The 57,671-nt window shown below is 50.2% G+C and carries 54 protein-coding genes and 1 tRNA gene (1 of these 55 running past the window's edge); 12 read left to right on the plus strand and 43 right to left on the minus strand.

Annotation, left to right across the window (positions count from 1 at the left end):
• The first annotated feature begins 326 nt into the window (after positions 1 to 326).
• On the plus strand, positions 327 to 1,118 hold the full coding sequence (locus LKD70_RS07960) for a transposase (protein ID WP_227707501.1): 792 nt from the start codon (positions 327 to 329) through the stop codon (positions 1,116 to 1,118).
• 243 nt (positions 1,119 to 1,361) lie between these two features.
• Here the strand turns inward: LKD70_RS07960 and crcB are convergent, their stop codons facing one another.
• From crcB to LKD70_RS08010, 10 genes are all read right to left on the minus strand, one after another.
• Positions 1,362 to 1,736, minus strand: a complete 375-nt coding sequence (gene crcB, locus LKD70_RS07965) for a fluoride efflux transporter CrcB (RefSeq protein ID WP_407690930.1) — start codon at positions 1,734 to 1,736, stop codon at positions 1,362 to 1,364.
• Positions 1,737 to 1,743: 7 nt separating this feature from the next.
• Positions 1,744 to 2,583: a diaminopimelate epimerase gene (gene dapF, locus LKD70_RS07970; RefSeq protein WP_227707502.1), complete on the minus strand. Its 840-nt coding sequence runs from the start codon at positions 2,581 to 2,583 to the stop codon at positions 1,744 to 1,746.
• A 231-nt stretch (positions 2,584 to 2,814) separates the two neighbouring features.
• Positions 2,815 to 3,555, minus strand: coding sequence for a class II aldolase/adducin family protein (locus LKD70_RS07975; protein ID WP_407690931.1), 741 nt, complete (start codon positions 3,553 to 3,555; stop codon positions 2,815 to 2,817).
• Between the two features lie 4 nt (positions 3,556 to 3,559).
• The gene (locus LKD70_RS07980) at positions 3,560 to 4,108 is read right to left on the minus strand and encodes an ANTAR domain-containing response regulator (protein ID WP_227707503.1); all 549 of its coding nucleotides are present in this window, start codon (positions 4,106 to 4,108) and stop codon (positions 3,560 to 3,562) included.
• Between the two features lie 99 nt (positions 4,109 to 4,207).
• Positions 4,208 to 5,539 (minus strand): type I glutamate--ammonia ligase, encoded by a 1,332-nt coding sequence (glnA, locus tag LKD70_RS07985; protein ID WP_227707504.1) that lies wholly within the window; start codon positions 5,537 to 5,539, stop codon positions 4,208 to 4,210.
• 162 nt (positions 5,540 to 5,701) lie between these two features.
• Positions 5,702 to 7,795 (minus strand): alpha-amylase family protein, encoded by a 2,094-nt coding sequence (locus tag LKD70_RS07990; protein WP_456115011.1) that lies wholly within the window; start codon positions 7,793 to 7,795, stop codon positions 5,702 to 5,704.
• A gap of 49 nt (positions 7,796 to 7,844) precedes the next feature.
• Complete coding sequence (locus tag LKD70_RS07995; protein WP_227707505.1) at positions 7,845 to 10,028, minus strand: alpha-galactosidase; 2,184 nt, start codon at positions 10,026 to 10,028, stop codon at positions 7,845 to 7,847.
• 156 nt (positions 10,029 to 10,184) lie between these two features.
• Positions 10,185 to 11,027: a carbohydrate ABC transporter permease gene (locus LKD70_RS08000; protein ID WP_227707506.1), complete on the minus strand. Its 843-nt coding sequence runs from the start codon at positions 11,025 to 11,027 to the stop codon at positions 10,185 to 10,187.
• Positions 11,027 to 11,899, minus strand: a complete 873-nt coding sequence (locus LKD70_RS08005) for a carbohydrate ABC transporter permease (protein ID WP_227707507.1) — start codon at positions 11,897 to 11,899, stop codon at positions 11,027 to 11,029. The genes LKD70_RS08000 and LKD70_RS08005 overlap by 1 nt, the downstream gene beginning before the upstream one ends.
• 18 nt (positions 11,900 to 11,917) lie before the next feature.
• Positions 11,918 to 13,201, minus strand: a complete 1,284-nt coding sequence (locus LKD70_RS08010; protein WP_227707508.1) for an ABC transporter substrate-binding protein — start codon at positions 13,199 to 13,201, stop codon at positions 11,918 to 11,920.
• 214 nt (positions 13,202 to 13,415) lie between these two features.
• Here LKD70_RS08010 and LKD70_RS08015 point away from each other — a divergent pair, with 214 nt between their 5' ends.
• Entirely contained in the window at positions 13,416 to 14,267 is an 852-nt protein-coding gene (locus LKD70_RS08015) for an AraC family transcriptional regulator (protein ID WP_227707509.1), read from the plus strand.
• Positions 14,268 to 14,785: 518 nt separating this feature from the next.
• Here the strand turns inward: LKD70_RS08015 and LKD70_RS08020 are convergent.
• From LKD70_RS08020 to LKD70_RS08050, 7 genes are all read right to left on the minus strand, one after another.
• Entirely contained in the window at positions 14,786 to 15,742 is a 957-nt protein-coding gene (locus tag LKD70_RS08020) for a PfkB family carbohydrate kinase (RefSeq protein WP_227707510.1), read from the minus strand.
• Positions 15,743 to 15,798: 56 nt separating this feature from the next.
• Positions 15,799 to 16,746 carry a TIGR03943 family putative permease subunit gene (locus LKD70_RS08025; RefSeq protein WP_227707511.1) on the minus strand — a complete coding sequence of 316 codons (948 nt, stop codon included), beginning with the start codon at positions 16,744 to 16,746 and terminating at the stop codon, positions 15,799 to 15,801.
• A gap of 27 nt (positions 16,747 to 16,773) precedes the next feature.
• Complete coding sequence (locus LKD70_RS08030) at positions 16,774 to 17,811, minus strand: CobW family GTP-binding protein (protein WP_227707512.1); 1,038 nt, start codon at positions 17,809 to 17,811, stop codon at positions 16,774 to 16,776.
• Positions 17,812 to 17,876: 65 nt separating this feature from the next.
• Positions 17,877 to 18,632: an exodeoxyribonuclease III gene (locus LKD70_RS08035; protein WP_227707513.1), complete on the minus strand. Its 756-nt coding sequence runs from the start codon at positions 18,630 to 18,632 to the stop codon at positions 17,877 to 17,879.
• Between the two features lie 97 nt (positions 18,633 to 18,729).
• Positions 18,730 to 19,467: a tRNA pseudouridine(38-40) synthase TruA gene (gene truA / locus LKD70_RS08040; protein WP_227707514.1), complete on the minus strand. Its 738-nt coding sequence runs from the start codon at positions 19,465 to 19,467 to the stop codon at positions 18,730 to 18,732.
• 4 nt (positions 19,468 to 19,471) lie between these two features.
• Positions 19,472 to 19,921: a transcriptional regulator NrdR gene (gene nrdR, locus LKD70_RS08045; RefSeq protein WP_227707515.1), complete on the minus strand. Its 450-nt coding sequence runs from the start codon at positions 19,919 to 19,921 to the stop codon at positions 19,472 to 19,474.
• Positions 19,922 to 19,989: 68 nt separating this feature from the next.
• The gene (locus tag LKD70_RS08050) at positions 19,990 to 20,271 is read right to left on the minus strand and encodes a YlmC/YmxH family sporulation protein (protein ID WP_265104778.1); all 282 of its coding nucleotides are present in this window, start codon (positions 20,269 to 20,271) and stop codon (positions 19,990 to 19,992) included.
• A 118-nt stretch (positions 20,272 to 20,389) separates the two neighbouring features.
• Between LKD70_RS08050 and LKD70_RS08055 the strand changes: the two genes are divergently transcribed.
• The 3 genes from LKD70_RS08055 to LKD70_RS08065 all read left to right on the plus strand — a co-directional run bounded on the left by LKD70_RS08055 (position 20,390) and on the right by LKD70_RS08065 (position 23,149).
• The gene (locus LKD70_RS08055; protein ID WP_227707516.1) at positions 20,390 to 20,770 is read left to right on the plus strand and encodes a DUF3783 domain-containing protein; all 381 of its coding nucleotides are present in this window, start codon (positions 20,390 to 20,392) and stop codon (positions 20,768 to 20,770) included.
• Between the two features lie 103 nt (positions 20,771 to 20,873).
• A complete protein-coding gene (locus LKD70_RS08060; RefSeq protein ID WP_227707517.1) occupies positions 20,874 to 22,457 on the plus strand; it encodes a DUF975 family protein in 1,584 nt (527 codons plus the stop codon).
• A 131-nt stretch (positions 22,458 to 22,588) separates the two neighbouring features.
• Positions 22,589 to 23,149 (plus strand): HD domain-containing protein, encoded by a 561-nt coding sequence (locus tag LKD70_RS08065; protein ID WP_265104779.1) that lies wholly within the window; start codon positions 22,589 to 22,591, stop codon positions 23,147 to 23,149.
• 72 nt (positions 23,150 to 23,221) lie between these two features.
• Here the strand turns inward: LKD70_RS08065 and trhA are convergent, their stop codons facing one another.
• From trhA to LKD70_RS08080, 3 genes are all read right to left on the minus strand, one after another.
• The gene (trhA, locus tag LKD70_RS08070; RefSeq protein WP_227707518.1) at positions 23,222 to 23,881 is read right to left on the minus strand and encodes a PAQR family membrane homeostasis protein TrhA; all 660 of its coding nucleotides are present in this window, start codon (positions 23,879 to 23,881) and stop codon (positions 23,222 to 23,224) included.
• Between the two features lie 191 nt (positions 23,882 to 24,072).
• Positions 24,073 to 25,005 carry a carbamate kinase gene (gene arcC / locus LKD70_RS08075; protein WP_227707519.1) on the minus strand — a complete coding sequence of 311 codons (933 nt, stop codon included), beginning with the start codon at positions 25,003 to 25,005 and terminating at the stop codon, positions 24,073 to 24,075.
• Between the two features lie 90 nt (positions 25,006 to 25,095).
• Positions 25,096 to 25,767, minus strand: coding sequence for a GntR family transcriptional regulator (locus LKD70_RS08080; RefSeq protein WP_227707520.1), 672 nt, complete (start codon positions 25,765 to 25,767; stop codon positions 25,096 to 25,098).
• A 302-nt stretch (positions 25,768 to 26,069) separates the two neighbouring features.
• Between LKD70_RS08080 and LKD70_RS08085 the strand changes: the two genes are divergently transcribed.
• Positions 26,070 to 26,915: a MurR/RpiR family transcriptional regulator gene (locus LKD70_RS08085; RefSeq protein ID WP_227707521.1), complete on the plus strand. Its 846-nt coding sequence runs from the start codon at positions 26,070 to 26,072 to the stop codon at positions 26,913 to 26,915.
• Between the two features lie 31 nt (positions 26,916 to 26,946).
• Here the strand turns inward: LKD70_RS08085 and LKD70_RS08090 are convergent, their stop codons facing one another.
• From LKD70_RS08090 to LKD70_RS08110, 5 genes are all read right to left on the minus strand, one after another.
• Positions 26,947 to 28,245, minus strand: coding sequence for a lactate racemase domain-containing protein (locus LKD70_RS08090; RefSeq protein WP_227707522.1), 1,299 nt, complete (start codon positions 28,243 to 28,245; stop codon positions 26,947 to 26,949).
• 105 nt (positions 28,246 to 28,350) lie between these two features.
• Positions 28,351 to 28,893, minus strand: coding sequence for a TRAP transporter small permease (locus LKD70_RS08095; RefSeq protein ID WP_227707523.1), 543 nt, complete (start codon positions 28,891 to 28,893; stop codon positions 28,351 to 28,353).
• 16 nt (positions 28,894 to 28,909) lie between these two features.
• Positions 28,910 to 29,998: a DctP family TRAP transporter solute-binding subunit gene (locus LKD70_RS08100; RefSeq protein ID WP_227707524.1), complete on the minus strand. Its 1,089-nt coding sequence runs from the start codon at positions 29,996 to 29,998 to the stop codon at positions 28,910 to 28,912.
• A gap of 33 nt (positions 29,999 to 30,031) precedes the next feature.
• Positions 30,032 to 31,318 (minus strand): TRAP transporter large permease, encoded by a 1,287-nt coding sequence (locus LKD70_RS08105; protein ID WP_227707525.1) that lies wholly within the window; start codon positions 31,316 to 31,318, stop codon positions 30,032 to 30,034.
• A gap of 22 nt (positions 31,319 to 31,340) precedes the next feature.
• Positions 31,341 to 32,462, minus strand: coding sequence for a tyramine oxidase subunit B (locus LKD70_RS08110; RefSeq protein WP_227707526.1), 1,122 nt, complete (start codon positions 32,460 to 32,462; stop codon positions 31,341 to 31,343).
• 319 nt (positions 32,463 to 32,781) lie between these two features.
• On the opposite strand from LKD70_RS08110, the gene LKD70_RS08115 reads away from it, so the two are divergent.
• Genes LKD70_RS08115 through LKD70_RS08125 form a run of 3 tightly spaced genes read left to right on the plus strand, consistent with a single transcriptional unit; the run spans position 32,782 to position 36,772 of the window.
• Positions 32,782 to 34,200, plus strand: a complete 1,419-nt coding sequence (locus LKD70_RS08115; RefSeq protein ID WP_227707527.1) for a glycerate kinase type-2 family protein — start codon at positions 32,782 to 32,784, stop codon at positions 34,198 to 34,200.
• Positions 34,197 to 35,471: a phosphopyruvate hydratase gene (gene eno / locus LKD70_RS08120; RefSeq protein WP_227707528.1), complete on the plus strand. Its 1,275-nt coding sequence runs from the start codon at positions 34,197 to 34,199 to the stop codon at positions 35,469 to 35,471. Before LKD70_RS08115 ends, eno begins: the two co-directional genes overlap by 4 nt.
• Before the next feature lie 38 nt (positions 35,472 to 35,509).
• Positions 35,510 to 36,772 (plus strand): Glu/Leu/Phe/Val family dehydrogenase, encoded by a 1,263-nt coding sequence (locus LKD70_RS08125; protein ID WP_227707529.1) that lies wholly within the window; start codon positions 35,510 to 35,512, stop codon positions 36,770 to 36,772.
• 109 nt (positions 36,773 to 36,881) lie between these two features.
• Here the strand turns inward: LKD70_RS08125 and LKD70_RS08130 are convergent, their stop codons facing one another.
• Positions 36,882 to 38,792, minus strand: coding sequence for a PEP/pyruvate-binding domain-containing protein (locus LKD70_RS08130; RefSeq protein ID WP_227707530.1), 1,911 nt, complete (start codon positions 38,790 to 38,792; stop codon positions 36,882 to 36,884).
• Positions 38,793 to 38,904: 112 nt separating this feature from the next.
• On the opposite strand from LKD70_RS08130, the gene fabG reads away from it, so the two are divergent.
• Positions 38,905 to 39,651, plus strand: coding sequence for a 3-oxoacyl-ACP reductase FabG (gene fabG / locus LKD70_RS08135; protein ID WP_265104780.1), 747 nt, complete (start codon positions 38,905 to 38,907; stop codon positions 39,649 to 39,651).
• A 46-nt stretch (positions 39,652 to 39,697) separates the two neighbouring features.
• Here the strand turns inward: fabG and hflX are convergent, their stop codons facing one another.
• The 6 genes from hflX to LKD70_RS08165 all read right to left on the minus strand — a co-directional run bounded on the left by hflX (position 39,698) and on the right by LKD70_RS08165 (position 45,980).
• Positions 39,698 to 40,933: a GTPase HflX gene (gene hflX, locus LKD70_RS08140; protein ID WP_227707531.1), complete on the minus strand. Its 1,236-nt coding sequence runs from the start codon at positions 40,931 to 40,933 to the stop codon at positions 39,698 to 39,700.
• Between the two features lie 44 nt (positions 40,934 to 40,977).
• Positions 40,978 to 41,562: a tetratricopeptide repeat protein gene (locus tag LKD70_RS08145; RefSeq protein WP_227707532.1), complete on the minus strand. Its 585-nt coding sequence runs from the start codon at positions 41,560 to 41,562 to the stop codon at positions 40,978 to 40,980.
• A 56-nt stretch (positions 41,563 to 41,618) separates the two neighbouring features.
• Positions 41,619 to 43,475, minus strand: a complete 1,857-nt coding sequence (locus LKD70_RS08150; RefSeq protein ID WP_227707533.1) for a heavy metal translocating P-type ATPase — start codon at positions 43,473 to 43,475, stop codon at positions 41,619 to 41,621.
• A 176-nt stretch (positions 43,476 to 43,651) separates the two neighbouring features.
• Complete coding sequence (locus tag LKD70_RS08155) at positions 43,652 to 44,362, minus strand: GTP pyrophosphokinase (RefSeq protein ID WP_227707534.1); 711 nt, start codon at positions 44,360 to 44,362, stop codon at positions 43,652 to 43,654.
• Positions 44,363 to 44,484: 122 nt separating this feature from the next.
• Positions 44,485 to 45,528, minus strand: a complete 1,044-nt coding sequence (locus LKD70_RS08160; protein WP_227707535.1) for a PTS transporter subunit IIC — start codon at positions 45,526 to 45,528, stop codon at positions 44,485 to 44,487.
• The gene (locus LKD70_RS08165; RefSeq protein ID WP_227707536.1) at positions 45,525 to 45,980 is read right to left on the minus strand and encodes a hypothetical protein; all 456 of its coding nucleotides are present in this window, start codon (positions 45,978 to 45,980) and stop codon (positions 45,525 to 45,527) included. Before LKD70_RS08165 ends, LKD70_RS08160 begins: the two co-directional genes overlap by 4 nt.
• A gap of 222 nt (positions 45,981 to 46,202) precedes the next feature.
• Here LKD70_RS08165 and LKD70_RS08170 point away from each other — a divergent pair, with 222 nt between their 5' ends.
• A complete protein-coding gene (locus LKD70_RS08170) occupies positions 46,203 to 46,469 on the plus strand; it encodes a hypothetical protein (RefSeq protein WP_227707537.1) in 267 nt (88 codons plus the stop codon).
• Between the two features lie 34 nt (positions 46,470 to 46,503).
• Here the strand turns inward: LKD70_RS08170 and LKD70_RS08175 are convergent, their stop codons facing one another.
• The 10 genes from LKD70_RS08175 to LKD70_RS08220 all read right to left on the minus strand — a co-directional run bounded on the left by LKD70_RS08175 (position 46,504) and on the right by LKD70_RS08220 (position 56,574).
• Positions 46,504 to 47,919, minus strand: a complete 1,416-nt coding sequence (locus LKD70_RS08175) for an ABC transporter permease (protein WP_227707538.1) — start codon at positions 47,917 to 47,919, stop codon at positions 46,504 to 46,506.
• Entirely contained in the window at positions 47,906 to 49,561 is a 1,656-nt protein-coding gene (locus LKD70_RS08180; RefSeq protein ID WP_227707539.1) for a COG1361 S-layer family protein, read from the minus strand. Before LKD70_RS08180 ends, LKD70_RS08175 begins: the two co-directional genes overlap by 14 nt.
• Positions 49,558 to 50,262 (minus strand): ABC transporter ATP-binding protein, encoded by a 705-nt coding sequence (locus LKD70_RS08185; protein WP_227707540.1) that lies wholly within the window; start codon positions 50,260 to 50,262, stop codon positions 49,558 to 49,560. Before LKD70_RS08185 ends, LKD70_RS08180 begins: the two co-directional genes overlap by 4 nt.
• A gap of 201 nt (positions 50,263 to 50,463) precedes the next feature.
• A tRNA-Gly gene (locus LKD70_RS08190) sits at positions 50,464 to 50,534 on the minus strand.
• A gap of 52 nt (positions 50,535 to 50,586) precedes the next feature.
• A complete protein-coding gene (locus LKD70_RS08195) occupies positions 50,587 to 51,255 on the minus strand; it encodes a uracil-DNA glycosylase (protein WP_227707541.1) in 669 nt (222 codons plus the stop codon).
• Between the two features lie 95 nt (positions 51,256 to 51,350).
• On the minus strand, positions 51,351 to 52,112 hold the full coding sequence (gene hisF / locus LKD70_RS08200) for an imidazole glycerol phosphate synthase subunit HisF (protein ID WP_227707542.1): 762 nt from the start codon (positions 52,110 to 52,112) through the stop codon (positions 51,351 to 51,353).
• Between the two features lie 29 nt (positions 52,113 to 52,141).
• On the minus strand, positions 52,142 to 52,747 hold the full coding sequence (hisH, locus tag LKD70_RS08205; RefSeq protein WP_227707594.1) for an imidazole glycerol phosphate synthase subunit HisH: 606 nt from the start codon (positions 52,745 to 52,747) through the stop codon (positions 52,142 to 52,144).
• Positions 52,748 to 52,753: 6 nt separating this feature from the next.
• Positions 52,754 to 54,163 carry an alanine/glycine:cation symporter family protein gene (locus LKD70_RS08210; protein WP_227707543.1) on the minus strand — a complete coding sequence of 470 codons (1,410 nt, stop codon included), beginning with the start codon at positions 54,161 to 54,163 and terminating at the stop codon, positions 52,754 to 52,756.
• A gap of 193 nt (positions 54,164 to 54,356) precedes the next feature.
• Positions 54,357 to 55,880: a sensor histidine kinase gene (locus LKD70_RS08215; RefSeq protein WP_227707544.1), complete on the minus strand. Its 1,524-nt coding sequence runs from the start codon at positions 55,878 to 55,880 to the stop codon at positions 54,357 to 54,359.
• 16 nt (positions 55,881 to 55,896) lie between these two features.
• A complete protein-coding gene (locus LKD70_RS08220) occupies positions 55,897 to 56,574 on the minus strand; it encodes a response regulator transcription factor (protein WP_227707545.1) in 678 nt (225 codons plus the stop codon).
• A 402-nt stretch (positions 56,575 to 56,976) separates the two neighbouring features.
• Here LKD70_RS08220 and LKD70_RS08225 point away from each other — a divergent pair, with 402 nt between their 5' ends.
• Positions 56,977 to 57,540, plus strand: a complete 564-nt coding sequence (locus LKD70_RS08225; protein ID WP_227707546.1) for a manganese efflux pump MntP — start codon at positions 56,977 to 56,979, stop codon at positions 57,538 to 57,540.
• Positions 57,541 to 57,601: 61 nt separating this feature from the next.
• On the opposite strand, the gene LKD70_RS08230 is transcribed toward LKD70_RS08225, so the two are convergent.
• On the minus strand, positions 57,602 to 57,671 hold the end of the coding sequence (locus LKD70_RS08230) for an HPr family phosphocarrier protein (RefSeq protein WP_227707547.1). The gene runs 170 nt beyond the window's last position; only the last 70 of its 240 coding nucleotides appear in the window; the start codon falls outside the window, past its right edge — the gene reads right to left on this strand; the stop codon is at positions 57,602 to 57,604.

The raw sequence follows: 57,671 nt of genomic DNA on the forward strand, positions 1-57,671 counted from the left end.
ATACTAATTTTTGAGTTTGGCTTGCGACACCATTCTCATTTTAGCATAGGAGGCTTTTTATTTATATCTTACACGCTCCTGCTTACTCCATTCTCCCCAGCATAGCTGGGGGATTAGACCTTTCATTCAACAAGCGTTGGACAAAAAACTGATCAAATCGGGAACCATTATCGTTGATTCTACTCATACACTTGCGTCTGTTCGGGCAAAATCCCCAACGCAGATTCTGCGGGATATGAGCAAACAACTCCGGAAAGAGATTTATAAAACAGCTTTTGAATTATCAGAGCAATTTCCTGAGAAACCATCTTTGGAAGCAGGACTGGATGAAAAAATTACTAGAAGACGAACATCTCAAGGAAATCCGCTCCAAAGATGATAAAGACGCACGGTTTGGACATAAGACGGCAACCAGTACGTTTTATGGGTATAAAAATCATCTTGCGATGACAGAAGAACGTTTCATTGCGGGGATCAGCGTAACAGACGGAGGAGCACCAGATGGACAGGAATTACCAAAACTGATAGAAAAAACAAAGGGAAACGGAATAAAAGTTGCAGAAGTGATAGGCGATATGGCATATGTCAGTGATGATAATCTGAAAACCTGCGGACAAGAAATAGCGCTGATAGCCCGGACGAACACAGCGGTAGCGGCTGCCGTAAATGGTGAACTTAAGGAAGGTTTCTGCTTCAATAAAGATGCAGGTATGTTGCAATGTCCTGCAGGAGAACTTTCTACACGTATAGAAAAAAGGTCGGCTTCAAATGGAAACACTTATTTAAGGTATATCTTTAGTAAAGTTAAATGCCGGAAATGTCCGCAAAAAGAGAATTGCTATGTGGGAAAATCAAAGGCAAAAATACGAAGTTACAGTATTACGCAGGCAAGCGAGAAAAACCTTGAAAGACTTAAATTTGAAGAAAGTGAATATTTCAAGGAGCGAATGAAGATCCGGCATAGAATAGAAGAAAAGAATGGAGAATTAAAAGAAGCCCACGGATTGCGCAGAGCAGATTCGAGAGGTCTATTTGCTATGCATCTGCAAATGTATTTTACGGCATTTACAGCAAATATAAAACGAATAGTAAGATTAGAGGAGCTGGCTATGGAGTAAACCATAGCTTTTTTCGGATTTTTCTAAACAAAGAATTGAAAATAATCTAAAAGAAAAACTTCCACTTAAGAAAAAATGGAAGTTTTTCAGTGCCCTTTTAAATACGGGCTTTGCGGCGTTTTTCTATTTCTTTTGTCCGAGCCATAATCGGCTAATGCAGCATTTAAAGAAATTTCTTCCCTGTTTTTACCTCTATCGCATACGTCTTTTGAGTCCTCAGTGATTTCAGATAGAAGTATACAATCAGTTCACCACTGCTTCTCCCGCAAACACCGCAGCTGTCCCAACCACCGCGCTCAGCACCACATACAGTATCGCCGTCCCTGTATTTCCGGCCCGCAGCAGATCCCCGGTTTCCAGCGCAAAAGTGGAGAAGGTCGTAAAGCCTCCGCATATGCCTGTCTTTAAGAAGAGAATAAGCCTCGGACTGATCTGAACGTTTTTCACTGCTGCCGCTGCGATGATCCCGATCACAAACGCACCTGCAACATTTATCAGAAATGTTTTTACCGGGAAGCCTCCGCTCTGTCCTACCGGCATCAGTCCGATCAGATAACGGCATACAGCGCCCAGAAACCCTCCGGCGCCTACAGCCGCACATTCAAATATAATCTGCACTTTTTTCTCACTCCTCCGGCCATTCACCTTCAAATACAACCTTTGCCGGTCCGGTCATAAATACGGTGTCCTTTTCCCGGTCCCACTGAATCAGAAGGTCTCCGCCCAACAGCTTCACCGTCACCTCATCGTCCGTCCGTCCGTTCAGCACACAGGCAACCGCCACAGCGCACGCCCCTGTGCCGCATGCGAGCGTCTCTCCGGAGCCGCGTTCCCACACGCGCATCTCAACAGTCTTTCTGTCCAGCACCCGCACAAACTCTGTGTTGACCCTGTTCGGAAATCTTTCGTGATTTTCAAACTTCGGTCCGATCATTTCAAGAGGAAGTTCCCTGACATCGCAGTCCACAAACACGACTGCGTGCGGATTTCCCATGGACACACACGTCATGCGGTACTCATCCCTGTCCACAGCGATCGGCTCATCCACCGCACTGTCTCCGTCCGCTTTCACCGGGACTTTCTCCGGCGCAAGCTCCGGCTTCCCCATATCCACCTTCACAAGGCTTACTTTCCCGTCTTCTACCGTAAGATCAAGGTATTTGATTCCTCCCAGCGTCTCCACCGAGATCTGCGCCTTATCTGTCAGTCCGTAGTCGTATACATATTTTGCCACACAGCGGATTCCATTTCCGCACATCTCTCCTCTGGAACCGTCCGCATTATACATCTCCATCTCAAAATCCGCGCGGTCAGACGGATTAATCATAATCAGTCCATCGGAACCGACGCCGAAGTGGCGGTCGCTGATCTTCACCGCCAGCCCGGAGGGATCTTCAATCTTCTCCTTAAAGCAGTTTACATATACATAGTCATTTCCAAGCCCCTGCATCTTCGTAAATCTCATATAAACCTCCGCTCTGCCGCCCGGCAGACGGCAATGTTCTCTGTTATGCATCAATTCAGAATGCTCTTTTCTCTCTTCCCTATTCTACCTGATCTGTCCGCCGGATTCAACATCCGATAATCACTCACCGCGTGCAAGATACGTGCTTGCCCTGCTGCAGTTCCGGTTTCGCTTACGCAGGTGATTACCGGTTTCCGCAGGCTGTTCACAAATCCGCAGGGGCAGATATCCCTACACCGTCATATGTTCAGCCAGAAATGCCTTTACAGCTCGTTCTTCCTCCTCTGACAGCGGCTTGTATGTTCCGAGAAGTCTGGCGTAATAGGTTGTCTTTGCCATCTCTTCCGTATACTCCGTTGCCTCCATGGCCGCCCTGATATTTTTCCCGCAGCAGAACATGCCGTGATTCCGGATCAGAACCGCTCTCCCCTCCGCACCAAGAGCCTCGACCATCATCTGCGCCCCCTCTTCACTTCCCGGAAGAGAAAACGGAACGACAGGCACCGGAGTGAATTCGCAGTGGGGAAGTGTAACCGGCCGCAGCTCTCTCTGCTCGTCCATCGCCATAATCACTGCAAACATTGCATGCGTATGCACCGTCGCCCGCACATCCGGTCTCGCGCGGTAAACCGCAGTGTGCATCGGCACTTCAGAGGAAGGACGATGCCTGCCCTCCAGCCAGCGCCCGTTCAGATCAACAATCGCGATATCCTCTTCTGTCATTCCTTTATACGGGACTCCGCTCGGCGTAATCGCGATCACGTCATCACGGTCGTCCCGGACTGCAATATTTCCCGACGTCCCTTTAATCAGTCCCTGCTCCTGAGCCTCAAAAACCGCTTCGATCACCTGTTTTCTGATTTTTTCATATTTCATGACCGTGTCCCTTTCCTCTGTATTCCACGTATTTTCCCATTCTGCCGTCGTTTTGCCGCTTGACTTCACTCTTTCCTTGCCGTCTCGCTTCCACACGGCTTTACTCTTTCATCACTGTCAGTATCATCCGTGCGGTCTCCGCCATATCCGTGCCGCTCTCCATGCTTGTCCTCTGCACATACCGGTGCGCTTCTTCCTCTGTCATATTATTTCGTTCCATGAGCAGAGCCTTTGCCTGTTCTATCGTCCGCCGCTCGTCCTCATTCCGCTTTTTCCCGGTCTCCCTGCGTTTTCTCCGCTTCCGGTTCTGCGTCTCCTGCATCATCTCAAGCGTATTGATCAAGTCATATATTTTCAGAGGCATGGACAGCCCCATCACACCGTCAGGCAGCCCGTTCATCCATATATCCAGCGGAGCAAGCAAAAGCATTTCTATCCCCGCAGGCAGATATTCTCTCAGCTCAGTATACTGCATATCCTGCATCCGGTGGCCGCAGATAACGATCCCGTCACTGCACATCTCCGCATACTGCAGAACTTTTGCTCCGCTTAAGCAGACGGCAGAGACTTCGATTCCGGACTTGGCCAGAATATTCCGGATATTCACCGCGTTTTCCCGTTTTGAAAACGCCACGATAATACTGCTCAAATCTCTGCCACCTCCTTATGATTTTTCCTGCCGCCGTTCTGTTTCCGCCCATACCCGGTTTGCAGATGCCGCGCTTCCGGCATCCGCTTCCCGTTTCGCCTACAGACGGTACAGATAATTGGCGATCTCCCAGTCTGTCACCTGCATACAGTAATCATGGTATTCTTTTCTGTGCGCCTTTATGATCTTGTCTGAGAGTTTCCTTCCGAGCACATCCAGAATCAGATCATCCTTCTCCAGCTCATCCACCGCGTCTTTCAGCGTGCGGGGAAGTTCCTGGACTCCCAGTTCTTTCCTCCGCTCCGGAGACATTTTCTGGATATTTTCGTCAATGCTGTCCGGGGGCATGATCTGATTTTTGATTCCGTCCAGACCTGCCATCAGAAGTACTGCAAGGGCAAGATACGGATTCGCCGTTGCGTCCGGGCTTCTCAGCTCGATTCTTGTATTCTCGCCTCTCCCTTCCGGCACGCGGATCAGCGGGCCTCTCGTCTTTGAAGACCAGCCCATATAAACCGGGGCCTCGTATCCGGGGACAAAGCGCTTGTAGGAATTGACCGTCGGGTTTGTGATGCATGTAACCGCCTTCATATGCTTCATCAGGCCGCCGATGAAATAGTATCCTTCCCTGCTCAGCCCGTTTCTGTCATTTTCATCCCGGAAGGCGTTTTTCCCGTTCCGCTCCAGAGAAAGATTGATATGCATCCCCGAACCGTAAGTCTCGATCTTCGGCTTCGGCATAAACGTGGCGAAGAGTCCGTGTCTTTTGGCAATCGTCTTCACCACCATCTTAAACGTCATCAGATTATCCGCAGTCACAAGCGCCTCGTCATACCGGAAGTCGATCTCATGCTGCGCCGGGGCGATCTCGTGGTGGGAGGAAAGGATTTCAAAGCCCATCTCCTCCAGAGTGAGAATCATATCTCTTCTCGCATTCTCTCCGAAATCCACCGGTCCCACATCAAAATATCCGCCTTTTTCATGAGTCAGCGTTGTCGGCAGACCGTCCTCATCCGTATGGAAAAGGAAGAATTCACACTCCGGTCCGGCATTCAGCGTATACCCCATTTCCGCCGCCCGGGCAATCGCCCTTTTCAGCACATATCTGGGGTCAATCTCGTACGGTGTGCCGTCCATCCGATACACGTCGCAGATCAGACGGGCCACCTTACCCTGCTGGGGACGCCACGGGAATATTTCAAACGTGCTCAGATCCGGATAAAGATACATATCCGAGTCCTCTTCATCATAAAATCCGTCCAGTGAAGAGACGTCAAACATGCACCGGTTATCCAGCGCCTTCTCAAGCTGGCTGACTGTCACGGCCATATTTTTCATAGAACCGAAGATATCGGTGAACTGGAGGCGGATAAACGCCACATCCTCCTCTTCCACGAGACGCAGAATATCGTCTCTTGTATAGTTATGCATAAAATAAGCCCTCCTTTTCATTCTGTTTTTCGCAGCGTCAGTATACACCGGCGCTGTCCGGCTTAAACGGCAAAAGGGCGTTCTCCTCCCGGAAGAAACGCCCTTGTTTCGTCATTATTATATATTCTCAGCTTCGGAATGTCAAACAGCTGTGAAAACTTTTCATCTTTTCATCCACATGAAATCCCAGCCCGCAAGATACGTTTTCTGGAACTTCGCGGTTTTTCCCGTCAGAAGATCCGTGTACTCCGCCTCTTCCGGCATCCATACATCCTTTCCTTCATCGCTGAAGTTAAACACCGCGTGAAGTTCTTCGCCATGCGATTTTCTCACAACCCAGAGAATAGACTGATCGCTGTAGTCTTTCGTGTACACTTCCGCATCCGCGTCAAACACGTTCTCCCGTCTCCGGATCGCCTCAAGCTGATTCAGTCCGCAGAAGATACGCCCCTGTACACTCTCTTTGTCTGTGATCTTCTCCGCCAGATCCCAGCAGAACTTTCCTCTGTGGATATAGCGGGAATCCGCCGCTTTCTCCGGATCCTCCTTGTACGTGTAGTCGTTGACCTGTCCCACTTCATCCCCGCTGTAGAGCATGGGAATCCCCGACTGGGTAAACATATACGCATGCAGCATGAGATCCTTCCGGACCGCCCACTTCATCTTCTCCTCATTCTGCTCAAATCCCGCACTCTCAATGCCGCACATGGATGCCGTTGTCCCGCAGAATCTCGCATCCCCGGTGACAGGATCGTCATTGTACAGCTCGCCGCGGCTTACGCTTCCTTCCGTCTTTCCCTGGAAATAGTCATTCAGATATTTCTTGTGGGGTACCTCTTTCATCCCCCATTGGCTCAGAGTCTCATAGTCAAGTCCCCAGCCGATATCATCGTGGCAGCGAAGATAATTCAGGAAAGTATATTCTCTCGGCAGCGCGCACACAATGTCCATCTGCTTGCGCAAAAGCCGGATATCCCGTGTCGCCACCGTGTTCCACGTTGTCGCCATGGTTGTTACGTTATAGAGCATATGGCATTCCGGCTTCTCCACCGTCCCGAAATAGGGCGCCACCTTGTCCGGTTCCATGACAACCTCTCCGAGCAGCACAATTCCCGGACAGACGATCTCCCCGATCATACGCATCATCCGGACGATGGTATGCACCTGGGGAAGGTTGCGGCAGTTCGTTCCCAGCTCTTTCCAGATATACGGAACAGCGTCAATGCGGATAATGTCCATTCCCTGGTTTGCCAGATAGAGGAAATTGTACATCATCTCATTGAACACCCGCGGATTGCGGTAGTTGAGATCCCACTGATACGGATAAAATGTCGTCATCACATAGTGTCCCAGTTCAGGAAGCCATGTGAAGTTTCCCGGAGCTGTAGTCGGAAATACCTGGGGAACCGTTTTCTCATACTCCTGCGGTATCTGCGGGTCCGCATAGAAGAAATAACGGCTCATGTACTCCCCGTCACCCTGACGCGCTTTCACTGCCCACTCGTGGTCCTCAGACGTGTGATTCATGACAAAATCCATGCAGAGGCTGATTCCTTTCTCGTGGCACTTTGCCGCAAGCTCCGCCAGATCGTCCATCGTCCCCAGCTCCGGTTTCACCTTCCGGAAGTCCGCCACCGCATATCCGCCGTCAGACCGTCCTTTCGGAGAATCCAGAAACGGCATGAGATGAATATAGTTGACGTTGCACTTTTCAAGATACGGAAGTTTCTCCTGTACACCCTTTATATTTCCGGCAAAATTGTCAATGTACATCATCATGCCGAGCATATCTCTTTTCCGGTACCACTCGCCCTGCGCCGCGCGCTGCTGGTCAAGCTTCTTGAGCTCTTTATTCCGCGCGTCATAATAGCGCTTCATCTGACTGCACAGTTCCGCAAACATATCATCATTTTCGTACAGCTCCATGTACAGCCATCTCAGCTCATCATGATGCCTTGCAAGCCGCTCCTCGAAAATCCTGTCTTCCTCTTTCTGCATTTCATCTGCTGACTCTGCTTCCGCTGGCTCCGACTTCGCCTGCTCTTCCGCTTTCTCCTGTTCCTCCACCGACTCTGTCTTCGCCTGTTCTTCCACTTTCTCCTTTTCCTCCGCCGGCTCCGGCTTCGCCTGTTCTTCTGCTTTTTCCTGTTCTGCTTCTTTCGCCTTCACTGCTTCATTCTTTATATTTTCCGCTTTTTTCAGCTTCTGTGTCCTGGCCGCCTCTCTTTTTCTCGCAGCCCTGGATTTTTTTGCCATCTTTGCAAACCTCCGTCTGTTTTTGTTCTGCGCTTCTGTTCCGCGCCCCTTATTTCACTTCTACAAAGTGCCACTGATACGCCTGATACTCTCCGTCGAGCACCGGTTTTGGCACTCCGGCCTCCTTAAGAGCTGTGCTGTTGTACACTTTTCCGCTCTCTGTATCCCGGTACATTGTATTTTCCTTCAGTCCTCTGACTTTGATATAATCCACGGTCATGTTGGCATGTTTCCTGATACCGACAACCTGGACAAGCGCCTCGCTCCGGTCTTCAGACACGAACTCCCACGCCCCCTGATTGTCCGTCTGCGGATTCGTAAGACGGTAGTAAAGCCCTGTCTGTACAAGGGATGCATACTTTTTGTACTGCGCGATCTGGGCTCGGATCTCCTCTTTTTCCTCCTCGCTCAGCTCGTTCAGATTCAGCTCATACCCGAACGTTCCCGCCATGGCTACCGTTCCTCTCGTCTTCATGGGCGTAACTCTCCCCGTCTGGTGATTCGGTGAAGCAGAAACGTGAGCGCCCACGCACGACGCAGGATAGATAAAGGATGTTCCGTACTGGATCTCCAGACGGTCAATCGGGTCCGTATTGTCGCTGCACCAGATCTGCGGCGTATAGTAAAGCATTCCGGCGTCAAACCGTCCGCCTCCGCCGCTGCATCCTTCGATCAGGATGTCCGGATACCGGTTCACAAGCCGCTCCAGGAAATCATAGAGACCGAGAACGTAATCATGGAGTACCCTCCCCTGGCTGTCCGCCGTGGCAGAGTAGACATCCGCGATGCTCCGGTTCATATCCCATTTGATATATTCTACATTCCCCTGATCCAGCACAGCACAGATCTTCCGGTAAATGTACTCCACAACCTCTTTTCTTGAGAAGTCAAGCACAAGCTGATGTCTGGAACGGTTCGGCCTTCTTCCCGGAATGACGAACGCCCAGTCCGGATGCGCCCTGTAGAGATCGCTGTCCTCATTGACCATCTCCGGTTCAATCCAGATGCCGAATTTCAGCCCCATGTCATTGATTTTTCCGATCAGTTCGCCCAGCGTGCACCCCAGCTTCTCCTCATTGACCTTCCAGTCTCCGAGCCCTCTTAATTCACTGTCTCTTTTTCCGAACCATCCGTCGTCCATGACAAACATTTCGATCCCCAGATCCGCCGCCTCTTTTGCCAGTCTGAGAAGAGATTCCCCTGTGAAATCAAAATATGATGCCTCCCAGCTGTTTAAGAGGATCGGCCGTACCGCTTCTTTATATTTTCCCCGGCACAGATGGGATCTCATACACCGGTGAAGGTTCTGGGAAAGCTTCGCAAGTCCCTCGGATGAGTAGCTCATGATCACTTCCGGCGACTGAAATTCCTCTCCAGCGTTCAGCGGATAGGCGAACTGTTCCTCAGACATCCCCATCAGAAGCCGGGTCTGATAATACTGATCCTGCCCTGCCTCACTCTGGAATCCCCCGCTGTACACGAAGGACATGGCATAACAGCTTCCCGCATCCTCTGTCGCGTCATGTTCCGCCATGATAACGGCCGGGTTGTACTGATGACTGGAAGAACCCCTCAGGCTGCCGATTTTGGATACACCGTGACCGATGGGCATTCTCTGGAAGTTCCGCTCCATCGCGTGCCGCCCGTAAAATGTAATGAAATCATACTGTCCGCCGAGCATGTCCAGACACGCCGGGGCAAGCTTTTTCACAGAAATATGACCGTCACTCGCATTGATGATCCGCACGCTTCTCGTAATGATGTCGTACTCCGGAAGGACGCCGTAGAGCAGCACTGCCTTCACTCCGGTCACCCGGTCCTGAAGGACGACCTCAAGCGTCTGCGCTTCCTTCTCATCCGCATACACGGCCGGAAGCCCCTCCAGAGAATATTTTCCGTCTTTTATGCTGTGGCTCTCGTAACGGAAATCGCTGCAGTATGTGCGGTCCGTATTTTTGATAATACATGCCGGGGTACGGTAATCCCCCGTTCCAAGGGAAGGGAACTCCTGGGGAAGCGAGTCCATGGAGTAGGTCTTGTCAGTTCCCGCGTCATAAGGATTCCCGGAAAATCCTCTGTCGTAATACGTCAGAAGATAATCCATGCATCCTTCCGCATATTTTCCGTAGTACAGATGCAGCAGAAAGCCATATCTGTCAATCTGCATCTGATACGTGGTATTCCTTGTATGCAGGGTAATTGTATTCTGCTTCTCGTCATAAATTATGCTCATTTTTTCTCCTCCTGCCCGGGTCCAAGACTCGTCCGTCTCCTGAAGAGGCGGGAGTCGTCTCCCGTCTGATATAAAAAGTAAGGCGGGTGCATGTACTCCTTTGTACATATACCCGCCCTGCTGCGAAAGCGCCTGTGCGCATCCGCGTCCGGTCTTTTACTTCACAGCTCCGTTTACCACGCCGTTGATAATCTGTTTCTGGCAGATCACATAGAATATGATAATCGGGATTAACGCCAGCAGATAAGACGCAAACGCCAGGTTATAGTTCGTTCCGAACTGTGTCTGGAATGTCAGCTGTGCCAGTGGAAGTGTGTTCGATCCTTTTCCTGACATGATAATCAGAGGAGTCATAACATCGTTCCAGACTGCCAGCGCCGTAATAACTGCAACAGTCGCGTGCATCGGCTTCATGATCGGGAAGATGATCTTCCAGAACGTGCGCCATGTGCTCGCACCATCCACTCTGGCCGCTTCTTCAAGCGCGATCGGAATATTTACAAGGTATCCTGTATAAAGGAGTAAATTCATCGGCATATAGAATACCACATAAAGAAGGATAACGCCAGCCCAATTATCAAGATGCATCTCTGCAGTCTGTTTCGCCAGAGGCATCATCAGAATCGCAAACGGAACAAACATACCGCTTACAATAAACAGGTAAATCAGGTTATAAACCTTGCTGTGCGCTTTATTTCTTCCTACTGCAAATCCCATCAGGGAATGAAGAAGAATACAAAGGACAACCGTGCTGACCGTAACCAGAAGGCTGTTTCCCAGCGAATGCCAGAAATCCGTAAGCTCCATAGCCTGTGCGAAGTTGCTTAAACTCCACGTCTCAGGCAGCGAGAGAATCCCCGCGATGCTGTTTGTCATCTCCGAAGGCTGCTTAAATGCAATGATAATTGTCATATACAGCGGAAATGCCACTGTAATCAGTCCGATAAACAGAAGGATTGTAACGGGCCAGTTGATTCTTGCTTTCATCTTCTCATACATTATAACTGCTCCTCCTTCTTACTTGATATCGTCATCTGTGCTACGGATATTGCCACGATCACGATGAAGAATACAACCGCGTTCGCACTCTGATATCCGAAGCTTCCTCCTGACAGACCGTTATTGTAGATCAGGTAGGAGATTGACTCCGTACTCTGCTCCGGACCGCCCTTTGTCATAGCCATGATCTGGTCGAATACCATCAGGAAATTCTTCACACACAGTACCATGTTGATGGTGAAGAACGGGATAATCAGCGGGAATGTCAGATACTTAAATTTTTTCCAGCCCGTTGCCCCGTCCAGGTCTCCTGCCTCGTATACATCTTCCGGCACGGTCTGGAGGCCGGATATATAAATGATTGTGTTCATCGCAATGGACTGCCATGCACATACAATCACAATCGCGATCCATGCGGTCTTGCTGTTGGAAAGCATGCTTGAGCTGAACGCGTCAATCCCAAGCGCGTCTCCCATTCCCGGCAGAATATACGTAAAGAAATACTGGAAAATATATCCTACTACCAGTGCTCCCAGTACATTCGGCACGAAATACGCCGCGCGCAGGAACGTCTTTCCCTTGATCTTGCTGTTCAGTCCCAAAGCAAGAACCAGACTGATCACATTCGTCAGAATCGTGGCGACAACCGCCAGTTTAATCGTAAACAGGTAAGAGCCGCCGATTCTCGGATCTGTAAACAGATCCATGTAGTTTCTGAATCCTACAAAGTCATACGTTCCAAAGCCTTTAAAATTTGTAAAGCTGTAGATCACACCGCAAATCAGCGGTATGGTGTTAAAGCAGACGAACAATGCCAGGATCGGTATCGTGATCAGCATATATGTCCGTTTGCTGTCATTTACTTTTTTCATAATCGCCCCGCTCCTTTCCTACTCGGCATCCCCGTGTTCCTCGTTGTATTCCTGGACCGCGCGGATGATATCTCTGTTGTACCGCTGCCAGCGTGTATCAAAATCGCTAAGGAACGCCTCCGCGTCTCCGTTGATCAGATACGTCTGGATCAGGGCGTCTGCAGCCATCTCTGACGGATAGTAATGATCCTGGTAATCTGTCATATTGCCCGCGTCAATAAATGACTTCATTCCATCAAGCATTGGCGCCAGCTCAAAATCCCCATCCTTGCATGGAACCGCGTTCTGGTCGTCAATATACGCCTGAATATTCTCGTCTTCCATAAGGAAATCAAGCACCTCGTACGCCGCTTCTTTATTCTCGCATTCAGCCGTCACCGCGAACATCAGGTCAACGCCCGAGTTCAGCGTATTCTTTGACGCATCGTCATTTCCCGGTGTCACAAATGAGTCGATATTCATCTCCGGATTCACTGAAAGAATCTGCGGCACGGCATAGCTTCCAATCGGGTACATCGCAGACTCTCCATTTGCAAACGCTGTACATGCATCGTTATATCCATATGCAAACGGATCGTCCGGCCCATAGCTCACAAGCTCCAGACACTTCTCAGCCACTTCTTTATACTCTTCAGAGAACGTTGTCTCTCCCGCATTTACCTGCTGGCATGTATCCGCAGGCGCCAGATCTACTGCCAGGGAGTTCCACGGCGCCAGACAGGTCCACGTATCCCTGAATCCGAAATAGAACGGCAGGATTCCTTCCGACTGTATCTCTTCACAGAGATCGATCAGCTCACCCCACGATTCCGGTATCTCCCAGCCGTGTTCTTCAAACATGTCCTTGTTATAGAGAATTCCCGCCGCATTCGCCACATAAGGCACGCCGTATGTACCCTCTTTCGGAGTGATCTCCAGATTCTCCAGAATATCCACATAGGACTCTTTGACGTCCGCAAGTCCCGGGTAGTCGGATACATCCGCAAGAATATCGGCATCGACATAGTAGGAGTAGTTGATATCCCCCCCTATACCGATAATGTCGGGGTAATCCTCCCTGATGAACCGTGTTCGCATGATCGTACTTGCGTCATTCGGCGAACTGATCGTCAGATGGATGTCGTCGTGAGATGCGTTGAACTCCTCCTCCACCTGGTCGAAGTACGCTGCAGCTTCCGGCTTATACTGCAGGATCTCAATCTCCGTTTTTCCGCTGTTCTCACCTGAACTGCATCCCGGAAGAATGGCTGCTGTAAGCATGGTCACTGCAAGAACCGCACTGATCGCATTTTTCTTTTTCATGTAATTTTCAGCTCCTTCCTCTAGCTTTTCCACTTATGACTTGATTATAACATTCCAAAACGCAACTAAAAATACCTATATATCTGTCATTTTATGCCACAATGCGACTTATATGATGTCGCTGAGAACTATGGTCGCATTTTGGTATATTCTGATGTATAATCATCTTAAACTGACTTTCCAATATGGTTTTCTCTGAAAGGAGACCGGCCTTATGAGCAATATTATGTTTTCCGTATTTCCAAATGAAAATTTCGTAGATTTAAGCCTTTATCAGTTCGGCAAAGAGGAATGCTCCCCCGCCCATTCTTTCGGACCGGCCGCGCGAAATCATTATCTGTTCCACTATGTTCTCTCCGGGACCGGCCGTCTCATGGCGGACGATTCCAGGGGCGCCACACAGGAATATCAGATCAAAAGCGGACAGGGCTTCATGATCTTTCCGCGCCAGATCAACACATATATCGCAGACAGGGAACTTCCATGGGAATATGTATGGATTGAGTTCGACGGGCTGCGCGCAAAGGAGATCATCGAGATCGCCGGTCTTTCTCCTGACCGCCCTGTATATCATGCCGCCTCAAAAGACCTTCGGGAAAATATGAAAAATGAGATGCTCTACATTGCGGAACACGGGCAGGAGTCCCCGTTCCATCTGATCGGGCACCTTTACCTGTTTATCGATTATCTCTCCCGTTCCACCGCTTCCATGCGTCTTTCCTCCAGCGGAAAGATGAGGGATTTCTATATTAAAGAAGCGCTCAACTATATCGAACAGAACTTCCAGAACGATATCTCCATCGAGGGGATCGCCGACTTCTGCGGACTGAACCGCACTTACTTCGGGCGTATTTTCAAGGAGACGATCGGAAAATCTCCGCAGGAGTTTCTTTTGAGCTACCGCATGGCAAAAGCGGCCGAGCTTTTGAAACTCACCTCCCTCTCTGTGAATGACATCGGGAACGCGGTCGGGTATCCGAACCAGCTCCATTTTTCCAGGGCATTTAAAAATGTGTATGGGCTCTCGCCAAGAGAATGGCGCAATAAGAACCGTATGGTGAAGTGATGAAGAACCCGCCGCAGGAAACCAGATATCCATATGCATCAGTGGTGTCCATGCACGAAAGGTATCCCTCGGGGACACACTTGCGTTCGGGACACAGCGCAGCGGTACATAGGCGCGCAAAGGACGCGCGCCAAGCACCGGCGCTGTTTTACGGCCCCCTGCGGGATACCCTCCGCGCACTGGGCTGCTGCAGATCGGATCCGTGTTCGCATCTGTGGCAGTTTCTTATAAAAATGATATTCAGTCTGATACCCCGGCGGGTAAACAGTCATATCCGCCGGCCTGTTATTCCCGGGAATGAAGTAAACTTTTTTCTCAGAACTTTCCGTCTGAATTTTCGCAGCGAGAGGGCGGGTATGGTATCCCGCAGCGGGCCGTGGAACGACGCCGGTGTTTAGAGCGCGTCCTTTGCGCTCTTATGCACCGCTGCGTTGTTCCCCCGAGCGCAAGCGTGCCCGCAAGGGATATCCATACCCGCCCTCTCGCGGAAACCTATACGGAAATCACTCTGTCATTTTTTACTTCATCAGCTCCAGCACTTCTTCTCTCTCCGGCATGGATTTAATCGCGCCTTTCTTTGTTGTCACAAGTGCCGCCGCCGCATTCGCGAAGGTCAGCATCTCCCCCACCTGCTCCTCAGTCATGTTGTCAAAGTCATGCTCCAGCACATAGTTGAGCACGCTTCCGCAGAAGGTGTCTCCCGCTCCGGTCGTCTCGATGGCGTTCACGGAAAATCCGGGGCGCTCCACTCTCATTCCTTTATAATAGGAACGGCTTCCGTTTTTCCCCATTGTCAGATTGATCATCGGGATATGGAACTTCTCCTGAAGGTACACGATTCCCTCGTCATAGTCCTCTTTCCCTGAGATGAACTGAATCTCATTGTCTGCGATCTTGAGAATATCGCAGACAGAAAAACCGTATTCCATCTGCTCTTTCGCCAGATCAAGAGAGGACCACAGCGGCGGGCGCAGATTCGGATCAAAGGAGATCAGGCAGTCCTTCTCCTTTGCGGCTTTCAGCGCTTTTTTCGTCGCCGCTCTCACGCCGTCGTGCGTCATGGAGAGGGTTCCGAAATGAAAGATCTTCGACTGCCCGATAAAATCCGGATCCACCTCGTCCTCCGTAAGCATCATATCCGCTCCCGGATTCCGGTAGAAGGAGAACTCTCTGTCCCCGTCCGGAAATGTGTGTACAAAGGCAAGCGTCGTATTCACTTCCCCGTCCGCCAGGAGATGAGAAGCGTCAATTCCCGCTTCCGTAATTGTGTTTCTGAGAAGCGTCCCGAACTGGTCTTTTCCGACCTTACCGAGAAAAGCCGTCTTTTTTCCCATCTTGTTGAGAAGCGCCAGCACGTTGCAGGGAGCCCCGCCCGGGCATGCCTCAAACATATTGTTTCCCTGTTCGCTCTGACCGTTCATCGTAAAGTCGATCAGCAGCTCTCCGAGTGCGATCACATCGTATTTCTTTTCCATTCTGTACCTCCTCCGGCTGCCCGCCGGTCCATGTATTCTTTCACATCGCCGATGAATCAGTTAAAGTATACGAGCTCATCGATCGGTTCGGCCATGTCAATATTTTCCGCTTCCAGCACAGGGCCTTCCCCCTGGTACACCGACAGATTGGCAAATCTCACCTTTGCCCTTACTTTCACCCACTGTCCGGCTTTCAGTTTCGGAGCGTATGCGCTCCGACATACATACCCCAGAAATGATGTATCGTCCGCGCAGCATGTCATCGCCATCCGCCCCGGAAGGAACACCTTCGACGGAAACGATCTCGGTTTAAGCACTTTCGCGGTAAACTCCACGACTTTTCCCTTATACCGGTCCGGATTCTCCATCATATCCACATACCAGATGCCGTAATCTTCTTTCGCGATCTCGATCACCGGCGCCTTCAGATCATAGGGAACCTCGTCCTCGAAAATGTTCTCGATCTCGCCTTCCTCATCCTCAAAGATCACTTCTGCCTGAGGACTTACGACCTTTACGCTTCTTCTGTATCCCGCCAGAGGCTTGATATCGGTGCAGCGGTTAAAGAGCACCATATCAGCGCCTCTTACCATCTCCACAAACAGCGGTTTTAAGTTCGTCAGATACATCTGGAACGTACTTGCGTCCACTGTAGTAATCTTCTGCTCAATGCCCCATCCCGCAGGCAGCTTTAAATTCTCAAAGTCACTTACCTTCCACATGCCGTTATACTCTACCACAACACGTTCCGGACGGTGCTTCTTCTCCATTTCTTCAAGCCACGCTTCGGTCAGCTCTTCCTGATCCTCCACGGTTTCAATGACAACGCCGTATTTGAGCATCTCGGCCGGATCGTACTCTTCCTCCCCTTCTTCGCAGAGGATAAGAAGGGTCTTTCCATCAATCTGAAAATAGTCCTGTTTCAGTGTGAACGTCAGAAACTGTGTCTTTCCGCTGTCCAGAAATCCGGTCATGAGATAGACCATCACACTTGGTTCATTCATTTTTACACTCTCCCATCCTGGTGCAGATTATTTATCCAGGCCGAACAGTTCCGCAAGCCTGTCTTCCTTAAGCTCCGCTCCGATCACGCAGATGCGGCCCGTGTACTCCGGCTCACCTGTGCGCACTTCATGCTCCTCCGGAACCATGTCAAAGTAGATCCACTCGCCGTCAGCGCCCGCAACCATGCCTTTCGCGCGGAGCACGTTTCCGTATGATTCATCTGCCTCCAGTTTGGCAAGGATGTCATTGATCTGCTCTTTTGTATACGTGTGAATCGTCTCGCGTCCCCAGCTTGTGAAGACATCGTCCGCGTGGTGGTGGCCCTCATGATCATGATGATGGTGATGATCGTGACCGTGGCAGCACTCATGCTCATCATCGTGGTGATGGTGGTCGTGATCATGCTCATGATCGTGGTGATGATGATCTTCATGCGCGATCTCATCAAGCAGCTCTTCTTCCAGCGACTTGGAGGACTCCATCGTCTCCAGTATCTTTTCGCCGGAAAGCTTTGCGATCGGCGTCGTGATAAAAGGAGCCTTCGCGTTCAGCTCTCTTAAAAGCGCCACGCTCTCCTCCACCTTCTCCGGTTTCGCCTTGTCCGTCCGGCTTAAGATAACGGCACCCGCGTACTCAATCTGATTACTGAAAAACTCGCCGAAATTCTTCCTGTAGATTCTGCACTTTGTCACATCCACAACGGTTGTGAAACTGTTGAGCGCTGCATCGATCTCGTCCTGCACATCCTGCACCGCGCGGATCACATCCGAAAGTTTTCCGACACCTGAAGGCTCGATCAGGATTCTGTCCGGATGATAGGTATCCACCACTTCTCTTAACGATTTTCCAAAATCGCCCACAAGGGAACAGCAGATACACCCGGAGTTCATCTCTCTGATCTCAATACCGGAATCCTTAAGGAAACCGCCGTCAATACCGATCTCCCCGAACTCGTTTTCAATCAGAACAACCTGCTCTCCCTGAAACGCCTCAGAGAGCAGCTTCTTGATCAGTGTCGTCTTCCCGGCTCCGAGAAAGCCGGAAATAATATCTATCTTTGTCATTTTACATCATCCTCCTCTGATATAATCTGACAGAAACCTCATGCAGTTTCTGTTCTTCTGCCCCGCTACGCCTTTAGATCAAGCTCCACCGGGCAGTGATCCGATCCCATGACATCCGTCAGGATCCTGGCATCCTCAAGCCTGTCCTTGAGACTTTCCGACACGCAGAAATAGTCAATACGCCACCCTGCGTTCTTCGCCCTGGCGCTGAACCGGTAGGACCACCACGAATAGATTCCCTCCTGATCCGGATAAAAATACCGGAACGTGTCGATGAAGCCCGCATCCAGAAGCTCTGTAAATTTCTGGCGCTCTTCATCCGTAAATCCGGCGTTTCTCCGGTTCGTCTTCGGGTTTTTCAGGTCAATCTCCCTGTGAGCCACGTTCATATCTCCCGTGACAATCACAGGTTTTGTCTTCTCCAGGCCTTTTAAATACGCCCGGAAATCATCTTCCCATCTCATCCGGTAGTCAAGTCTTGCCAGTTCATTCTGGGAATTCGGCGTGTACACTGTGACAAAATAAAAGTCGTCAAACTCGCACGTAATTACACGTCCCTCCTGGTCATGCTCCTCGATTCCGATTCCGTACGAAACCGAGAGCGGTTCTTTCTTTGTAAATACCGCGGTTCCCGAGTATCCTTTTTTCACCGCATAATTCCAGTACTGGAAATATCCGGGCAAATTGAGGGAAAGCTGCCCCTCCTGCATTTTTGTCTCCTGGATACAGAAAATATCGGCGTCTGCCTGTTGAAAGAAATCAACGAATCCTTTCTGCACACATGCCCGGATTCCGTTTACATTCCATGATATCAGCTTCATGCATACCTCCTTTTTGCGCCGTTCTGCGGCGTATGCAGTTTCCGCGTTCTGCCTTGCAAAAGAAGAGACAGATAAATTATCTACCTGTCACTCTTCCTCACTCATAACGCACTTCTCTCAGAAACAGCCCTCCCGCCGGAGCGAGAAAACCGGCCTGTCTCCGGTCCTTTGCCGCAAGGGCGTCCGCCGCGCTCTCCGGGGTGCGTTCATACCTCCCCGCCTCGAGCAGAGTACCGGTCAGTATCCGCACCATATGGTACAGAAAGCCTGTCCCCTCGTACCGAAGCGTCACCCTGCTGCCCTGTCCGCTGACTATTATATCATAAATCGTCCGCTTTGTGGACTTTTCATCCTTTTTATCTGTATATGCCGCAAACTCATGCGTTCCCTTAAGATACGACGCTGCTTTTCTCATCGCATCCAGGTCAAGTTCTCCCGGAAGGTGACAGCAGTACCGCCTCCGGAACACATCCGGCCGCTCCCCCGTATCAATATGGTATTCATATACTTTTCCGACAGCGCTTTTCCGCGCGTGAAATCCGTTTTTAACCAGCTCTTCTCTTAAAATCCGGATATCTCCGGGCAGGAGTCCGTTTATTTTCTCTGTGAAAAATCCGTCCTCCTGAAGTCCCGAAAGCACAATGCTCGCCACCTGTCCTGATGCGTGTACTCCCGCGTCCGTTCTGCCGGAACCATTTACCTCCACAGCATACCCGAGGCACCCGGACACAGTCTTCTCCAGTATTCCCTGTATCGTCTGCTCCGTATTCCTCTGCCGCTGCCAGCCCTGATAGCGGGTGCCGTCGTATGCAACCGTAATCCTGTACGTCCGCATATTATTATTGAAGGAATTTCTTCAGCTCGTCCATAAATGTGTTCGCATCCTTAAACTCTCTGTACACAGAAGCGAACCTCACGTATGCCACCGGGTCAAGCTCTTTTAACTTGTCCATAACAATCTCCCCGATCTCGCTGCTCGGAATCTCCTTCTCCTCCCTGTTGAATATCTCCAGCTCTATCGCATCGATCGTCCTCTGGATCTCCTCCGCGGGAACAGGTCTTTTGTAGCACGCGCTCAGCACGCCCTTCTCGATCTTTGAGCGCTTGTACTGCTCCCGGTTGTTGTCCTTCTTTATAACAATCACCGGGATCGTCTCCACCTTCTCATATGTAGTGAACCTTCTCCCGCACTCGTCACAGGAACGCCGCCTGCGAATGGAACTGTTATCCTCCGCCGGCCGGGAATCGATGACTCTTGTATCCGGGTTTCCGCAATATGGACATTTCATAATGATTTTCCGCCTTTCTCCGCAATCTGAGTCGGTTCTGTATGATCTTTGTACATTATACACAATCGCTAATACTTTTGCAAAAACTTTTCTTCCTGAATCTCAACAATTACAAGGTCCGGCCCGATTTTCCGTATGCACGCGAACGGAATGACATACTCGCAGTCTGTCCCGAGGAATCCGCATATCTTTCCGGGTCCCGGAATAATGACGGCCTCCACTTCCCCGCTGCACACGTTGATCTCCACATCAACGATACACCCGAGACGTCTTCCGCTGCATATATTGATCACTTCCCTGCTTTTCAGTTCACAGACTCTCACTCCGCCTCTCCCCTTTCTTCTCAGCATATGCGCGCTTCTCGGCACGGGATCATCCTTTTTATATTGTATGCTTTGCCCTTCCATTTTGCGCGCCCATGCATTACAATAAGAATACATATTTTTAAATTCAGGAGATTGACCGACTATGAAAGAAACAATACTGCTCTTCCATGCACCCGAAAAAGAACAGCTCTTAAAAATCGAGATGGCGCTCTTCCCGCTTCACGTCAGATTAAAGCGGATCAGCCCTGAGGATTACAGCCATCCGCTCGGATATCTCGCCGGTGTTCCGGATGTGGAGCCCGCCAAAGAGAAATACAGCGGCCCCGAACTGCCTGACACGATGTTTGTCTTCTGTTTCTTAAGTGAGAACAGACTGAACCAGGCTCTTGCGGCACTCCGGAAGTCCGGTGCGGGTCCATTCCCATATAAAGCAGTTCTGACACCGACCAACAGCACATGGACCGCTCCCGACTGTTTTCAGGAACTGCGCCGGGAGCACGAAGCGCTTCATCCGGGAACTTAAGATGACTTATCCGGTAAACTGAGGCGGTTCACCGGAAGCTTGCAAATCCACCTTCGATAAACTATAATAAATCACATCATACTGATTCAGCAGGAGAAACGATATGTGGAAGAGAAAAGCACTGAAAAAGAACACCCGCGGGCTTTTAAAGCGCAGTTACTGGCGTATGATCGCCGTCTGCTTTCTGACCGCCATGCTGACCACAGCCTATGCTGTCTCCACTACGTTTTTAAACCTGCAGTTTTCTGCACATCCGCATTATACGGATGCGGCATTTTCTACCGGAATTCCGAATTCCGAGGTCATCGAAGAGACAATCCGGCATTTTCTGGAGCATACGCCCATGATCCGCCTGCTCCAGAGCGGTGCCTTTGATATCACCTCCCTGCTTGTGGACCTGTATTCAACAAATTTCTCTGTCTTTTTTTCCTCGCTGAGAGCCGCGAACGCATTTCTGACAGAAAGTTTTTCACTCACTGTTTTCTTCCCTCTGGCCGGGCTGATTCTTGCAGTCCTGTATCAGATATTCGTGAGCAATCTTCTGATCATAGGAGAAAAGAGGTATTTTCTTGAAAACCGCAACTACAGGCAGACAACCATATCGAAAGTCTTCTTTCTCTATCGTCTCCGCTGTATTATCAATCCTGCATGGATCATGTTCTGCCGCTCTGTTTTTCAGATGCTGTGGAACCTGACGATTGTCGGCGGTATCATCAAGCACTATGAATATATTCTGATTCCTTTTATCCTGGCGGAAAACCCGAAAATCGACCGGAAAGACGCTTTCTTTCTGTCCCGCCAGCTCATGCAGCACAACAAATGGAGATATTTCCTCCTCGACCTTTCCTTTATCGGATGGAGGGCTCTCTCCCTGCTTACGCTCGGCCTGCTTGATTTTCTTTATGTGAATCCGTATATCAGCGGCGTTACAGCGGAGCTCTACGCTATTCTGCGCAGAAATTACGTTCTTTCCCGCTCATCCCGCTACGAGCATTTAAGCGACTCCTTCCTGGAGCACGTACCATCAGAGGACGAACTGCTGATCAGCAAGGCGCTCTATGACGATTCACAGGGACCGTATACAAAAATCTCGTATTTTGCGCCGGAACAGTATCCGGTATTTCTCTTCTCGGTACAGCCGCCGGAGAAAGCTGTGCGCCCTCCGCTGAAAGCCGACAGAAAATATGCTCCCGGCGCCTGTATATTCCTCTTTTTTGCGTTCTCTTTTCTCGGCTGGATTCTCGAGACATCCATCCATTTGATGAGAGACGGGTCACTGCTTAAAAATACCGTGCTCTTCGGCCCATGGCTTCCGATATACGGATTATACGGCACACTGGCTCTGCTCCTGCTGCGGAGGTTTCTGAAAAAACCGGTACAGGTCTTCGTTCTGTGTACGGCGCTGTATTCCGTACTGGAGTATGTCTTTAATTCGGTTTACGAACTTATTACTCACTCTGCGCTTCGCGATTACAGTGAGTATTTTCTGAATTTCAACGGCCGGATCTATCCCGGCGGCTCTGTAGCCTTCGGGCTGCTCGGATGTGCGTTCCTTTATTATCTCGCGCCGCGCTGGTCAGAAATATTTATGAAGCGGCAGAAAGCAGTGCGGATTCTGATCAACAGCAGCCTGTGCATCCTGTTTGCAGCTGATATCGCTGTTTCTGTTTTACCGCTGTTTCAGTAACACCGCTGCACACTAAGCATTGTACTCGGCATCAGCCTGTGTTAAAATTTACTTGACAACTGACCGATAAATCACGAAATCGATCCGGCTTTACGAGCGGAATCGGCTTTCAGTCTTGCGGAGGAATTAACATGATCGTAGATGACGCGATGGAATTTGCGGCAAAGGCACACGAGGGACAGTTCCGGAAAGGAACAAGACGACCCTATATTGTCCATCCAATCGAGGTGGCGGATATCGTGTCGACGATGACAAAAGATGAAGAAGTAATATGTGCAGCTGTGCTGCATGATACGATTGAAGACTGCAGCGGAATTACCTGGGATGTACTCAAGCTCCGCTTCGGCGGCAGAGTTGCCGACATGGTTGCGCAGGAGAGCGAGGACAAATCCTTAAGCTGGATGGAACGCAAGAGCTCCACCATTTCAAGATTGAAAACCGCCCCGCTGGAAGTACAGATGATTGGTCTTGCGGACAAGCTGTCCAATATGCGCGATATCGACCGGGACTATCCGGTGCACGGAGACGCGCTCTGGAGCAGATTCCGCATGCAGAGCAAGTCCGCTCTTGCCTGGTACTACAAGGGGATCCGTGACGTGCTCAGAGATCATTTTGAGGGAATCCCCGCATACATGGAATACTGCCGGCTCATCGAGAAAAACTTCGGCCCGGACACAGAGACACCGGAATAGCCGAACAGCAAAGATACGTCACTGCAGTGACTCTCATCAGTGCAGTGACAGCAGCGTTTTTCATTGATACATTTACGGAAGAAGGAATGCATACATCACGACAAAGTGACACGCGCTTCCTCCCATCACGAAGAGATGAAAGATCTCGTGGCTTCCGAAATTTTTATGCCGGCTGTTAAAAATCGGCAGCTTCAGCGCATAGATGACGCCGCCCGCCGTGTAGATAATACCGCCTGCAAGGAGCCATCCGAAAGCCGCGGGGGACATATTATTCAGGATCTGGGTAAACGCAAGTACACAGGTCCATCCCATACCAATATAGAGAACCGATGAAACCCACTTCGGGCAGTATACCCAAAACGCTTTGATCAGGATTCCCACGATGGCAAAGGCCCACACGACAGACAACAGGATAATTCCCGTTTTTCCCTTTAACACAATCAGGCACACCGGAGTATAGCTCCCGGCAATCAGTACGGAGATCATCATGTGGTCAATCTTTTTCAAAATCGTGTTGACTTTTTTTGATATGTCAAATGTGTGATACGTCGTACTTGCCGCATATAATAAAATCAGGCTTGCCGCATAGATCGTCAATGAAATAATGTAGATTCTGCTCGGTTCATGTGCCGCCTTGATCAGAAGCGGGACCGCTGCGAAGATCGCCATCAGCATTCCGATAAAATGTGTAATAGCGCTGCCGGGTTCCTTAATATGTCTCTTTTTATCCATAATCATGCACCTCCCGGATATATGACAAGATGTAGTTTTAAAAACTACATAAAGTATATGCATATATTACACCACAAATACCTGAAAATCAATTATAAATTTGCACAAAAAGACCGGGATATCCCCGGCCTTTTCCGATCATTATTCTATATTCGATTTAAACATGATTCCGGAAGACCTTCTGCCTGTCATCACTGGTGGATTACAGTACCTGTCTTTCCTTTCAGAGCATCTTTCACTTTATCAAAAGAAGTAATATATGCGCAGCGCCCTTCTCTCTGTTCAATGAATTCCACGGAAGCGCGGAATTTCGGGAACATATTGTAGATTCCGAAATGACCTTCCTCCATGTATTTCTTCGCCTGTTCCACTGTAATCTCCCCGAGCGGCTGCTCGTCCGCCTGTCCCATGTTAATGCACACCTGTTCTACATTTGTCAGAATAATCAGCATGTCCGCGTTGATCCCTTCTGCAAGTTTACCGGCAGCAAGATCCTTCTCGATCACCGCACTGGCGCCTTTTAAATGATTGTCCTGCTCCATAACGGGGATTCCGCCGCCGCCCGCAGCCACAACGATCTGGTCTGCGTCAAGAAGCGCATTCACCGCGTCAAGCTCTACGATTTTCACCGGATTCGGAGCAGACACAACACGCCGGAATCCTTTTCCCGCTTCCTCGATCACATAGTTGCCTTTCTTACGCTCTTCGTTCGCCTCCTGCGCATTCATATAGCGCCCCAGCACTTTGGTCGGAGTATAAAACGCATCATCGTAAGGATCTACGATCACCTGGGTAAGCACCGTACTGACCGTACGGTAAATTCCTCTGTTCAGAAGTTCTTCCCTGATCCCGTTCTGAAGATCATATCCGATATATCCCTGGCTCATGGCCGAACACACGGACATCGGACACGCCGTATATTCCGGGTGTGCTTTTGCGAATTCGTTCATCGCCGTGTGGATCATCCCCACCTGCGGCGCATTGCTGTGTGTAATCGCCACCTGATATCCCTCCTCGATCAGATCAGCGATACATTTGGCAGTGTGTCTCACGGCAACCTTCTGTTCCGGCAGTGTAGTTCCAAGGGCCCGGTGCCCTAATGCGACAACAACTCTTTTTTTCATGACAATCTCCATTCCGCCGCCCGATACGGCGGCAAGTTTACTTTCTGTAGAAAAGTTTACTATTATTTCCGGCAAAAATCAACTTTCACCCTATGATTTCCGATTCAGCTCCCGGATCAGAAGAGCTGTACGATCCCAATGTTCCTTTGCAAGAATGGACGCCGAATAGTCATCTTTCATCTGAAGCGCCTGTATCATGCTCTCATGCTCCCGGATCGAGCCATCCAGCGGAGTATCCCTGAAAAAGCTGTACTCCAGACGCTGAATGTGAATCCAGAGCACATCGCAGAAATCCATGATATACTCATTCTCCGCAACTTCCAGTATACATCTGTGAAACTCTTTATCCGCCTTTAAGATCGGCATCGGCCGGCTCTGTTCTTTCACAGCCTCTGAAAACGCTTCGCTTAATGTTCTAAGTCTGCGTATATGAGCCGGCGTAATCTTTTCAATCGCCAGTCTGATCGCGAGCTGCTGCAGCATCGCCATCGGAAGATACAGTTCTTCTATATTATCTGTCTCCAGTTCGGTAACGATCGTTGCCTTACCCGGATAAGATTTGATCAGCTTCTGAGACTCGAGCATCTGGAAAGCCTCCCTTACCGGTGTTCTGCTGATTTTAAAATAATCTGCAATCTCGTTGTCGAGAATCTTTTCTCCTGGCTTAAACTGCCCCTCAATAATCCAGTCTTTCACCGTGTCATACACTCTCTGTTTTGCAGACGTCCTCTCCAGTACAAATTCCTGATTTGGCAGCGGCATTGTACGCCTCCCCCTTTCCGTTAAGCCGACACGGGAACTCCTCGCAGTTCACGCGTCCGCCGCACTGTATGCCCGTCTGATAAACCGGGCTGTTATATCAAATAATACCAGAATTCAGCCGCATTATCTACATTTTTGTGGAATTTACTAGCGCTCTCTTAACGCAAGCGCTGTCTCTGAACACAAGCACTGTCCTAACGCTGTCCTAACGCGATTGACACCTCATTTTAACAATGCTAGAATGAAAACAGTTACCCTTTCGTTAGTTTGTATAAAAGGCAGTAGAAAGTAGAGGATAGCAAATGCCTGATTTTTCAGAAGTGATAAACGAGAAATACAAAACATTCACCCGTTCGCAGAAACGGATCGCCGACTATCTGACCGATAATCTAAACGAAATCGCCTTCTGCACTCTGGAAGAATTTGCCGGAAAAATAAACGTCAGTACGACAACGGTTATCCGTTTTTCCAGAGCGCTCGGGTACACGGGCTACACCGCCATGCAAAAAGATATTCAGAACAATATTCAGACAAAAGTCAGTCTCCCGGAGCGCCTTACTCCACAGACATTTTATTCCGGGAACTCTATGCTGTCCGACTCTTTCCAGAACGACATTTACAATATACAGCAGACTCTCGCCCTCCAGAATGAGGACACACTCAAAACAGCGGTATCCGATATTTCGTCCGCTCCGAACGTATATATACTCGGAATGAGAAGTTCTTTCTCGATCGCCTATTATATGGCTTCACGTTTAAGTGAGATCCGCGAAAACGTGCGTCTGATCCAGTCAGTCGGCATGCTTTACCCCGAGGAGATCGTAAGCGCAAAGTCAGGAGATGTATGCATTGCGTACATGTTCCCCCGCTACTCAAAGCTGAGCACAACAATCCTGTCCTGGCTGAAAAACGAAGGGATAAAAATCATCCTCTTCACCAGTCAGAATTATGCCGCAGTAAAGGGATATGCCGACATCATCCTGCCTTGCTACATTACCAGTCTTTCCTATAAAAATACTTACTCTGCTCCCATGAGTCTGACGAACTACCTGATTGCGGCAATCACGCAGGCCAATTTCGAACGCTCTCAGGAGACACTCAAAAAAACAGAGTCCATCCTAAAACAGGGGTTTTACCTCGGGCTTTAATCGGATTTTAACGGGAGACAGCCGCATCGAATCACTGCGGCTGTCTCTTTTCCAGTACCGGAAGTCCTGTCTGAGGACGGGGATAGAACAGAATCTCAGGTCTTTCCTTTCCGGACTCTGCCGCAGCCCGCTCTACCGCCTCCTGAAGACCGGCACATGGAATCATAAACATATCTCTTATCTCTTCATCCGGAACATGGTCGCATACAACGTATATCTTCACCTTTTTCCGCAGTATCTTTGCCAGAAGAAGAACATGGTCCATCTGAATCTTATAATGTTCTGCCGCATACTTCACCACGGTTTCCAGATCGTCTCCCGCCCGGAACGCTCTCAGCATATCCGGGGAGTTCACCCCTTCCCTGCACCCGCAGCGAAGCACCACTGACGTCGATTCGTCCAGTACTTCCGTAAGTGCGATCAGTGCTTTTACAGACTGATAAAAATCAATATCCAGAGGGAATCCCGGCGCAGTCACGATGACATCCGCTTTTTCTATCCGTACCCCCAGTCTCTCCCGCACAAAATCCACCGCTGTCTCGTGGCTTTTCTTAAGCTCTCCCGCATACACAGCCGAGAGTTTCAGCTCGCCGTTAATGATACAGTTCACCGCAAAATCAATGCCGAACATTTCCGCCGACTCTGTCATGTCCTCATGAACAGGGTTTCCCTCAAGCGTCCCGATCGCGGAACGCGGATCCAGAATCATCTCCGGCCTGTGATTCGTAATGATCGTCTCTTCCGACGAGATCCCGGGAAGCACCGACTTACGCCCTCCGGAAAATCCCGCGAACTCATGTGGCTCCACCTTTCCGATCTGAATATGAAGATCACATGCATATGCTCTTTTGTTTACTTTCACAGGTGTTCCGCGCGTGGTTGTCCCAAGCATGATCAGATTATCCTCATCAAAAGGCGTATGATTTTCGATCTTCACCTTCCCGTACAGGTCTCCGAGCATCTCCCGGAATTCTTCCTCCGTCGCCGGGCGGTGGACTCCGATCGCCACAAAAAACGTGACATCTGAAAGCGCAATTCCCGCCTCTGTCAACTCTTCCATCACATATCCTGCCAGCTTTGCCGTCGGCACAGCCCGTGTAGCGTCGGATATCAGGACGCACACCGTATGCGCCTCCTTCTCCCTTACAATGTCAGAGAGCCGTTTCCCGCAGGACGGATGTACGACCGCCTTTCTTATTTCCTCCTCTGTCATTGTGGGAAGTTCCTTTGTTCCGCACTCTTTTACCCGCCATTTTCCGGGGAGTGTACAGCACATGTGATTCTGAGCGTCTGTAAAAACATAGTTTCCTTTTTCCCTTTCCAGTCCCATTCTTTTTCCTCCGGTTTTACAAAATCGCCGGAACACATTCCTGCATTCCGGCGATCCGATCAGCATTTTCTTTTCATTTTACTGTCTGCATTTTTGCAGGTGTCATTAATCCAGTTTTACTTCTTTGCCTCCTGTGAGATCCTCCTCCGGTTTTTCTATTGCCGCATAATTTCCCTTGCCTGTGAGGTCTGCAACAAGGTTGCGGAACTCAAAAATCGTGATAAAGAAGAAGGCCACCGGGATCGCCGCATAGGCATATCCATACGGGATACGAAGCGCCGGCGTTGGACGGAATCCCGCTTCCAGCATATACTGCACTCCGATGTAGATAATCACCAGGCAGATCACCACTGTGATAAACTGCGTCACCTTTGACAGCACATTTGAAACCTTTTTCGGCATATGGTCTTTGAAAACCACGATTGCCACATGCTCGCGGCGCGCCGCCAGCACAGACACACTCAGAAGTCCAAACCATACGAGCAGGATCTTAAGGAGCTCTTCCGACCATGTCAGAGAGTTGTTAAGCACAAATCTGAATATAATATGAGCTGCCAGAATCACAACCATTCCCACGAGTACAACGGTCAGAACAGCTTTGAGCACTGCAAACAGAGCCCGAACGATTTTGTCCATTATTTCTATCATATTCTATCCTCTCCAATCAATAATCACTGATCTCGCTCAAAACGGCTTCCACATCCGCAAGATACTCGTCAACTTTGTCCTGTCCGATATCCGCGGCTACAGATTCGATGGCTGCCGGCTGTGCCACATCTGCCATCTCCTGACGCGCTTCGTCGCTAACCTCGTTTATCTTCATGCCGTATCCGACAAGTTCTTCCAGAATCAGATCTTCTCTCTCCGCGTTGCAGAAACGGCTGTACTCCATTCCAAGAATCGCTCCCGCTCTTACAATTCCCTGATATGCGCCTGGAAGGCTTTCAAAGAAGTCAAGGTTGCACACGAGCGGCATCGCGTCGTAAATGTGGTTTGTAAGCGACAGGTAGTTCTGTACCTCATAGTATCTCTTGTCCACTACATTCGCGATCGGATTTTCCTGCGCTTCTACCGTGTTCTGGTTCAAAGCCATGTAAAGTTCTGAGAAGGATACCGGAGTCGGGTTCGCGCCCAGCGCCTGGAAGAACGCGATATGGTTGTTGTTCTGCATTGTACGGAGCTTCACGCCTTTTAGATCAGCCATTGTCTCCACCGGAGCGTTCTTTGTCGTAATCTGGCGGAAACCGTTCTCCATAAACGCAAGGCCGATCATTCCGTAATCTCTTAAGGACTCCAGCATATCGGTTCCGACATGGCTGTCAAGCACCATCCATGCCTCCTGATATGTATTGTACACAAACGGGATATCCATTACCTCAAACTCCGGGTCATAGGATACGACCGGAGCAAAAGACGCCACCGCCATCTCGATCGAGCCCTGCGCCACCTGCTCCAGCGTGTCTTCCTCGCCGCCGAGCTGTCCGCCTGCGTAGATGTTAACCGTCACGTTTCCGTCTGTAAGAGTCTCAACATAGTTCTTCATAACCTGAAGTCCGCGTGTCGCCGGATATGTTTCGGAGTTTTCCAGCGCGATACGGATCGTATACTGCCCTGTAGGCTCTCCTTCTTCGCTTCCTCCCGAGGCCCCTCCCGAGGAGCTGTTCGTCCTTTTCATGCCGCAGCCTGCTGCCGTTACAGCCATCGCTGCCGTAAGAAGCGTCACTAAAAGCACTCTGATACCTTTATTTTTCATAGATTTTCTCCCTTCACTGAACTAAATATAAGTTTAACTCGTATATCCCATCATATTCGGCAGCCACAGGCCAACCTGGGGAACGAATGTCACAAGAAGCAACACCCCGATCGTCACGACCAAGAACGGTATAGCCTCCCGCACCGTCTCCTCCAGTTTGCATCCGGCCAGCGGGCTGGTAACAAACAGCGTAATTCCAAACGGCGGCGTTGCCAGGCCGATTACAAGGTTTACACAGAATACAAGTCCGATATGCAGCGGATTGATGCCGATTGACCATGCGATAGGAGCGATAATCGGAGCGAGGATAACCGTAGAGGCATAATCGTCCATGAACATACCGCATATAAGCATCAGCACGTTTACACAGAGGAGGAACAGCCACTGCGGCATCGATGAGAACGGGCCGCTGATCATTTCCATCACTCGTTCATTGGCAATTCCCCATGCCATCGCGGTTCCCGCTCCGGCGAGGATCAGCACGAGTCCGGCTGTGGAAGCCGCCTCGATCGTCATATCCGGAATATCTTTAAGCTTCACGCTGCGGTTTACACCGAACGCGATGATCGCGCTGTAGATAACCGCCGCTCCGGACGCCTCAGTGATAGAGAACACACCGCTGAAAATGCCGCCCAGGATAATCACCGGGAGCAGCAGCGCCGGGACAGCGCGGCCGGTAGCCCGTATTTTTTCCTTCGGCGTAGATTTTCCGTAAGACGGATAATCTCTCTTCTTGGCAACACGATGTGCTACAAGGCACTGCAATACAGTAATCAGGATAGCCGGTGTCACGGCTGCCATGAAAATACCTGTAATAGAAGTGTTTCCGACCGCCGTACAGTACAGAATCATCAGCACACTGGGCGGCATGATCGGACCCAGCAGTGACGCAGACGACATAACCGCCGCCGAGAACGGGGAAGAATACCCTTCCTTTTTCATCATCGGGATAAGGAATGCTCCAAGGGAAGCTGCAGACGCAACCGCAAGACCTACGATTGATCCCATCAGGAGCGATGCGCCGATTGTAACGATGGCGATGGCGCCCTTGAATCTTCCAAACCACGCGTTTACAAATTTAATCAGCAGTTCCAGCAGTCCGCCTCTTAACATCAGCTGTCCGGTCATAACGAAGAACGGAACCGCCAGGTAGGAGAAGCTGTTCATTCCCCCGTACATTTTGATCGCCATCTGGATCGGGTCGAACCCTGCGATCAGAGTATAGACAAGTGTTGTCACCATAAGATTATATGCGATCGGAAGACCGATGACCATGAGGATCAGAAAGCATATAATCATGCACAGTAAAGATAATGACACTTTACTTTACCCCCTTTCCGAGTTATTTCTGATAAGGATCATCCCATAATGTAAGTTTAGTTCCGATGCCTTTTTCAAGAGCCGTCTTATATAAATCATATCCGAGTCCCACATCAAATGTAGCCATGCCGCACGCTACAAAAGTCACTCTCTCACTGTCGCTCTCTCTTCCCGGTTTATCGCCGAGAATCACGTCGCCGATACTTGTGGAGTCTTTCAGTTCCGGCATTTTCCCTTCGTCGATCAGCGTATAGATCGGGCCTCCGATTACGCCCTTGTAATACTCTGCCTTATCACCGGATTCGATGGCGTCCTGCACATATGCTTCATGAAGTCTTACATTGTCATAAATCAGCTTTGTACTCATCCAGAAAGAATCGTCCGTCTGCATCGGTCCTGTAATCAGTATCGTAACCCCGGCTTTCATCCACTCATCTTTGACATACAGAGGTTTCAGGCGGGATGCTGCAACAGTAATCACATCCGCTGCTCTCACTGCCTTTTCCAGATCGAGTTCAACTTCGCCGTCGATTCCCAGCTCCTCTTTCTCCCATGCAAGGAACTTCTCCGCTGCCGCTTCAAAAATATCATAGCAAAGAATCTTTTTCACATTCGGAAGCTGTGTCAGGATCGAACGCAGGCAGGAGCGGTTGATCTGTCCGCATCCGAGAACTGTAATGACTTCGGAGTCTTTTCTCGCCAGATGTCTCGCAGCCACACCAGGAACAGCACCTGTTCTCGCCGCGCTTAACAGGTTTGCAGACATAAACGCGAGCGGTTCTCCTGTATCCTTGTCATTTAATGTAACAGTAAGCACGGATCTCGGCAATCCTTTCTTCGGGTTCTCTGCGTTGGAGCCGTACCATTTGTTTCCGCACACATCAAATCTTCCGCCGAGGTATGCCGGCATTGCAACAAATCTTCTGTCCGGGCCCGCCACCGGCATATTCGGGAACGGCGTCTCCTTCGGAAATACAAGCCCAAGCCCATGGCTGTTGTGGTTGCTTCCTCCCATCAGATAGTCGCCCTTGCTTAATAAAGTAAATACTTCCTCCGCATTGTCTACACATTTCGCGGCGTCCAGAACACCTGCTTCAATTGTGTCTTTCTCCGATAAATAAAGAAACTCTGTTTTGTGTGCCATAATAGTTCTCCTTCCTTTTCCTTTCGTTTTTGAGTTTTTTTCATTTCCCGCCCGCAATGTTTTATTTAATACAATTATGCTATCTCGATATATTGCATATGTCAATACTTTTTAATTGTTATCTGTATTTTCATTTATTTTCACAATTATTTTTATAATCCTTTGTTGTTTTTTACTATTTATTATTTATTTTTTGTATTCGCATTGACATTTCAGAAGTTTTGAATTAAGTTATGAGTATGTTTCAGTACATTTTTCAGCCCGCAAAGCTTTTTAAATGTTTTATTTAATACTTTTAAGACGAAAGGGGGACTTTCAAATGAACAAAATCAAGAATTACGATTCCCTGATCTCTCACGGCGACATTGAATCCAGAAAGATTGTACTTGATATTACAAACCGTACACTTCAGCGTCTGGATGCCTACCAGCGAATCAAAAGCATTATGCATGTCGATGGCGATATATTGCATATCGGAACAAAAACATGGGATCTCTCAAAAAAGAGACATGTCTACCTGCTCGGAGCCGGAAAAGCATGCAATCATATGGCAATGGCTGTGGACGAAATCCTGGGAGACAGGCTGACAAAAGGAATCGCAATCGTAAAAATCGCGGAAGAAACCGATCATTTCCGCAATACAGATGTATATGTAGGCGGACATCCGCTTCCAAATCAGGCCGGATATGAAGCGTGCCTCAAAATACTCGACCTGGTAGACCACGCCGGCCCTGACGATCTTTTCATCGTCGTTATCAGCGGCGGCAGCTCCGCTTTAATGAGCTGCCCGATCGAAGGCATTACACTGGACGACGAGATCAAGACAACCGATGTCATGCTGAAATCCGGCGCGGGAATCTATGAAATCAACGCGATCCGCCGGCACATCTCAGCCATGAACGGAGGAATGCTGGCTAAAAGAATTGAATCCGTCGGCGCAGAGCTCATCGGCTTTGGAATCAGTGACGCGGTGGGAACTCCCGCGACGAAAGACATCGGCGTTCCTTACGAAAAATATGCGAGCACGCCGATGGGACCGGATAAGACGACTCTGGAAGACGCGCGCCGTGTAATCCGCGACTACGATGTTGCGGACAGACTGCCAAAAAACGTCGTCGATTACCTTATGAACGTAGGGCCGGAGGGGGAGACTCCGAAGGCATTTCCAAATAACACCTATTTTCTCCTGAATACATTGCCAGACTCTTGTATTTATGCAAAAGAAATCGCTGAAGAGATGGGAATCAACGCTGTGATCCTCTCATCTTTCCTCGAGGGTGAGAGCCGGGATGCAGGAACTTTCTTTGCTTCGATCGCCCGGGAATCACAGGCCTACGGCAATCCCTTCAAACCGCCCTACGTTATTTTAAGTTCCGGAGAGACAACAACACAGATTCTGGACAACAGCGTCATCGAAGGCCATGGAGGCCCGGGGCAGGAGCTGACTTTAAGTTTTGCCCTTGCCGCAAAGAAGACAAAAGGCGCCTGCATGCTCTCCATCGATTCTGAGGGAACAGACGGAACCGCTCCGGTAGCCGGAGGAATCTGTGACTCAACAAGCTTCGACGCAGCAGCCGGAAAAGGAATCGACATCCATCATGCGCTGCGCACCCACTCCTGCTACGAGGCACTCTCTGAAATCGGAGACGCTGTCTTTACGGGAAATACCGGAACAAATCTGTGTGACTTTAATGTTTTATATATCCCGGCCGTGCCGGAAGAGGAGGAAAGCAAATGAACTCAGCAATCAGATCAGTACATGCCCGTCAGCTTGTAGACTGCAAGTGCCGGCCCATGGTGGAAGTTGACATCATTACTGAAGACGGCTTCCTCGGAAGAGGCTGCGCGCCCACCGGCTCCTCTGTCGGCATGTTTGAGTCATGTGTGCTGCGCGACGGCAATCCGGAAGAATATCACGGAATGAGCGTTCACAAGGCAGTGGACAATGTAAACAATATCATCGGCCCCGCGCTGATCGGAAAGGATGTGCACGATCAGAAAGCGATCGACGAGATTATGATTGAACTCGACGGCACACCGGAAAAGAAAAACCTCGGCGGAAATGCGATCTATTCTACTTCCATCGCGGCCATCCGCGCCGCAGCCGAGTGCGAGGGGATGCCTCTGTACAACTATATCGCAAAAGGGCCTGTAAAGACTGTCCCCGTTCCCAGCTTTAATGTTGTAAACGGCGGCCACTATGCAGATCTCACCCAGCCTTTTAACGAATACATCATCATGCCCTACGGAGCAGGTACAATCGAAAAGGCTGTAGAGATGGGAATCAATACATTCCAGGAACTCGAAAGAGTTCTCACAAAATATCTCGGTCATAAACCCGAAGTAGCTCCATCCTACGGCTACGCTGCTCCGTCCGAAGATCCCGAAGTCATTCTGGATCTGATGAGCGAAGCAATCGAAAACTGCGGATATTCAGGAAAGATCGCATTCGCCCTGGACTGCGCTTCAAGCGAGATGTACGACAGACATAACGACACCTATCTGCTCAAAGGCAGCCGCGTCAATTCAAGACAGCTGATCGAGTACGCAAAGCACCTCACAGAGAAGTACAATTTCGTCTTCATCGAAGATCTTCTCGACGAAGAAGACTGGAACTCCTACCCGAAAGCCCACGAGGCAATCACCCGGACCAATCTTCTGGGCGATGATTTCATCGTCACGAACATGGAGCGCTTAAAAAGAGCCTATGAGCTGAACGCACTGGACGGATTTATCTTAAAGCCCAACCAGGTCGGAACGATCACCGAAGCTCTCCAGACATATGACTTTGCCATGGAGCACGGACTGCTTGCCACGCCGTCCGGACGAAGCGGAGGCGTAATCGGGGATATCGTCATGGATCTGGCGGTCGGTCTGCAGATCGGATTTATCAAAAACGGGGCGCCCCGCTCCGGAGAGCGCATCGACAAGCTCAATTTCCTGATGCGCGCTGCTGACTTAAACGAAGGCTGTAAACTTGCGGATATTTCTTCAATGCTGAAATTTTAAATATTCTGTTTCTCAAAGTGAAAGAAGGTAAAAATGCCATGAATTCAAAATATAATCCGTATGATAATGTACTTTCGGTTGTTGCAAACGCGGCAGGCATCCTCGGCTACAGCAAAAGCGAATATGAAGCGATCAACTATCCGGAAAGAGAACTCAAAGTCGCAGTTCCGGTCAAGATGGATGACGGAAGCGTCCAGGTATTTGAAGGGTACCGCATCCAGCACTCAACTTCCCGCGGGCCGGCCAAAGGCGGCATCCGCTATCACCAGAACGTAAATCTCGACGAAGTCAAGGCACTGGCCGCATGGATGACATTTAAGTGCGCAGTTGTCAACATCCCCTATGGTGGCGGAAAAGGGGGTATCGTATGTGATCCCACGAAGCTGTCCGTGGGCGAGCTGCGCAGACTGACCCGCCGGTTCACCGCAATGATCGCCCCCATCATCGGACCGGATCAGGATATTCCTGCCCCGGACGTAGGAACAAACGCAACTGTCATGGGATGGATCATGGATACATACAGCATGTTAAAAGGACACTGTGTCCACGGTGTGGTAACCGGAAAGCCCATTGAGCTGGGCGGCGCTCTCGGAAGAGGCGAGGCTACCGGCCGCGGAGTCATGCTGACAACACTCAATATCCTGAAAGCAATGAAGCAGACCCCCTCCGATGCAACGGCTGCTGTTCAGGGTATGGGAAATGTAGGAAGTGTCTCTGCAAAACTTCTCCATCAGCAGGGAATCAGGGTCGTTGCCGTAAGCGATGTATCCGGCGGACTGTACTGTGCGGACGGACTGGACATACCGGATATCATCTCCTATCTCTCAGCAAAACGCGGAAATACGCTGGACGGCTACAAGAGGGAAGGAATCCGTTTCATCACCAACGAAGAACTGCTTGAACTGGACGTAACCGTCCTTGTACCGGCAGCTCTTGAAAACCAGATCAATGAGACAAACGCTGATAAAATCCGCGCCAAAATCATCGTAGAGGGCGCAAACGGACCGACTACCGTGGAGGCCGATGAGATACTGAACAAAAAGGGAATCGTCGTTGTGCCTGATATTCTTGCAAACGCAGGCGGTGTCGTTGTCTCCTATTTCGAGTGGGTTCAGAATATCCAGTCCGTATCCTGGAGCGAAGAACATGTGAACGAGCAGCTCAAAGAGATCATGGACCGGGCATTCGATTCGGTTTGGGATATTTCCCAGGAAAAACACACCTCCTTAAGAACCGGCGCATATCTGATCGCCGTGAAACGTGTCGTGGATGCCAAGAACATGAGGGGGATCTGGCCATAAAGTCAGAAAGCCGGAAACACGCCGGCTCTTAACCAGATTAGTTACTTTTTACTGACATTTCTCCAGAAGAAGGGGATGCCGCACTTTCGCGCAGCATCCCCTTTCTTCTTTATATTCTCCCTTCGTTATCCGCATGCTTTCGCCTGTTTTCTCCGTTCCCGGCAACGCAGACCGCGCGTCCGCTTTTCGAATCAAGCATAAGACGCACATTTCCGTCCGAGAGATCATATACTTTGACAATCCGTCCGAGATCATACTCGTCGGGGAACATCTTCAGAAACATCTCCGGAAAGTTTTTCAGAAGCCCCGGCTGATACAGCCTTGTTCTACGCCCCTCCTCGATAGCCCCGTAGTAGATATCCGCCTCCACCAGATCCTGGAACATATGGCTTCCGTATGAGAGTTCCGGCGAATACCCCGACCTGCTGTACTCTACTTCGCAGATCGCACAGAACCGGCTGATATCCGCGTACGACACAGGCACTCCCAGTTCCGGAGAACTCGTACCGATCCTTCCCGGAGCCAGAAGCATGATTTTCTTTTTCCCCGGTTCGTAATACCGGTTAATCTCGCCCACCATACGCGCCACATCCGATTTTTCCGCATAAGGGCACTCATAATATTTCTGAGGATCGATCCAGACGATCATGTCAATCCGCTCTTCTTTCGATCTCTGCATCGATGCATTTTTCACATCAAAAAGAATACGGTCATCCGCTCCTTCCGGGATCAGGACCGTTCTGGACGGTCCCGCATGGATCGGCCTGCACTGGAAGAGGTTGATCCTTATTTCCCCCTCCTCCGATATGTCCAGCGCAAACTCTATATCCACCGGGCTTCCATATCCTTTTTCCAACGCTTTGAGCATCTTTTTCATTCCGAACATGAACCCGCTCTTTTCTGCAATTCCTTCACAATCCGCAAAATACACCTTCCTGAACTGTCTCTGCTCCATCAGGCGGGTCTCCGCCTCTGTATCACGGCTCAGTATCAGATCCACGCAGTATTTAGGAAGCAGGGGCACAAGTTCCTGGACCGGGATTCTGCAAAGCTTTCCTGTGTCTTTTTCCAGCACATCCGCCATACGCTGAGAGAATCTGTGCCGCTCGGCAACAGTTGCATGCATTCTCGCCTCCGGCCGTTCAAGCCCGATCATTCTCGGATAGTCATCAGAACTCCTTTCAACCGCTTTTGTCCCAAGCCCGGCTACTACGCGAAGCATCCCCGCGTCCGGATTCAGGGATTCCATCCATTTATAGGAATTGTACGAGCATCCCATCCCCGCAGCTACCGGGAAATAGTAATCTCCGTAAAATCTGCCTTCCACCCGCTGTACAAGAAGAGACATCTTCTCCTCCGTTCCCGCAAGGTGCCACTGCTTTCTGTACTCCACCGCAGACGGGTTCAGCGTGCTCACATAGATTCTTCGCACCGCATCTTCAAGCACTTTCAGGCTCTCCGCCCCATCTCCGCGCGCAACACAGAATATAGACTCATACTTACCGGAGAATGCATTCCCGAATCCGTCTTCCAGCATACTGCTTGATCGGACAATGAACGGGACATTTTTGTACTCGCTTGTAATCCGGGCAAATCCCTCTTTTGTCTCTTCCGAAAACACTCCGTTTTCCAGCATTTCCACAAGCCGGTCGGGCTCTCTTTTCACGCCTGCGGCGTTTTCTTTCCACAGCTCCAGGCATCCGTTCTCTTTCAGATAAGTATAAAAAACATCTGTTCCTATGTAAAAGGAATCATGAGGAAGAAACGAGCCGGCAAAATCCGGCATATCCTTCTCGACAATCTTTCTCCCCGCAAGCATACCGCACGCTTTTCCGCCGATCACGCCGCCTCCGATTCGCCGCCGGTACACTTCGAGAAAGTCTTCATCCTCAAAATAGTTCAGAATGAGCCTCTCCATATTTTCCTCTGTCGTCATCAGCTCATGGCAGAGCCATTTTCTCTCAGACTCATTCAGCTTTATCCCGGTCTCCAGTTTCTTTCGTATCTCTGCTTCCCGCATCCGTTCTCTCCCCCTGTATTTCAATCTTCTGCTTCAGTTATGTTTTTGTTCCGTCTTTCCCCGCTTCATGCTATACTATTCCCGAGCAAAACAGAGAAAGGCGATGAAATCCATGACAATAAAATCCATAAAGAAAAAATATGTTCTCATAACCGGCTCGTCCCGCGGCATCGGACGTGCCTGCGCTCTCGCTTTCGCCGGGCACGGATACCATGTGTTTCTGAACAGCAGAAATTCCCTTCCTCAGCTCCGTGAGACAGAAGAACTCATCGCAGAGCTCGGCGGAACATGCACGCTGCTTCCCGGCGATGTAGGCGATCCGGACTGTGTTCGCTCCATGTTCGCGGAAATCGAGCCTTTCTGCGGCGGTCTTGACGTCCTTGTAAACAATGCGGGCATCGCCTCCTTCGGACTTCTCACCGACATGACAGACGGCCAGTGGAGAAGACTGATCGACACTAATCTCTCCTCCGCCTTCTACTGCTGCCGCGCTGCGATCCCGCATATGGTCTCGCAGAAACGCGGACGCATTATCAACATTTCCTCCATGTGGGGAACTGCCGGCGCCTCCTGCGAAGCCGCCTACTCCGCATCAAAAGCCGGTCTCCACGGCCTGACAAAGGCGCTCGCAAAAGAGCTGGCTCCGAGCAACATCCAGGTCAATGCCGTCGCCTGCGGCGTCATCGACACCGAGATGAACGCGCGCCTTAACGCAGAGGAAAGAACCGCCCTGGAAGAGGAAATCCCCGCCGGAAGATACGGCACCCCCGAAGAGGCCGCTCAGCTCGTACTCTCCCTTGCCGAAGGCCCCGGCTATCTCACCGGACAGATCATCGGCCTGGACGGCGGCATGATCTGACAGCAGAAAAGTTTAATCATACGCTCGTATTTGAGCAGACACTCGTTCATACTCTGCCGTATATATCCCGGGGCACATATGCCTTCACTGCGATTCCCTCCGGCACATATTCCTCCGAGACAAGCTGCCCCTTGCTTCGGATCAGCTGGATCTTTCCCGCATCCGAAAACGGATAGAGACGTTCGATAAAAATCTGGTCCCTCCTCACAATCTCGAGGAGGGCCTTTTTCATTTCATCCAGGCCCGCTCCGGTCTTTGCGGACACCGGAATCGAATAGTCCGCCTGAAAATCCCGGTGGTTTACCGGGGCATCCAGAAGATCCTGTTTGTTAAACAGCGTGATAACCGGACTGCCCTCCGCTCCGAGTTCACGCAGCGTCTCATAGACGACATGCATCTGCTCATCCATCTGCGGGTTGGAGGCATCCACCACATGAATGACAATATCCGCGTATTTCGCCTCCTCCAGCGTACTCTTAAACGCTTCCACAAGGTGATGCGGCAGCTTCCGGATAAATCCGACCGTGTCGCTCAGAAGAATCTCCTGTGTATTGTCCAGCATCAGAGAGCGGGTCGTCGTATCCAGTGTGGAGAACAGCATGGCGTCCTCCAGTATGCCCGCATCCGTAAGCGCATTTAAAAGACTGCTCTTTCCAGCCGACGTGTACCCGACCAGCGCGGCCACCTTAAGCCCGGACTGTCTTCGCTGTGCACGGATCAGCTCCCTGTGCCGCTCTACGTCTTTCAGCTCTCTTTTCAGTCTGCTGATCCTCTCGCGGATGAGCCGCCGGTCCATCTCCAGCTTCTTCTCCCCCGGCCCTCTCGTGCCGATACCGCCTCCCAGACGGGAGAGAGATTTTCCCAGTCCGGACAGGCGGGACGCGCGGTAGCGAAGCTGTGCCAGCTCCACCTGAATCTTTCCTTCTCCTGACACTGCCCTCGCTGCAAAAATGTCGAGAATCAGAAGCGTCCGGTCAATCACCTTGCAGGAGAGCTCCTCCTCCAGGTTTCCGATCTGGACGCTCGTAAGCTCATCGTCACATATAATTCCCGTGGCGTCCGTCTCCCATATGAGATCTTTCAGCTCCAGAAGTTTTCCCTTCCCAATATAGGTCGCCGGATGAGCGCTGTCCCTCGCCTGAATGATCCTGCCCGCCACTTCCGCACCCGCTGTCTTCGCCAGATCGGCAAGCTCGTCAAGCGAACGGGAAGCCGCATCGGCATTCCCCGTATCCACTCCGACCAGAATCACTTTTTCCTCGATATGTTCCATCTCATACATCACTGTTGTCTCCCTTTTCCGGAAAACCCGGCAGCGCAGACGCGCTACCGGGTCGCAAGAAATTCGGCTTCCTTCTGAGCCGCCTCATCATCCGGATAGTCTTCCAGATACTCTGTCACCTTCTGCCGGGCATTCTCCCAGTCCGCCTGCTGTTCATAGCAGACGATCTCATTGAACTTCATCTCACGGATCATATCCGCACAGGACTCTGCCTCTCCGTTCTCCTGATCTGACGGCTCCGTATCAGCCAGGGCAAGCCCGGCCTGTATATACTCCAGCGCCGTGGCATAATCGGAGCACTGCATGGCGCTGATTCCCGCAAGGTTGTAAAGCTGAACCGTCTGTTCGGCCCCGCCGTCAATAGCCTTTCCAAATGCCTCGAGAGCAGCCTCATAATCCCCCGTCTCATAGTAGGTCATGCCGAGTCCCCGGTACCCTTCCGCGGCCTCTTTTGCATCATCGCTTGATGCAGCCTGCTCAAACTGTGCGGCCGCTTCCTCATAATCTCCGTTCTCCAGTGCCTTTGCCCCCGCCTTATCCGGATTCGCACAGCCGCCGGTCAGCACCGCCGCCATCACACAGATCGCTCCCGCAGCGGCAAGTCTTTTCCTGATCTTCTCTTTTTTCATCTATATTACACTCCCTGCATTTTATCAAGCCCACATTCTTTTCCGGACTTGTCCCGCTATTCCGGATATTTCATCATCCAGAATGAATTTAATATGTTGAGCACCAGAACTACCATGTCGGACATGATCGCATTCTGCATAGTCACAAGACCGAAAAAGGCCAGAACAATAAGAATCACTTTAATGCCTATGGCCATCACCATGTTCTGTTTCACAGACCGGAGCGTTCCGCGGGCAATCCTGACTCCGTTTATGATTTTTGACGGCTCATCTTTCGTCAGAATGACATCCGCCGCTTCAAGAGCCGCGTCCGCACCCAGGCCGCCCATGGCGATTCCGATATCTGCCCGGGCCAGAACCGGCGCGTCGTTGATCCCGTCGCCGACGAAAACAACTTTCTCTCCCTCGGTCTGGCCTTCCCGGAACTCTTCCAGAAGTTCCACCTTATCCTCCGGCATCAGCTCCGAGTACACACTCTCAATTCCGAGGCCGGACGCCACATTCTCCGCAGTCTCTTCGTTATCTCCTGTCAGCATAATCGTAGAGAAATGCCGTCTGTGGAGCCATTTGATCAGCCGTCCCGCGTCCTCGCGTACCGCATCCGAGATCAGAAGGCATCCGGCATACTCACCGTCCACAGATACATACACTGCCGTTCCCACTTCATCAGACGGCTGGCAGAAGATTCCGGACCGGTTCATAAACCTGACATTTCCGACAGACACTTTCCTTCCGTCCACTTCGGCGGACAGCCCGTACCCCGGCATCTCTTCCACATTTCCCACCCGGCTTTTATCCGGATTTTTCCCGTATGCTTCCTGAAGAGACAGAGCGATCGGGTGGGTCGAGTATGCCTCCGCGTGAACGGCAAACTCCAGAAGTTCATCTTCCGTCATCCCCCGGGCGCTGATTTTCTGCACATGGAACACCCCTTCTGTCAGTGTCCCCGTCTTGTCAAAAACATATGTATCCGCCTGGGTCAGCCGCTCCAGCACGCCTCCGCTCTTAATCAGGATTCCCTGCCTGGACGCCGCTCCGATTCCGCCTAAGAAAGCCAGCGGTATGGACACCATCAACCCGCAGGGGCAGGATGCCACAAGGAGGATCAGCCCCCGGTAAATCCACTCATCTCTCGCCTCCGATAGAATCATCGGAGGAAGAATCATCGTCAGAAGGGCAAACAGAATGACAATCGGCGTATAATACCTCGTAAACTTGTCCGCGAAACGGATATGCTCTGATTTTTTATCATCCGCATTCTCCACAAGACGCATGATTTTCTCCGCGGCCGAGTCATTGCACAGCTTTACAACCCGTGCCTCGAGCATACTGTTTAAGTTAATGCTGCCGCTGTACAGACGGTCGCCCGGCTTTACTGATTTCGGCTCTGCCTCTCCGGTAAGAGCTTTCGTATCTACGGTTCCCGTCCCCATGGTAACTACCACGTCCACGGGAATCCGCTCTCCAGGCTTGAGCACGATAATCTGTCTGAGTTTGAGCTCCTGCGGCGGCACAATCTTCTCCGTGTTTCCCACTTTCAGATTCGCGTATTCCGGACGGATATCGATAAAATCAGCGATGGACTTCTTCGTCCGGCTCAGAGACAGCTGCTCCACGAATTTACCGACCTGATAAAAGAGCATTGCCGCGACCGCCTCTTTATGACGGCCGATCGCAAATGCGCCCACTGTTGCGATGATGATAAGCAGATTCTCGTCTATAAACTGCCGCCGGAATACTTTTCTTATCTGCTCCCAGTATGTCCTCAGAGAAAGCGCCGCGTAGGCGATCAGAAACAGAATCGTCTCCGTCCCTTCCGGCCCCTGCAGCCTCGCGGAAACAAACCAGGCTGAAACGCCCAGAACTACTCCTGCCGCGATCTCAATCCCCTTTTTCTTAGCCTCTTCTGTCATTCTCTTTTCCTTTTTCTTTCCCCGCCGCTCCGCAAACGACAGCACCCGGAATTTTCACGGTCTTTTTCTCCGGAACCGGCGGCCTTTTTCCCTTCACATATTATAACGAAAAGAGGCAAAAGCATCAACATCTTTTGCCTCTTCCGCACGAATCTTAAGAATAATTTTCGGATTTATCATCCGTTTTTCCCGAGCACATTTTCCAGCACGTCGTCCATTTTGTCTTTGTTCTCTTCCTGCAGAATACATTCCTGGATTGCCTCATTGAGCGAAAGCATCTTTTCGTCGAGTTCCGATACCATCTTGGCGCATTCCCGCAGATCTCTGCTTATATATTCCGGCGCATTTCCCTCAAACTTATAGTAAATCTTATGTTCCAGACTCGCCCAGAAATCCATGGCAATTGTCCGGATCTGAATCTCCACTTTCGTGTCTACGACACTGTCGGACAGAAAGATAGGAACAGAGACAAGCATGTGATAACTCTTGTAACCGCTCTCCTTTGGATTCTTTATGTAGTCTTTGATGGAAAGCACCTTGAGATCGGACTGGTTTCCGATCATTTCGGCCAGACGGTAGATGTCCGATGTAAATGAACAGATCAGGCGTACACCTGCAATGTCATTGATATACCGGACCATATTTTCAATGGAAGTCTCGTATCCGTAGCGTTTCAGTTTCTTTACGATGCTCTCAGGCGTCTTGATCCTCGTCTTGATATGCTCAATCGGATTGTACTGATGTACATGCTGGAATTCATCATTTAAGATCTCCAGCTTTGTGCCCACCTCTTTCATGGCTGCATTATAGAGAAATATCACCGTTTTCCAGCTGTCGACATCCTCGTAGCTCTTAAGCGCAGCCTCTACCTGCTGTTCACTCTTCATCGCGGATATCCCCCATTAGTTATTTTATTGTTCTTTAGTATACCATATTTTGTGTTTCCTGTTAACCGAGTTCACTCTTTTTTTATGAGATTTTTATCTTTGCCGTTTTGCACCGCCACACTCTACAGCTCCAGCTTCATATCGCCCGGATGGATCCATCGTCTCTTTCGCATAAACTCTGAGATAAGCAGTGTCACAACCGCCGGAAGGATAAACTGAATTACAATAATCTTAATCAGGACAATAAGCCCCTGCTCTGTCTGGCTCATCACCTGCCATGTCATCAGCGGCCCCACCAGTCCCGCGGTTCCCATGCCTGATCCGGTCGCATTGTTCGTCATGTGCAGCAGCATCGTTCCCACCGGCCCGAGAATCGCGCTGGATAGGATCGGCGGAATCCAGATCTGCGGATGCCTGACAATATTGGGCACCTGGAGCATGGATGTTCCGATTCCCTGGGCGAGAAAACCGCTCACACCGTTTTCACGGAAGCTGGCAACAGCAAATCCGATCATATTGCAGCAGCACCCTACCGTAGCAGCTCCGGCCGCAAGCCCCGACAGGTTGAGAATCACGCCAAGCGCAGCCGAACTGATGGGCAGCGTCAGGATCATTCCCATCAATACAGATACAACAATTCCCATAACAAGAGGCTGCTGTTCTGTACCCCAGTTAATCAGAGAGCCGAGCCAGCTCATAAAGCCGGAGATCGGCGGACCGACAAACAGCCCTACTGCCGAACCCGCGCTAATGCACACAAGCGGCGTGAGGATAATATCAAGCTTTGTTTTTCCCGAGATCAGAACGCCGATCTCAATTGCAACATACGCCGCGACGAAAGCTCCAAGCGGTTCTCCCGGTCCCGACAGGACAATCCCGCTGTCCGAGAAGAGCGCCCCCGACCTCAGATCTCCCGCGAACGCACCGATCATTCCAACTACTGCCGCCGAGACGATCACCAGATGCCCCGCGTCAAGTTTTCTCGCGACTCCGGCACCGATGCCCGCTCCCGTGAGCGCCGCCGCCACTCTTCCGACCGCGTAGATCATGTCTCCCGTACTGCCGCCCACAAAAAGGCCGATCTGCTGAATGATCGTCCCGATAATCAGTGTGGCAAACAGCCCCTGAGCCATACCGCCAAGCCCGTCGATAAACAGCCGCTTCATACCGCGCCTTCCTTTCTCAGGACGTGCCACTCGCCCCGGAACCTTCCGCCGTCTTCTTCCAGTTGTTCCGTCTTACCGCCGTCTCCCGGAATCAGCGGCATCTCCTCCGCCGTCTCTGATAAGTAATCCGTAAGAAGCCAGCTCACAATATTTACATTATCTTTTCTTCCTGTAATTATATCCGGCGTTACAATTCCGAACATCTGCTCCAGGAAATCAATCGCCACCTGATTCTGCCTGCAGCTGAGAATCAGGCTGTGGTAAAACCAGAGGTATACTCCGTCCACATGCTTTTCATTCTCTCCATTTACCGCCATATCTACATAAACTGTCTGAAACGGGCTGTCAAAACCATATTTCTCCACAAGGGCCATGATCGCCCTTCCGTAAGGTTCCTCACTCAGATAAGCGGAAAGTATCTCCCTGTCTTCTTCTCTGCACTCTCTGATCATATATCTTTGTCCTTTCTCTCACCGTCCTGCTCTTCTTCGCGCAACCGCTTTGCAGGGCTTTTCTTCCTCTCCGGACTTTCAGGCCGCAGCCAGCGCCGGTATACAATTACACTTATTAAATATAACAAAAACAGAGAATACAGGCAACGGGATTTTGGGAATGACTTTTCTTCTCCTCTGTGTTAGAATAGCTTCAGACTTAAAGAAAAGGAGCTTCAGATCATGTTTCGATTATGGGGAAAAGAATTTAAAGACAACCGAATGCTGCGCGACATTGTCATCTGCGATGATTCGGATGACACACGCACTCATAAAATATTTAACGCCCTCGATCAGATCTGCTATGAATTTGACTTAAGCAAGCCGATCTGGCTGGACGCAACCATCACCGAATTTAAGCGGCACGCCAAGGCGAGATTTTATCAGGACAACTTCGTCGATTCCATCGATTTTGATTATCTGGAGATACAGGTGATTGAAGAAGGATGACAGACTGCCCGGAAGCAGCCTGAATCATCCCGGATCATCCGTTCCTGATCGCCTCAAGGGGGCTTAAGCCCATAGCTCTGCGCGCGGGGAAATATCCTGCCGCTGTGCCGGTAAGAACCGCAAACCCTGTTGACAGAAACAGCAGCCATACCGGTATAAACGAAATACTGCCTCCCAGCTCCATCCCTCCTCCTGAAACGAATATATTGATGATGCCTGATATTAAAAGGCTCAGGATATTTCCTGTAATTCCTCCGGCTAAACCGATAAAGGCAGCTTCTATCAGAAACATCCTGCGGATACTGCTGAGGCTGCATCCGATCACCTTCATAACTCCAATCTCTTTTGTCCTTTCGTACACGGACATCATCATCGTGTTTGCAATGCCGATTGCCGCCACCAGAAGTGATACCGCGCCGATACCGCCCAGCACCGCCTGGACCATCTCAAACTGTTTCTTCATACTATCTATATATTCTTTATTTGTAGTCACGTTATAGCCCATTCCCCGGATCTCATCTGATATCCTCTCTACATTCTTCATATCATCGGCCTGGATTTTTGCGGAACTGTAAACGAACTTCCCATATGGCCTGCCGCTCTTTGTCGTCGGCTGTCCCGGGATCGCGCGTCCCCTGAATTCTCTCCTTAAATACTCCTTAAGCACTCCAAGATCACAGAATACATTCTCTGAATTTGCGTTCTGATTTTTCTCTCCTCCTGCAACAACGCCGCTGACCGGAACTGCATATTTTTTCGGGGCCTGCGCCGGGGCAGAACTGATTCCCGCATTACCGGCTCCGTCCCCGCCCTGCTTTTCCGTTCCCATGTCTGCCGGCTGGCCTGACCTTGCGTAGCCATCCTGGTCAAGTACAAGGAAGAGAGGATCTTTTCCAAGATCAATGTCCGGCATCACCCCGGTTTCCCAATATCCTCTTCCGGTCCCTTTTTCTGTAAATCCGGCCAGTACATAATTGCCGAACACAAGCTGCAGTTCGCGGCTGTCCGGATCGGGAAGTTTTCCCCCTTTCTCCATTTTAAGATTCATCGATGCAAGTCCGGCGGGAGTCATTCCCTGTATTTCAATCATTCCCTCATAGCTGCCTTTAAGAACAACTGCGGGAAGGCTCAGAACGGGTTCCGCGCTTTTTACATGTTCGAGCTGTGCCAGCTGTTTCACCACTTCATCGGTAATATATTTCGTCCTGCTTTCCTTTTTTGCTCCGTCCCCCGGCATTTCTTCCTGTCCTTTTCCCGTGACGGTAATTCCTGACGCTCCGCCGTTTTTTTCTACTTCGCTGTACATGGATCTCTGCATTCCCAGTCCAAGCGACACCATTACCACAATCGATGATGTCCCGATCACTACGCCAAGGACTGTAAGAAATGTTCTCAATTTTCTTCTGCTCAGGCTGCTGATGCTCATTCTGAACAGATCATTCCATCTCATCAGAGAATTCCTCCTCTTCCGCCGCATTTTTCCGTTTTCTGCGTTTCATAAGCACAGCCACTGTACCGCCGGAAGCGGCAATGATTCCTATAACGGCAGCCGCTGCCGGGACAAAGCTTTTTTCCTCCTGCGCAGCAGTTTCATCCATATCCGTCAGGCTGTCCATCTCCGCTTTTTCAATATTCACGCTGAATTCCTGCTCTGCCGTACTTATATTTCCCGCATCATCTTCATAGCTGACAATCAGCCTGCATTTTTCTCCTTTCGCGGCATTCTGTTTTATATTCACAATACTGTCGATTGTACCTGTCGCTCCGGAGTCAAGATTACCGATAAACTCCTCCTTTTCCTCAAGCACTTTTCCTTCAAATTTTGCCTTTACATTATACATTTTTACCCGTCCGAGATTATAAAGACTGCAGGATATATTTACCTCATCTCCGGCCGCGGCAGTCTCCGGGGACACCTGAATCCTGCTGAATTCAAATCTCGCTTTCTGGTTTACCGGAATCGCGAGAATCGACTGCGACTCATACTGCACAGCTTTACTGTCCTCGTATTTCATTGACATACCGACACTGTACGGCTTCTGGATCAGATCCGCCCGCGCGTTCAGATCTATTGAAATATCTCTTGTCTCTCCGGCGGGTATCCCCTCCAGGTAGATTGAGCTGGAGCCCGACGCCGGAAGAAATGCCGGGGCCTCGGCCGCGTTGTCAGATCCGGATGAAGGCGGCTGAATGTCAAAAAGCATGTTGGAAACCGGCATATTTTTTGATGTATTTTTCAAGTGTACTGTAAGAGTAAAATTCGTGCCTGCATCTACTTTTCCCGGAGCAGTGTCAAATCCTGTCACAATCACCCGGGGCACGCTTCCCTTTCCGTTCTCCCCGGATTCTCCCGCAATTATGCCCGGCGCGCCTCCCGCGGCTACCGGATCACTGTTATATACTTCACCGGCCGAAAGCACACTGCCAAAACTTTCCGCTCCGCCTCCGAATCCGGTTCCGCCGGACGGGCTTTCTGCTGTATTCCCGCCTTCCGGCGTTTTTTCTTCGGACACTGTCTGGGACGGCTCTTTTGCTTCTGCCTGTGTTTTCACAAACACATATTTATTTGTCTCAAAAGAGTTTACCCCGTCATCATAAGTCAGACGGAACTCCAGTCTGTACGGTTTTCCGGTAACATCTTTTCTCACTGTCAGAGGCTCTTCACCGCCTCCCCACACTGCCTCGACCTGCTGGTCTGCCCCTACTGTTTCCAGGCTCTGTCCATAATTCATCTGTCCTACATCAAAAGGCCAGTCATCGGCATTTTGTATAACAGGTTCGATCCAAACATTCTGCGCGTCTGTATTCCCGCTGTTTTTCACTTTAATTTCAAGGCTTGTATTTTCTCCTGCGCTAAATACCGGTGTTTCCTGGCCGTCCCCGATTCCAAGCTGAATACGTGCAGGCTTCATATCTCCTTCTTCCGCGGATACCTGCCTCGCGGGAAGCATGGAGAATACGAGGGCAGCGCAGAGCATACCCGCCCAGAGGGCTCCCGCCCGTTTTCTTTTCTTTACCCATAAAGTTGCGCCGCTGTATATTCCAGTATTTTCATCCGTTCTGCGACTGAAAATGAATTTATCGTTTTTCATATTTCCTGCTTTCTCCTCTTCTCTTTATTCTCTACAATTTTTCCGTCTATCACGCGGATAATGCGGTCCGCATACTCCGCCTCATTCATGTCATGTGTTACCATCACAAGCGTCCTTCCCTGTTCCGATACAATTTTCTGCATCAGCCGCATTACGTCCTCCGATGTGCGCGAATCCAGATTTCCCGTAGGCTCATCCGCAAAAATGATCCGGGGATCCGACACAAGCGCCCGCGCAATGCTCACACGCTGCTGCTGTCCTCCCGACATCTGGTTCGGCATATGGTTCTTTTGTTTCTCCAGGCTTACCATTCTGAGCATCTTTTCCGCTTTTTTCTTTCTCAAACCTCTCTCCTCTCCCCGGAAAGAAAGCGGCAGGGCTACATTTTCAAGTGCATTCAGTGCCGGAAGCAGATGGAACGACTGGAAAATAAAACCCACATTGTTCCCGCGGAAGCTTACCAGTTCGCTTTCATTCATTTTTTCGATGTGATGGCCGTTTATAATGACCTCTCCCTTTGTCGGCCGTTCCAGTCCGGCCAGCATATTGAGAAGGGTTGACTTTCCTGAGCCCGATGTGCCCACAATGGCACAGAATTCGCCCTCCCGGACAGTAAAGCTTACCCCGTCCAGAGCCCGGACAGCAGTATCTCCTACCCGGTAAAGCTTATACAGATTGTTTACGCAGATTATATTTTTCACATTCTCCTCCTTTTTGCGGATTTCCTCTTCAAGTGAAAAAAGGATAACCGCATCATAAAGGATAAATCAAAAGATAGTGTCCGGGGAAAAGTAAAGATTTTCTAAAAATAAAAAGAAGAAAAGAGACTGCAGACATAAACAACCGGCATGCCAGCCGGTTGTTTCCATTAAAAAAGTCCCGTAAACACGGGACTTTTCACAAGCAGATGACGGGAATCGAACCCGCCTCCCCAGCTTGGGAAGCTGGTGTTCTACCGATGAACTACATCTGCATCTGGCACGATAGAAATTATACCGCTCTTTCTGCAAAAAAGCAAGGCTTTTTTAATCAATCTGCCAGTCAATCGGCTCAATTCCATTACTTACCAGGAACTCATTTGTCTTGCTGAAAGGCCTGCTCCCAAAAAAGCCGCGGAAGGCCGAGAGCGGGCTCGGATGCGGTGCGGTTAAAATCAAATGCTTCGGATTATTGAGCATCGCCTTTTTTCTCTGTGCCGGACTTCCCCACAGGATAAACACCATCGGACGGTCCTGGCTGTTGAGCGCCATAATCGCCGCATCCGTAAACTCTTCCCAACCGATTCCCCGGTGGGAGTTTGCCTGGTGCGCACGCACGGTAAGCACCGTGTTCAGAAGAAGCACTCCCTGCTGCGCCCATTTTGTCAGACATCCATGATTCGGAATCGTACAGCCCAGATCATCGTGCAGCTCCTGATAGATATTCACAAGCGACGGAGGAATCTCTACGCCCTTTTTCACAGAAAAACACAGCCCGTGGGCCTGCCCGTTGTTATGGTACGGGTCCTGTCCCAGGATCACGACCTTCACATCTTTCAGCGGAGTCAGGTGAAATGCATTAAAAATATCCTCTGCCGGGGGGAAAATCAGCCTTGTCCTGTACTCCTCATTCACTTTTTCAAAAAGTTTCCGGTAATACTCTTTCGAAAATTCCCCCTTCAGGGCTTCGTACCAGTCTCCGTTCAGTCCTGCCATAATATTCTCCTTTTTGTCCGTTAACATTTCTGAATCTGTACATCTTCGCGAAAATATTACTCTCTCCCGGTGCTTCCGTACTTTCCGTGCATGCGCTACAGCCTTACCGGTACATTTTCACTGCGCAGATACTCTTTGACCTGTCGGATCTCCAGTTCCTTATAATGGAACAGCGATGCCGCCAGAGCCGCATCCGCCTTGCCTTCTGTCAGAGCTTCACGGAAGTGTTCAAGCTTTCCCGCTCCGCCGGAGGCGATTACCGGAACAGAGACATTCTCCGCAATCGTTCTGGTCAGTTCAAGATCGTATCCCGCCTTCGTGCCGTCACAGTCCATACTTGTCAGAAGGATCTCTCCTGCGCCGAGCGCGTCCACTTTTCTCGCCCACTCAACCGCATCGATCCCCACATCGATTCGTCCGCCGTTTTTGTAAATATTCCATCCGGAACCGTCTGCTCTTCTCTTCGCGTCAATCGCCACGACGACACACTGGCTTCCGAATTTGTCCGCAGCCTCGCTGATCAGTTCCGGCGTGTTTATCGCCGAGGAATTGATGGACACCTTATCCGCGCCCTCTCTTAAAATCGCACGAAAATCATCCACCGTCCGGATTCCTCCGCCCACTGTGAACGGAATAAAGACACACTCCGCTACCTTTCTCACCATGTCAATCACAGTTCCTCTGGCGTCAGAGGATGCGGTGATATCCAGAAATACAAGCTCATCTGCCCCGGCTCTGTCATACGCCTTCGCAATTTCCACCGGATCTCCCGCATCTTTCAGATCAACGAAATTGACTCCTTTGACCACCCGCCCGGCATTCACATCCAGACAGGGAATAATTCTTTTTGTAAACATATATTTCCTCCCAAACCGGATGCCGCGCATCACAGCTCTACAAAATTTCTCAGAATAGCGAGTCCCACATCACTGCTCTTTTCCGGATGAAACTGACACGCAAACACGTTATTCTGTTCCACCGACGCATGGATGTGCGTGCAGTAATCCGTGGATGCCTTTACAATCTTTTCATCCTCTGCTCTCAGATAGTAGGAATGCACAAAATAGACATACGCTCCGTCCTGTATTCCCCGGAAGAGCCGTCCGTCATTTTCAAGATGAAGAGAGTTCCATCCCATATGGGGGATTTTCATCCCTTCCTGCTCCGGGATTCGTAAGATCTCTCCTTTAAGGATTCCAAGCCCTTCCACTCCCGGCGCCTCATCGCTCCGCTCGAAAAGCAGCTGCAGTCCCAGACAGATACCGAGAAACGGCGTGCCCTTGTTTACTACACGGCGTATCACCTGATCCAGCCCCCGCGCTCTGAGTGTTGCCATTGCATCTCCGAAAGCGCCCACTCCCGGAAGGATCACTTTATCCGCCGACTCAATCTTTTCCGCGTCGCCGGTTATCACCACTTCCTGTCCCAGCGACAGAAGCGCTTTCTCCACACTTCGTATATTTCCCGCATCATAATCAATGATCGCTGTCATCATCTTTTAATCCTCTTTTCTTCCCATACCTGTTTTTACCACAGGAACCGGCGTATCGTCAACCGCGTCCAGGTTATTGATGTATTTTTTCGTCTCTTTTACGATCACCGGTGACAGCAGAAGCACTGCGATCAGGTTCGGAATCGCCATCAGAGCATTCAGAATATCCGCAATCAGCCACACAAGGTCAAGCGCAAGCACCGGAGCGATCAGAGCAACCACTATGTAAAGCACACGGTATGGTATCAGGCCTTTCTTTCCCGAGAAGTACTCTACGCACCGCTCGCCGTAGTACGCCCACCCCAGAATGGTTGAATACGCAAATGTAATAATGCCGACAACCAGAATAAATGGTCCGAAATAGGGGATCTGTGCAAATGCAAGTGTTGTCAGCGTTCCGCCGTCTTCGATTCCGGATCCCACACCTGCGGGATCCCTGAGCATTGTAGAGACAAGCACAAGCCCTGTCATCAGGCAGACAACAACCGTGTCCCAGAAAGTCCCTGTAGACGAAACAAGCGCCTGTCTGACCGGATTTTTCGTCTTGGCCGCCGCTGCCGCAATCGGCGCGGATCCCATACCGGACTCGTTGGAAAAAAGACCTCTCGCAACTCCGTACTGAATCGCATAGCGCAGCCCGCCGCCCACGAGACCGCCCACAACAGCCCCCTGATCCGCAAAGGCGAGTCTGCAGATCGTCGTAATCGCCGGTATGACGTATTCATGATTCATACCGAGAATGATCACACAGCCGAGCACATAAAAAACAGCCATAAACGGAACAAGTTTCTCACACACACTGGAGATCGTCTTAATACCGCCGAAGATGACAAACGCCGTCAGTACCGCCACAGCAACTCCTACAATCCATGGCTGGATTCCCAGATTCGAGCTGCACACTTCCGCAATGGCGTTAACCTGCGTCGCGCAGCCGATTCCGAAGGAGGCAAATCCTGCAAATACGGCAAAAATCATACCGAGCCACTTCATGTTCAGCCCGCGCTCCAGCGCGTACATGGCACCGCCCTGCATACGCCCGTCAGGCGTCTTGACGCGGTACTTCACGGCAATCAGTGATTCGGAATACTTTGTCGCAATTCCAAACACACCGGTCAGCCAGCACCAGAGTACCGCTCCGGGGCCGCCAAGCGCAATCGCAGTTCCGACTCCGATAATATTTCCTGTTCCTATCGTAGACGCAAGAGCTGTCGTCAGCGCCGCAAACTGGCTCACTTCCCCGTCCGCTCCATCCTCTTTGGCCACAGAAAGCGGAATCCCTTTGATAATTGTTTTTCTCTGGATGAATCCTGTGCGGATTGTGAGAAAAACATGGGTTCCAAGAAGAAGCAGAATCATGCCCCAGTCCCAGACAAGGTCATCAATGGACTGAATAATCCCGTAAATTGTCTCGTACATGTTTTTTCCTCCCTGTTCTCATTTCATTCCCTGATTTCATCACGGACATCTGGTATCTTATGCGCTTTATATTCCGAAGATGCATATTTCACGCCAGAATGCACATGAGGCATACGATAAGCCCACTGCTCTCAGCGGCATGCCGTATGCCTCAAAACCATCGGTAATAGTAACATTTTAACGCATTTTCACTTTAATGTAAAGAAGTATTTTGACTTCCCTTATCCTCATTTTCCATAACCGTCTTTGCATCAAGCTCAAACCAGAACGCGACGCCATTGTCATAGTTTTTGACGCCATACTTCTGGCGGAAAGACTCCATGATCGCCTTAACGATCGAAAGTCCGATGCCGTTGCCTCCGTACTCCCTCGTATGCGCTTTATCCACTTTATAGAACTTATCCCAGAGTTTCGGGATATCTTCCTCCGGAATCGGTTTTCCGCTGTTGAACACAGTAATTCTTGCCTTGTCTCCGTCCCGGATGATTCTCACTTCGATTCTCCGTTCATTCTCCACATGGTGAATTGCATTTGTCAGGTAATTGCGCACTACCTGTTCCGTCTTGAACTCATCGGCCCACACATACAGCTTTTCATCGGCGACAAAGTCCACCGACGCCTCCGCCTGCTGAATCAGTATCTCGCAGCTCGCAATCACGCCGCTCACAAGCCCTACAATGTCAAAACGCTCAAACTGAACTTCATCTGATCCGAATTCCAGCTGATTCAGCGTCAGAAGGTTCTTTACCATCCGGTTCATCTTATCCGCTTCATCCATGATGACATCGCAGTAAAATTCCCGGCTTTCCGGATCATCATTGACCCCTTCCCTGAGTCCTTCTGCATATCCCTGAATGAGGGCGATAGGCGTCTTTAACTCGTGGGAGACATTTCCCAGAAATTCGTTTCTCATATCTTCCAGCTTTTCCTTCTGTTCGATATCTTTCTGAAGCTGGTTATTCACACTTTTAAGCTCTGAGATCGTCTTTTCCAGCTGTTCTGACATTCTGTTGTAATTGCGTCCGAGGATGCCGATCTCGTCTTCCCCGCCCCGCGTATACCTGGCATCGAAATTGAGGTTTGCCATTTCCTGGGAAAGTCTGGTCAGTTCCATAAGCGGCTGGGTAATTCTTCGCGAAAAAAGCCATACAAAAAAGCCGCCCAGAATCATACCGACAATTCCCAGATATATCAGAAACTGATTTGCAAGCGACGCGCTCTCCTCAATACTTGCCAGCGGACTCTGCATCAGGAACCACGAGCCGTCGGAAAACCGTCCCCACATCCGCAGATACTCCATCTCTCCGCCTGTCATGTCGCTGGCCGAGCGGTACACAGTGTACATATCCGTCTGCCGGAGCACGCTCTCTGCCTGGATTGTATTTAATCCCAGAATCCCGACAAGCATTTCCTTAAACCGGGGATCGTCCACACTGAGCGTGCGGACAATCGCATCGCCCTTCGCATCGATCACGACCAGATCAATATTCGCCCGCTCCGCGCGGATCACAATCTGATTCTGCACTGTGTCATCGGTCAGATTCCCGTCCCGTATTGTTTCGTTGATCTGATTGTAGGTTTTTATCAGGTCCTGCGTTTTATGCGACAGATAATAGGAGCCGAGGAACCCGTTATTGATCATAAGCACTCCGCCGAGTACAAACGCAAACAGACCGATAAAAATTGCCGTCATCTGTCTTCTGATCGAATGTTTCATCGTATGTCACCCCGGATCAGTCTGTCTCGAACTTGTAGCCCATGCCCCATATTGTCCGGATATATTCTCCCTTATCCCCAAGCTTGCTCCTGAGTTTTTTTACATGGGTATCAATTGTGCGGGCATCGCCGAAATAATCATAGTTCCATACGTTGTTCAGTATCTTTTCTCTGGAAAGAGCGATGCCCTCATTTTCCATAAAATAGGAAAGAAGCTCAAATTCCTTATAACTCAATTCGATCGGCTCCCCGTCAATTTTGACAATGTGCGCCGTCTTATCCAAGACGATTCCGCCTGCCTCGATCACATCCCCTTCATCGCTTCCGAGCGTTCTCCGGAGAATAGCGTTTACTCTTGCCACGAGGATCTTCGGGCTGAACGGTTTTGAGATGTACTCATCCACGCCAAGTTCGAATCCCTGCAGCTCATCCCGTTCTTCCGAGCGCGCCGTAAGCATAATGATCGGCACTTTCGACGACTCTCTGATCTCCCTGCACACCTGCCATCCGTCCATCTTCGGCATCATCACGTCCAGTATAATCAGGGCAATGTCCTTGTCCGAATAAAAGACATCCATCGCCTCCATCCCGTCGCCTGCTTCCAGCACACTATAGCCCTCCCTGGCCAGGAAGTCCTTTACAAGTTTGCGCATGCGGCTCTCATCGTCAACCACCAGTATTTTTATATTTTCCATAGATCATTCTCCTCTTTCAACACTTTAAAATTACTTTAAGTCTAACAGAGAAATATGTCAATCCTGTGAACGTGACCCGCAGGCAGATTGCTTCAAAAATATTGCGGTTCTGCATTGCCGGCACGTTCTGCCGAAAATTCTTCTTGCAAATCCTTCCCTTTGCTGATAATATATTATCTGTTCGTGAGGGAGTAATTGGCGCGATGATGCGCGGTAAGTCAACATGCTGATCCCGTATCGGGATCTGGCTTATCTTAAATAATGAGACTCATGTACAGTGTTTTTGCTGTGCATGTGTTTTCCGACAGGTGCAGCAAAGCGCCTGCTTTTTTTGTTCCGGTTTATCCGGACCACGCTGCGCAGCATATGCACAGCCTATTTTACTGCAAAGGAGAAAAGAAAATGGGACTGATTGAACTATTTATTCTGGCCGTAGGTCTCTCCATGGACGCTTTTGCGGTCTCTGTCTGTAAAGGGCTTGCAATGCCCCGGATAACATTGAAGAAAGTCGCCGTAGTCGGCGCATGGTTCGGCGGATTCCAGGCTCTGATGCCGGCCATCGGCTACATCCTCGGAGTACAGTTCCGGGACAAAATCACAGCCATCGATCACTGGATCGCCTTTATCCTTCTGGGAATCATCGGAATCAACATGATACGCGAAGCCTGTTCAGGGGAATGTGAGACAGAAAGTGAATCCCTTGATATCAAGACCATGTTTCTGCTGGCGGTCGCTACCAGCATTGACGCTCTGGCAGTCGGAATCACCTTCGCATTCCTCAACGTCAACATCATAGCGGCAGTGCTTTTCATCGGAATTACAACGTTTATCATTTCCTCAATCGGAGTGAAGATCGGCAATGTATTTGGCACAAAGTACAAGGCAAAAGCAGAGCTTGCGGGCGGCATCATTCTCATTCTGCTCGGTTTCAAAATTCTTCTCGAGCATCTGGGAATCCTCCCGTAAGATGCGAAGAAGGGGTGTTCACACTGTCAGAATGTAAACACCCCTTCTCTGCATTCCTGTTTTACTCCAGTTCATATTTTGAAAAATACTGATGAGCCATCTCTTCATCCTCGCCCTGTACGACAAGTCTC

The organism is Ruminococcus turbiniformis, assembly GCF_020687545.1.
Taxonomy (GTDB): Bacteria; Bacillota; Clostridia; order Lachnospirales; family Lachnospiraceae; genus Mediterraneibacter; species Mediterraneibacter turbiniformis.

Excerpts from the sequence above, each read along its gene's own strand:
- LKD70_RS08055 (WP_227707516.1), top strand. The coding sequence starts at position 20,390 with ATGAAAGAAACAATACTGCTCTTCCATGCACCCGAAAAAGAACAGCTC.
- dapF (WP_227707502.1), bottom strand. The coding sequence starts at position 2,583 with ATGAGATTTACGAAGATGCAGGGGCTTGGAAATGACTATGTATATGTA.
- LKD70_RS08215 (WP_227707544.1), bottom strand. The coding sequence starts at position 55,880 with ATGAAACATTCGATCAGAAGACAGATGACGGCAATTTTTATCGGTCTG.
- LKD70_RS08125 (WP_227707529.1), top strand. The coding sequence starts at position 35,510 with ATGAATTCAAAATATAATCCGTATGATAATGTACTTTCGGTTGTTGCA.
- LKD70_RS08145 (WP_227707532.1), bottom strand. The coding sequence starts at position 41,562 with ATGAAAAAAGAGAAGATCAGGAAAAGACTTGCCGCTGCGGGAGCGATC.
- LKD70_RS08065 (WP_265104779.1), top strand. The coding sequence starts at position 22,589 with ATGATCGTAGATGACGCGATGGAATTTGCGGCAAAGGCACACGAGGGA.
- LKD70_RS08110 (WP_227707526.1), bottom strand. The coding sequence starts at position 32,462 with ATGGCACACAAAACAGAGTTTCTTTATTTATCGGAGAAAGACACAATT.
- LKD70_RS08170 (WP_227707537.1), top strand. The coding sequence starts at position 46,203 with ATGTTTCGATTATGGGGAAAAGAATTTAAAGACAACCGAATGCTGCGC.
- LKD70_RS08095 (WP_227707523.1), bottom strand. The coding sequence starts at position 28,893 with ATGATAGAAATAATGGACAAAATCGTTCGGGCTCTGTTTGCAGTGCTC.
- LKD70_RS07995 (WP_227707505.1), bottom strand. The coding sequence starts at position 10,028 with ATGAGCATAATTTATGACGAGAAGCAGAATACAATTACCCTGCATACA.
- LKD70_RS08180 (WP_227707539.1), bottom strand. The coding sequence starts at position 49,561 with ATGAAAAACGATAAATTCATTTTCAGTCGCAGAACGGATGAAAATACT.
- LKD70_RS08060 (WP_227707517.1), top strand. The coding sequence starts at position 20,874 with ATGTGGAAGAGAAAAGCACTGAAAAAGAACACCCGCGGGCTTTTAAAG.
- LKD70_RS08025 (WP_227707511.1), bottom strand. The coding sequence starts at position 16,746 with ATGAATGAACCAAGTGTGATGGTCTATCTCATGACCGGATTTCTGGAC.
- LKD70_RS08160 (WP_227707535.1), bottom strand. The coding sequence starts at position 45,528 with ATGAAGCGGCTGTTTATCGACGGGCTTGGCGGTATGGCTCAGGGGCTG.
- LKD70_RS07990 (WP_456115011.1), bottom strand. The coding sequence starts at position 7,795 with ATGGCAAAAAAATCCAGGGCTGCGAGAAAAAGAGAGGCGGCCAGGACA.
- LKD70_RS08100 (WP_227707524.1), bottom strand. The coding sequence starts at position 29,998 with ATGAAAAATAAAGGTATCAGAGTGCTTTTAGTGACGCTTCTTACGGCA.
- LKD70_RS08115 (WP_227707527.1), top strand. The coding sequence starts at position 32,782 with ATGAACAAAATCAAGAATTACGATTCCCTGATCTCTCACGGCGACATT.
- LKD70_RS08090 (WP_227707522.1), bottom strand. The coding sequence starts at position 28,245 with ATGGGACTGGAAAGGGAAAAAGGAAACTATGTTTTTACAGACGCTCAG.
- LKD70_RS08210 (WP_227707543.1), bottom strand. The coding sequence starts at position 54,163 with ATGTACGAGACAATTTACGGGATTATTCAGTCCATTGATGACCTTGTC.
- hisH (WP_227707594.1), bottom strand. The coding sequence starts at position 52,747 with ATGACAGCGATCATTGATTATGATGCGGGAAATATACGAAGTGTGGAG.
- glnA (WP_227707504.1), bottom strand. The coding sequence starts at position 5,539 with ATGCATAACTATACAAGAGACGATATTCTGCGTCTCGTGGAAGAGGAG.
- LKD70_RS08050 (WP_265104778.1), bottom strand. The coding sequence starts at position 20,271 with ATGCTGAGAAGAAAGGGGAGAGGCGGAGTGAGAGTCTGTGAACTGAAA.
- LKD70_RS08000 (WP_227707506.1), bottom strand. The coding sequence starts at position 11,027 with ATGTATGAGAAGATGAAAGCAAGAATCAACTGGCCCGTTACAATCCTT.
- nrdR (WP_227707515.1), bottom strand. The coding sequence starts at position 19,921 with ATGAAATGTCCATATTGCGGAAACCCGGATACAAGAGTCATCGATTCC.
- LKD70_RS08085 (WP_227707521.1), top strand. The coding sequence starts at position 26,070 with ATGCCTGATTTTTCAGAAGTGATAAACGAGAAATACAAAACATTCACC.
- LKD70_RS08015 (WP_227707509.1), top strand. The coding sequence starts at position 13,416 with ATGAGCAATATTATGTTTTCCGTATTTCCAAATGAAAATTTCGTAGAT.
- LKD70_RS08195 (WP_227707541.1), bottom strand. The coding sequence starts at position 51,255 with ATGGCAGGACTGAACGGAGACTGGTACGAAGCCCTGAAGGGGGAATTT.
- LKD70_RS08155 (WP_227707534.1), bottom strand. The coding sequence starts at position 44,362 with ATGAAGAGTGAACAGCAGGTAGAGGCTGCGCTTAAGAGCTACGAGGAT.
- fabG (WP_265104780.1), top strand. The coding sequence starts at position 38,905 with ATGACAATAAAATCCATAAAGAAAAAATATGTTCTCATAACCGGCTCG.
- LKD70_RS08005 (WP_227707507.1), bottom strand. The coding sequence starts at position 11,899 with ATGAAAAAAGTAAATGACAGCAAACGGACATATATGCTGATCACGATA.
- hflX (WP_227707531.1), bottom strand. The coding sequence starts at position 40,933 with ATGTATGAGATGGAACATATCGAGGAAAAAGTGATTCTGGTCGGAGTG.
- LKD70_RS08020 (WP_227707510.1), bottom strand. The coding sequence starts at position 15,742 with ATGGAAAAGAAATACGATGTGATCGCACTCGGAGAGCTGCTGATCGAC.
- LKD70_RS08165 (WP_227707536.1), bottom strand. The coding sequence starts at position 45,980 with ATGATCAGAGAGTGCAGAGAAGAAGACAGGGAGATACTTTCCGCTTAT.
- LKD70_RS08010 (WP_227707508.1), bottom strand. The coding sequence starts at position 13,201 with ATGAAAAAGAAAAATGCGATCAGTGCGGTTCTTGCAGTGACCATGCTT.
- LKD70_RS08175 (WP_227707538.1), bottom strand. The coding sequence starts at position 47,919 with ATGAGATGGAATGATCTGTTCAGAATGAGCATCAGCAGCCTGAGCAGA.
- LKD70_RS08220 (WP_227707545.1), bottom strand. The coding sequence starts at position 56,574 with ATGGAAAATATAAAAATACTGGTGGTTGACGATGAGAGCCGCATGCGC.
- eno (WP_227707528.1), top strand. The coding sequence starts at position 34,197 with ATGAACTCAGCAATCAGATCAGTACATGCCCGTCAGCTTGTAGACTGC.
- hisF (WP_227707542.1), bottom strand. The coding sequence starts at position 52,112 with ATGTTTACAAAAAGAATTATTCCCTGTCTGGATGTGAATGCCGGGCGG.
- LKD70_RS08030 (WP_227707512.1), bottom strand. The coding sequence starts at position 17,811 with ATGACAAAGATAGATATTATTTCCGGCTTTCTCGGAGCCGGGAAGACG.
- LKD70_RS08080 (WP_227707520.1), bottom strand. The coding sequence starts at position 25,767 with ATGCCGCTGCCAAATCAGGAATTTGTACTGGAGAGGACGTCTGCAAAA.
- trhA (WP_227707518.1), bottom strand. The coding sequence starts at position 23,881 with ATGGATAAAAAGAGACATATTAAGGAACCCGGCAGCGCTATTACACAT.
- arcC (WP_227707519.1), bottom strand. The coding sequence starts at position 25,005 with ATGAAAAAAAGAGTTGTTGTCGCATTAGGGCACCGGGCCCTTGGAACT.
- LKD70_RS08150 (WP_227707533.1), bottom strand. The coding sequence starts at position 43,475 with ATGACAGAAGAGGCTAAGAAAAAGGGGATTGAGATCGCGGCAGGAGTA.
- LKD70_RS08225 (WP_227707546.1), top strand. The coding sequence starts at position 56,977 with ATGGGACTGATTGAACTATTTATTCTGGCCGTAGGTCTCTCCATGGAC.
- LKD70_RS08035 (WP_227707513.1), bottom strand. The coding sequence starts at position 18,632 with ATGAAGCTGATATCATGGAATGTAAACGGAATCCGGGCATGTGTGCAG.
- LKD70_RS08130 (WP_227707530.1), bottom strand. The coding sequence starts at position 38,792 with ATGCGGGAAGCAGAGATACGAAAGAAACTGGAGACCGGGATAAAGCTG.
- LKD70_RS07960 (WP_227707501.1), top strand. The coding sequence starts at position 327 with ATGAAAAAATTACTAGAAGACGAACATCTCAAGGAAATCCGCTCCAAA.
- truA (WP_227707514.1), bottom strand. The coding sequence starts at position 19,467 with ATGCGGACGTACAGGATTACGGTTGCATACGACGGCACCCGCTATCAG.